The following is a 52,437-nucleotide window of genomic DNA, read 5'->3' as shown; positions in this document are numbered from 1 at the left end:
ACATCGGCAACCTCGGCGGGCAGCGTGAAGACGACATGGAAGTAGCCGACCGGCAGAAGGTCGGCCTCGCGCTCGGCGAGCCACGTGCGTGCCGCGGCGCCTTGGCATCGCGGGCAGTGCCGGTTCCGGCAGGAGTTGTAGGCAACCCGCCAGTGCCCGCAGTCGGTGCAGGCTTCGACGTGACCGCCCATGACCGCGGTGCGGCAGGTCTCTATCGCCGACATGACCTTGAGTTGGTCGAAGCTCAGGTGTCCGGCGCGGGCGGCCCGGTACGCAGAACCAGCGGTGCGAAAGATGTCGGCGACCTCGACGGAGGCACGCATCCTCGCTCAGCCGCTGGGCGCTCTCGCTTCCATAGCGGTCATCGCCAGCCTGTCGAACGGACTGGTCACGTTGCGCAGCACCCGGGTGGCGACCTGCGTGTAATAGGCGGTGGTCTCCAGCTTGGCGTGCCCTAGCAGCGTCTGAATGATGCGAACGTCGATTCCGTCCTCGAGCAGGTGCGTGGCGAAACAGTGTCGCAGCGTGTGCGGTCCGACCCGCTTGTCGATGCCCGCTGCTTGCCCCGCCTCGACCACCACCCGGTAGATCTGCCGCGTGCTGAGCGGCTTGAGATAGTGCTGACCGGGAAACAGCCACCCGTCGACGTGCAATACGCCCTGGAGCCCTGCCCCTCGCAACTCTTACTGGCCGCCCCATGCGGACGGCATGGATCCGGAAGCTGTCATGAAGTTCAAATCTCACGACTTCCATTGATGGCTAAGCTCGTCCGTCATCAACGCGTTGTCATCGCGCTGTCGGTGCATATCTTGCGCGGCGGTGTCGCGCGCTGCTCGGACGCCCGCGTCGACGTCGTCGAGATCCGGTTGGCGCTGCGCTGCCTGTTGCCGCACTGCCCGGAACGCTGGCCACTCGAGCTCTACTGGGATGCCGCAGCCCAAGAGAACGAGATCGGCAGGGCACAGGGCGTGACCGCAGCGTTCAACGGGATTGTCCGGCAACTGAGGCGCGCTGGCTGTTATGAAGAGGTAACCGAACCGTGAGTATGCGACTACCGCGAGCAGCCATTGCTCGCGTTCCTGAAGGCACGCGGATCGTCCGTGTCGAGCGCATGTCGCGGGCTTTTACCAAATATCATCTGGATGACGGACGCGCGCTGCACCGGTTCAAGATGGAAAAGCCGCATGCGACCCCGCATGACCACCCCTGGAGCTTCGATACCAAGATCCTTGATGGCGGCTATGTCGAAGATCCGCCTACGATAGCTGAGTGCGGACTGATCGATCGAAACTGCTCGGCATCGTCGATGGGGGATGCCGGGTCATCCTATTACATCCCAACAGCGTGCCGATCCGAATGGGTCGACAGGGATCGGTATCCCGGCACCACGCCGCCTGCAAGCAACGCACCGATATCGACGGACAAGCGGGCCGACACCTTCTCGTTTCGAGTCAGCGTCGCCGTTCTGCCATGATCGATTCGGCTGATTAGGCCGGCATCGACGAGTATCGCGAGGTGCACGATGAGGTGGTTCCTCTCCATGCCCAGCGCATCCGCGAGCGCACCGGGCGACATTCCTTCCGTCCCGGACGCCGCTATTAGCGCGTACGCCCTTAACCGGTGGGGTTGGGCCAGAGCCGACAGCGCGTCGATGAGGAAGGGCGCTTCCATGATCTGTCGATACATCGGCGTACCAACCGGCGAATATACAATGAAGGTGATTAGTTCACGAACCATTGAACTAACTGAGCGGTCCCACATATGTCTCTAGTCCGCCACCCGTCGCCGCTCCGGACCGATGCATCAGAGGCGGGAGACGACAATGCTGATCCAAAGGTCCGCAACTTCAACGAACGATACGGCTAATGCGACTATAGATGTCCGAGGATCCACTCGCCCCGGATAGTGCGGATGGGTGTCAACCAGCCCGCCACGACGTACGTGTTCGGCGCGTGTGAGCGGATCCGGGCTGAGATTGCGAGACGGTGATGGCACGATCCACCGCGAGTGTCCGGTAGCAGCACGCTCGGGAACCAGATCGTCAGCGGCGGCATCGACCTCTCCGTCGAGCATGAGCAGGGCTTCGCGGTCTTCGACCACGAGGCCCCCCTTGGCGCCGAGGACAGCCGGAAGTCGCGCTCAATCTGCTGCGGACCGCAACTCGCGCACCATGCGGCGGCTCTTGCCGAGGTCCGCCTACGGCGGTCAGCGAACTCCGGCCACATGCCGAACCATGGAAGTCCATTCGAATTGGAGAAAGTCCCATGATGCACTCGAACTCGACGACAGGTCGGCGACCGGATCTCGTAAGCGGGAGAGGGGCGGCTAAGGCCTTCGCCATGCTCCCGTCCCACCGCGCGTACGGTCTTCCTGACGAGCGACCTTCTCATCCGGACGAGCACTTGATCGTCGATCGCCGGGTCATGGACTGGTCTCTGCCCTGCGGTCGGTGCTGCGTGCTCGATCTGGAGACGGGGCCGGACAGATATGCGCAGTCGCTTGCCGGCCGGTCGAAGGTCGGCGCGGATTCCTGCCTACGGGAGATAAGGGTCGCCACCGTGCTCGGCTTCGACGAGGACGGATCGGGAGTTCCGTCGAATTTCACCATGTCCACTTTCGACATCGAGACGCATGGCGAGTTGGGTATAATTCGGAACGTCGAGAACTTGGTGGCGGCCTGCGCCGACGCCGGGACCCTGATCACCTTCAACGGAGCTGCCTTCGACCTTCCAGTCCTGCGCTCACGGCGCCTCAGGTGGTGGCTCGTTGACGACGACGCTGCGATGCGGTCCGCGGCGGCAGGGCGCCATGTCGACGTCATGCTGGAATTCAGCATGGCCGGACAGGGTCGATGGCCCACTCTCGTCGACGCCTGCGCCAGCGTCGGCATGGCTCTGCATGGACCAACGCGGATCGGACCGTCGTCGTTTCCGTACCCTGTAGAGAAGTGCGAAGTGGACGTCGCAGGAACGGCTGCTCTGTTCCTCTACGCTCTTGCCGGCAATCGGCGGTCGGACGTCGCGCTGCGAGCCGGTCTTCCAGCGTTATCGAGGTACCTCCGTAGCGTGGCCACGGGAAGACCACATCTCACGACCGTTGCGATGAACCGGGCCATGGCCCAAGGAGGCCCCTGGGGCACGGTCCACTGATCCGCAGAAGGTACAGGTTGTCGGGCGGGCGCGACGCGGGCATCGTGGAAGTCATGGACATCGATACGAAAGCGCTGCTCGCTGTGTTGAGCCACATGCATCCGGCATGGGAGCCGCGTGTGCTCGACTCTCGGGTGAAGTACTTCATGCGGCAAGGCTGGCCCTCTCCCGCAGTCACGGCCGGGCGTGGTCTGAAGGTGCGTCTCGGCGTCGACGACGTGATGAGGTTCGTCCTTGTTCATGAACTTTTAGACGCGATGGTGCCTCCCGGGCCGGCTGCGGCCATGATCGACGCTTCCTGGACCGATCTCCGCGCTGCTCTGGCCGGAGTCTGGAGCGAGCGTGGGACGCGCACGGCCGCGCTGCCCATACTGGTGCGCATGAGGAGCGTCGATGCCGACGACGGGGACGGGGGCGGCACTGCGGTGGCCGCCACCGGCGATGACGTCCGGCGCTGGTTGGGCGGTCATGGAGGATCCAGGCGGTTGCTGGTCTTGGATGCGATGCGCCTAATCCGCGGTTTCGGCGCGGCGGTCGTGGATACGATGGCGCCGCAGCTGGCGCGTTCTTTCGTAGCGGCCGTCGATGAGTGGGTAGTGGCATCCTGATCGGCGATCCGAGCTGCCGGGCGACACGCTTCCCACCGCCGTCCATGTGGCGGGCAGTCTCGCGAGCATCTTTGGCAGGGCGTGATTGACACTGTTGATAGCCACGGCTCATTGGTCATCGCAGAGGATGCTGTATGGGCGGTGCGGGATCGGTCGTCGCGTAAGGGTGGCGACGTCCTCCGGACGGCAAGCCGCCCGGCGAACTACCTTGGAGCTCTGCTGATCCGCTGGACGGCACCGCCGAGCCCACATGGGACATGCTCGATCTCTTCCTCGATGCCGACGTTCTGACTGCTTCTGGCGATACCGTCGTCTGCGCCTTCATGTCCGACGGACGAGCGTGACAGCGTGATCTAAAAGCGACTAAAATCGGGCGGGCAGGGTCTAACACAGGCGCAGCAGGGCATTGCCGTTGGTCCGGTTTACCGATGCGGAAACGCAGCGGGGAAGGGGATGGGCGGTGCCCAACCAGGTCAAGTTTACATTGGGTTGATCCCGCCGTCATGACTGTTGTTGACGAACTTTCGCGCGCAGATCTGTACTCGCCGCACCGGCCGGACAGCGCGGTCTGATATCGGCTCGATCCGAGCGAGCGTGGTCCCAGAACAGGGTGGCAAGGCGTTGCCGTTGGTCGCATTTACACACGTGAAAAAGCAGGCGGCCAAGGGACGGACGGTGCCCGACCAACTCCGGTTTACATAGGGTTTTCTGGAGTAACGTCGATCCACTGCAGACTTCGCAGCGGCGGGCTTGCGACAGGTGTAAATATCTTGCGGTGCAGGTCGGGTGCTAGCGAAGGGCGATCGACACCGACTAATATGGTTGAAAAGCATCTATATGAATGCTAGATGTCAATCATGGCTTCTAACGTCGTTCCTGATGCATACCGGCTAGTCAATGTGCCGCATGAGATTCCCCTTCGGATCGTTGACGGGCGGGGGTGCCAGGATCGGATGCTTTCCTGGGCCGTGAGCACGCTTGCCGCACGACATGGTCCTCCGGGCCGAACCATGGCTGCAGGCTTCGTGGCGTTTCTAAACAATTCCGCTCGTGAGCGAGCCGAGCCGGCACGAAGGTTCACGCTCGGCGTGCCGGAGTGCCGGGCGGTGATGGACCAGTTCCTCAAGAGCGTCGGCGCGCGGGTGAAGACCCGCAATGGATCGCAGTGGGTATCGCCCCCTCGAGGACGACATTCGGAGATCGCGCGGATGCTCGGGGCGGTCTGCGCTGTAACCGGTATTCTAGCGACGCAGCTCTTCGAAGGGCGCGACCCGAGCAGAGTCGATCTTGAACATACCCGGCAGCGGAACAACAACGCCAGGCGCCGCACCGACACCGATCGCTGGCTGCGGATGCGAAGCGACCCAGGCATCGCCCCGAGGCTGGAGGACCCGCGGGTCTTCGACCGGCTGATGGAAGGGCTACGGCGCACCGGTGCCGACGAAGCGGTCATCCTGGCCCACGACCTCGCACGCAACGCGGGGAACCGTTTTAGTCAGGGCGCGGCAATCACCATGTACGATCTGCTGGTCGACAGTCCCGAGCCTCGCCAAATCCCCGTGATCAACAAGGGGTCAGACGGCGAGAGGGTGCTGACCCTCGTCGTGCCGCGCGAGCTGTGGGACAAGCTGTTCGTCTATGTCGACGGGGACAGGCGGCTGCGCGGCGGGCTAGGCCTCGCCGAGCTCAGACGCACTGCGGCGGACCGCAGGAACCGGTCGGATCTGAAGACGATGCCGCTCTTCACCCTACGCGGGAACGAAGGCCTTTCCTATGATCGGCTCTATCGTCAGGGAAAGGCGGCGGCCGTCCTGATGGACCTGTACCGCAATGATCGAGAATTTCGCGAGACGGGCGTGAAACGCTTCGTCACCTTCCACCTGCTTCGGCACGAGTACGTCCACTCGAGGATGGATGCGATCGAGCGCATGGACAGGAAGCTGTGGCCGGTGGAGCGCAAAAGGCTTGCCGCCTACATGGGGTGGAGCGACGACGAGGAGATGCTGGCGTGGTATTCCGCCCACCATACCCGCAAGAACGCGCTGGCGTCGGCCGTCGAGTACAGCAAGCGGATCGACGCCTTCGAGGAAGTCCACGAACGGCAGAAGGCATTCGACGGGCTCGAAGCGACGTCGTCTGAAGCATACCGGGTTGGACGTCCCAGATCGTTAGCCGAACGGTTCCCGGGCATATGACAACCGACATGTCCTGGAAGTATCGCCGGGGTCTGCCTCGGGATCACGCCGAACGGCGGCTGATGCCCGTGCGCGTTGTGCTCTCCGACGCTGCGATCGAGCGGATACATTCCGCCGTCGCGATGGCGGGCGGCGATGAGGACGGATGTCTGCCCATAAGCGGATCGTGCGTCGAGACGTGGCGCAAGGTCGAAAGACTGCTGGCGACGCTAACGGGCGAGGAGGGTCTGCGACTTCACCGCGAGATCAAGGCGATCCTGTGTTGCGGGGACCTGCCCCCGTCCGACGAGGCGCTGCAGGCGGCGTTCGAACTCGAGGGTCGGGTGCCTGAGTCCAGGCGCCTGATCGCGCTTCTCGGCAACTCGGCCGCGAAGTGCGGTCGACGGCTACGTGTGCTGGTGGGCGTTGGACGCAAGTCACAGGACCGGCCGCAACCGGCTTGCATCTCGGACCTAATGGCGCTTCTGCCACCGGAGCTCGAGAAGCTTTACAAAGCCGAGGCAGGCCGCGATCGGCCAATGCCTCTTCCCGAACTCTCGGGTCAGCTTTGCGGACGCGTGATGAGGCTCGAAGGCATCCCGGCCCGCACGGCGGGCGCGATGGCGGTGCTGTCTGCCTGGACTAAGGGACTCGGCTATCCATCGATCACTGCGTACCTTGCGCTGATCGAGCGGTTCGATGCGATGACGGAAGGATGCGACCAGGCCGACGCGACCGCTGTCGCCCGGGCTTTCGCCGGCTACGCCGCCGGAAAGGTGCTGCCGATCGAACTGGCTCATGCACGCCGGATCACCACCATGCGGCTCGGCCCCCTCCTCCTGAAGCTTGCCCGGGAGGCCGGGAAAGATGCCGCTCATCTGCTACCCGCTTGGAATGAGCAATCTTCCGGCGGGCTCGGTAGGATCGCCAGGAAGAAGAAGCGGAAAGTCGCCGCGTCGCGCGTGAGGAACAGGAAGCGGAACGGAGCAAAACTCGCCTCGCGCTACGCGGACATCCTGCGTGTCGCCGAGGATCGGTCCGCGTTCTGCGTGGCTCTGTACGACGGGTGGTTGGAGGCGATCCGAACGGCGGGATCACCGGACGTCTGCACGGACGTCGCCTTCGAGATCTGGGGGCCGGTCCTGGACTGGGACGGGTCTCATCGTGGATACGAACAGGTCGACCGCTTCCGCTTGGTGTCGGAGGCCGTCCTGATATCCGAGGCGCGTGCGACGCGGCCGGCATGCTCAGCGCTTGCGGAGTATGCCGCCTTGTTCGAGAGATACCCGTACCGGGCGCGACGGCTTCACCTCGTCCATGTGGCGTCGGTGGCGTCGGGACCCGCTGCGGAGGCGCGCACGCCGTGGATCGTCGAGCTGCTGCGCATGGGGTTTCTGGATACGGGAAAGGACCTCCCGGACGGGTTGGCCTCCGAGCGCCGCAAAACGGTGAAGGCTTACGGAATGCCGGCCGCGCCCCCGGGCATTACAGGCGTCATGACGATGCCGCGCGCGCAACTGATGTTCACCAGGTTGCTCAGGCGGACGCTCGGGGTGGACGCGCCGATCGTCATCTGCGTCGAGGAGATCCTTCACGGCATCGAACTCGGCAGACTGCTGCTGCGGTTGTCAGTGCGCTGGGGCGCCAGAATCAACGAGGCGAGACAGCTGCGGCAGGGCTGCATCAAGTTCGAATCCGTTCACGGGACCGAGCAGGCGTTTGCCTTGCTGATGCCCAAGAACGCGACCGGTCCGCAACCCTATAGGGCTGACGAGCGCACGCTGGACCTCATGATGACGGTGCGCCACCTGATGGTCGAACGGTTCGGCTCTGAAGAAAGCGAACCGGACGGCGAGCCGCTGCTGCGCATGTGGCCCTTCGGCGACATCACTCGTCCGACGATCGGCGAGGGCAGGTACTACTTCGCGAACGCGACAGGACCGATAAGGCCCGAGGGTCTCCGTTATCTGATGGCCGTACTGCTCGCCGGGGTCGTTCGGATGAGGGTCCACGACGGCCGCTACGTGATGGCCACGCTCATGCAGCTTCTCGGCGGCGATCTCGATGAGATCGGCGCCGCACTGCATCACGAAGCCGAATCGCAAGTGACGTCGGACTACGCCTGTGCCGGGCTCGTCAACTCCGACGTGGCGGCGGCGGTGTTCGAGGCACTGAATGACGACCATGGAGGGCGGAAACAATCATGAGCACGGAACCGAAGGCGGAGGATGCCGGAGTGCGCGCCCGTGATGCGCGCGGGCGCTTCAAGGGTAGGAAGGGAAGGCGTGGCCGCCCCTCCCGCTCACGATGCGTCGGCAGCGGTCGCGGCAGCTCGTCCAGCAAGACGCACCTGGAACTCGCGCGGGCTCTCGCCGATCTCGATCGCCAGCGCCGACGTCTTCTGGGCGAACTCGGCCTTCCGGTTGATCCGCTCCCGGAGGTCGGACACGCACGGTTGGAGGGGCTGCGACGTCTGCAGACGGAAAGCGTCGCTCGACGCCGCCTCGCCATGGATCACGTGCTTCATGAATTAGCCGAGCGCCGCCTCGTTCCGACCGCGGCTGCGGTAGCGGAGGCGCTGCGTCTGGCTCTGGGTCTAGAGCGCTTCGCCGTGTCGCAGCTCTATCGCCCGCCGCTCGACACGATGTGGCGGGAACTCGTGGCTGCGTCCGCCGGGCCGCCGTCGAACCGTTCGTCGACCGACAAGGTCGTGAGCGCATCGTCGGACTGGCTTGGTAGATGTGCCAACGACGCCGACCCCGCCGTGGCCCGACACCTGAGGCTGCCGATGAAGGAGCTTCATCGACGGTCGAACGGAAGGCGCCGTGAGATATCCAGTCTATCTGCCAGGATTGCGGAGCGTCTGCTGTCCGAAAATGTCGATTGGCCTACCCTTGGCGGAGTCTGATCCTCCGCGGATCGAGGTCTCCGTCATAGGGGGCGATTCGATCGATGGAACGGCTTTGAGGTCCGCGAACCTTCTTGGCCGAAAGGAGTTCGCGAATCGTTCGTCCTCCGGGACGTTCGCCGTGCCGCTGGCCGAGAAGCACAGGCTCGAAGGGCCGAGGATCGGATCGACCCGAGGCAGGGCTCGGTCAGACTCCGCGTCGCATGACCCCAATGCGGCGAAGGCAACCTCCAACCGGTACAAGAAAGGAACAGATCGGGACATCTCAGTGAACGAACGGGGATCCAACCGAAGAAACAGCGTGAGCTTGGTCGGGAACATGGAGGGCGTCGTTGCTGATGCGTCATCGGCGGCGTCGAGCGGCCTATGGGATGCCAACCCGCCGCCATTCGGGGTCACGTTCAAAATAACGTCGTCGGTTGTGATCAGGCTTGCAGCATCCGAGGACACTCGCGACTTAGATCGGCAGCTCGATCAGTACTACACCCGGCAGGATGTAGCCTGCCGATATTACGGTGTCTTGAAACGGTACGCTGATCTCTCCACGTATTTCATGGTCGAGCCAAGCGCTGGAACGGGATCGTTCTACAGACTAATGCCTGTCGGAAGTTTTGGTTTCGATGTCGACCCAAAATGGTGGGGCATTATAAAGGCTGACTTCCTCACGGTCGAAATCACCCGCGATCGGCCAGTCGCGATCCTTGGCAACCCACCGTTCGGCAAGATATCCAGTACTGCGGTGCGCTTCTTCAACCACGCCGCCCGCCAGTCGGCCCTGATCGCGTTCATCCTCCCGAGGACGTTCCGAAAAGCGTCCATCCAGAACCGTCTCGACCGAGACTTCCACCTGGTGCACGACGAGGATGTACCAGCCGACGCCTTCCTGTTCCGGGGCAAGCCATTTGACGTACCGGCCGTGTTCCAGATTTGGAAGCGCAAGCCACAGCTCCGCGCACTACGACTTGTCGAGACGCAACACACCGACTTCGAATTCTGCACCAAAGATGACGCCGATTTCGTGATCCAGCGCGTCGGCGCGCAAGCCGGTCGAATACATTTCGACTTCGAGGCAAGCCCAGCATCCCACTACTTTATCCAAGGTCCTGTGTTACATATTATGCTCCAGCTCCCTTTCGCCAGCGTCGCAGGCAACGTTGCAGGCAACCCGAGCTTAGCGAAGTCCGAGATAGTCGCTCTGTACCGCGAGTTCACTGGGCGGTGAGTAGGCGCACTGATGCGCAATTCTGCATCTTTGCACAGCCTGGCGGTCAAATGTGATTGGCCGAATGCAAAGAGACTTTTGAGTTGAGAAGACTCGTGAATGGGAGAATCGCGTTTGCTGAGGAGGTTTCGAAGCGCGTTTTGGTTTCACGGTTGCGCGTTGAGCTATATTTATTGACGGTGCGGTTGCCAACGGCGTGAAACATCGTCTGGCTTGAACGCATCATCCGGGAGTGTATCTGGTCATCGAATGGCAGAGCACTTGATGCTTTAGAAACTGCTGCGAAGAGGGAACGTTGCGGAAGTCGCCACGCTGCCGACCGCGATCGTTCCAGGGTCCTATTCGTCAGCAGCGCAGTCCTTGGCGACGTCGCCGAGCGCGGCGATGTATTCGCCGACCTGGGATATCCTCTCCCGGTCGACGGAGTAGACCACTGCGCGGCCGGTCTTTCTCGCGACGACGACCTTGGCCCTGCTGAGCACCGCCAGATGCGAACTCATGAGATGGCGCGGAATGCCCACCGCATCCGCTAGATCGCCGGAGGCCATCCCCGAACTGCCTGCACGGGCGAGGATCACGAGGACCTTGAGCCTGGTGATTTGCGCGATCGCGCTGAGGATAGGTAGAGCATCGTTCTCGAGCATGCTTTGAACATATGTTGCGGTCGAGTCGCTGGCAACGAATAATTGTCCGAGAAATGCATCAAAGAATAATGCATCAAAAAATATTGAATAATGGAAGGGTCTCACTATGTAAGTGGCGATCCGGACCAGCTGCCCGCCGGATGAGGATTGCGGATCCCGGGCGGCGGGAGAGCAGAAATGCAGATGAACATCGTCGCCCAGACCCAGCCGTCGCTCGATGAGGATGCCGCCGGCCGTTACGAGGATCCCCTTGATCAGGACACCTTCGACGACGCGGTGATCGTCACGACGCGGCGCGGCCTGGTGCGACTGGCTCTGGTCGCCAGCGAGACGGCATCGCGCTTCGCGCGGGAGCAGGTCGCGATCGATCCCATGGTCTGGATGCTGACCCCCCGTCGGATCTTCGGCGGTCGGGCGGCGATCGACGGATGTCTCGCGCGTGAGGAGTGTCTGCGGGCGGTGGTTCTGCACGGGCTCGCGATGGAAATGGATGCCGATCCTGCGGTCATAGACGCGTTGGCCGACGATGACGAGGATGCGGACGACATCGAAACGGGCGACGACGACGGCCAGTACGGGAACGTCGCGTCCCTCGCCGAATGCGGACTGCGCGGTCCCCGCCTCTGGACTTCGTTCCTCGTCGCGCAGAACGAGACCGGGTCCGTGCAGGCGTTCGATGCGCTGATCGCCGTCGACCGGCGCGAGGCCGAGGAGCGACTCCGGGCACGGCACGGGGCGAGGCTCGCTGACGACATGCGCATCGTCGAGGGCTTCGATCCGAACCTGCCGTTGGCGGAGGCCCTGATCTCTCCCGCGCTCGCCGACATGCTGGCGCAGGTCGCGGCGGATCCGGCATCGCCGCTCGCGGAAGGTCTCTCCGTGTCCGTGATGCAGCGGTTCGCCACGTGAGCAGCCTCTCGGTCATGGGATCGGCCGGTGCGGAGGACATGGCGTCGCTGGTCGATCGGCACGACGACTACCGCGTTCTGCGTCGCATGAAGCCGCTGGCCAGATTCTCGGGATCATCGGGAAGGACCGCCGGGATCCTCGCGGGCTGTGCGTTGGACGTGGAGACCACCGGTCTCGATCCTCGCGAGGACTCCGTCATCGAACTCGCGATGCAACGGTTCCGTGCCGATGGTGCGGGAAGGATCGTCGACGTCGGGCCGTCGTTCCGCTGGCTCGAGGACCCCGCCGTGCCGATCCCCGCGGACGTCACGGCGCTGACGGGTATCTGCGACGCCGCCGTCGCGGGTAAGCGGATCTGCGATGCCGAGGCCATCTGTCTGATCCTCGACGCGGACTTCGTCATCGCGCACAACGCGGGCTTCGATCGCCCCTTCGTGGAGGTACGGCTGCCCGGTGCCGCCGGACGTCCGTGGATCTGCAGCATGCGCGATGTGGACTGGCGGGCACGTGGTTTCGACGGAAGGGCTCTGCCCCATCTCCTGTCGCAGATGGGCTGGTTCTACGAGGCCCACCGCGCGGATGCCGACGTGACGGCGCTCCTCCACCTGATCGACCACCGTCCTCCTGGGAGCAGCAGGACGATGCTTGCGGAGGCAGTCGCCACAGCTGCCCGACCCGGTTGGATGATCGAGGCCGTCGGGGCTCCGTTCAAGGCCAAGGACCGGCTGAAGTCGCGGGGGTACCGCTGGGATGCAGCGAGGCGCCACTGGTGGAAGGAGGTTCCTCACGGTGGCTTCGATGCCGAACTCGAGTGGTGCGTTGTCGAGATCTACGGCGGTCTGGCGAAGCCCCGGATCAGGCAGATCGATTGGACGGAGCGCTACTCGCTCAGATGAGACCGGATCTTCCGCAAGCGATATGGAGAGCAGCATGTCCAAGGCGATCGACGAGGACGGACGGCGTGAGCTTCCGATCTACGGGGTTGAACTGCGTGAACGAAAGCGCGGTGCCGAGGTCGCGATCGTCAGCATCCCTCGCAGCGGCGCGGACGCCGGCCTGCAGACCGACGTCTGGAGCGCTTCCTTCGGCAACGTGGAAGCGGCGCGGATGATCGTCCAGGTCATGATGTCCCGTCCCAAGCGGTGGGGCTCATGGGTCCGCATGGCTAGAATCCTCGGAAGGGAGTTCCTGACGGGTGTTATCGAAGCTGAAGTGATCGGGGCCTCTCGGCTGTTGGCCGAGGACGAGGCGGAGCAGCGTGCCGACGACGATCGCCATCACGACGGAGGTGCCAAGACCGTTCACCTGTCGCTGGTGTTGGAAGGGAATCCGCGCATAGTCGCAGTCCGAGAAGGACGTGCGTTCATGGTGCTGACGCTGGAGACGATGGTCGAGGCGCGTAGGGTCTGGGACTGGGTGAGGTGGCAGGCGAACGCCTTCCATGAATGGTTCATGCTGTCGCAGCTGAGCGGCGCAACCATGCTCGAAGTGATGATCCTCAATTCCATGCGTATCGACGAAGCGGCGGTGAAGGATGCTGGTCTGGCTGCAGAAGGGCCCCGACCGCTCCGCTACTGGCGACCTGCTGGTCGTGGCGGGTCTCGGAAATAGCGGCCCGATACCGAAACGGTGCGGGATCGAAGTGAGGTCGGATACACGCGGTGAGCGGTCTGCCATGGTCGCCGAGAAGGGATTACAGATGGATGTAGTGTTCGGACTTTGGGCTTACGGTGGTGCCAGCCCGGATCACGGGGGTGAGGGCAGGGGCGCGCTCGGGCAGCCCGTGGTGGGCCCCGCAGGCCTGATCGACATCCTGGAGACCTCGTGGGGGCTCGGAGGTCCGCGTAGCGCGCAGGTCGTCCGCATCGCCTCCTTCCAAGCGACGCTCGAGGGGCTTTACGGCGACTTCTTCTGGTCGCGTTCGCTCGCGATGGATCCGTGGGCCACCGCAAGGACGCTGCTCGGCTGGCGGGATGAACTGATTGGCCTCGGTTGGCTTGCCGAAATGCCCTGGACGGCTGGGCGGCTGGCCGATCTTTCGAAGGCGTCCGTGGCGGCGACTGATCTTCCGCCCGGTCTGTCGGACCGCATCGCGGCGGTGCTCGCGGCATCGAGTAGCGTCGTGGCTCCGCCCCTGGCTAGCATTCGTCTGGTCGATGGCGTCGAACTGCTGCCATCCCCCCTGCGTCGGATCGTGGAACGTCTGCGGACCCTGGGATGCGTGGTGGAGAACGTACCCACTTCTCCGGCAGCGCCATCCGGGACGTCGCTCGGGCAGCTGCAGCGCTGGATGTGCGATGGCACCGTACCGGCGTCCGGCGCCGACGGAACAGTGACGATCGCTACCTCCGCCAGCGAGCCGCTCGCAGCGGAGATACTTGGTCAGTGGTTCGCCGGAACGGATGCTGGCGACGTCGCGCTGGTCGCTCAGGACGGGGACACCGATCTCCTCGATCATGGACTGATCCGGGCAGGGCAGCCCCGTGCCGGCCGAAGCCGTCCGTCGATCCATCGGGGATCACTGCAGCTGCTGCTCCTGGCGTTCAAAGGTTCGTGGGCACCGTTCGATCCGCAGGCATTGATGGAGCTTCTGATCTTTCCCGGCTCGCCGGTAGCCCCGCGCGCCGCCGGGCGCCTCGCGTCCGTACTCGAGCAGGCCCCCGGCCGCGGCGGAGCCGACTGGACCGAGGCGTGGGAGATCATCGGTGAAGCAGAGCGTCAACGCAGCGATGGAAACGCCGGCGAGCTCGCCAGGGTGGCGACCCGGCTCGAGCGTTGGCGCGCCTGGTCGGAGCCGGACCTGGCCGACGGGGACGCCGGGATGCCGGTCGCCCAGGCCCTCGGCATCTGCGACCGAGTTACCACTTGGGCGGTTCGCCGCTTCGCCGCGACGAACGATCCCCTGTATGCGTCCACCTCCATCTTGGCCGGCGAAGTGCGCACTGCGCTCGCGTCGCTCGGCCGTGATCGTCTGCCCCGTCTGCTGATCGAGCGCGTGATCGACCAGGCGCTCGACCTTGGTCACCCGAACCCGGCGTCCCAAGCAGAGGCCGCGCGATGGCGCAGCGTTCCTCATCCGGGCGCCGTATGGGCGCCGAGGGATGCGGTCGTTTGGTGGAACTTCGTCACCACACGCGAAGGCTCCGCCCGATCGCCCTGGACGGAAGCGGAGAGGCAGGAACTACTGACGGCCGGCTGTCCAGCCGATGACGTCACCATCGCTGCACGCGCGGCCAGTGCCGCTTGGGAACGCGCGGTACTGAATGCCCGCGAGCGGATCCTGTTCGTGTCCGGGGGCCATGGCTGCGCTTCGGACGACGGCATCCATCCAATGGCGCATCGCCTGAGGCCCGCTCTGGACCGTGTGGCAACCACCGTGAGTATCGAGACCGCGCTGCGCGAACCGGAGTTTGCGCTCGGCGGCACGACGATCGGCAGACGCGCGATCGCGTCTCGGGCGCTGCCCGAAGCGCGTTTCGCGTGGACCGTTCCCGCCGGATTCGCCTCGCGGCTGAGCGAAGTCACCGAGTCCGCCTCGTCCTTGGAAAATCTCTTCTCGTGCCAGCTCATGTGGGCGCTGCAGCACGTGGGCAGGGTCCGGCCAGGGCGCGTGCGTTCGATCCCGGACGCGAATCGACTTCTCGGCAACCTCGCTCATGCCATCGCTCGGGAGGTGTTCGTGCCTGGCCATCCGCCAGTGCCGGCGGAGGCCGAGCGGCGGACCACGGAGCTCCTCGAAAAGAGCATAGACCAGATCGCGGCGCCGCTTCGTCATCCGGAGTTCGCGGAGGAGCTGAACTTCGCACGACGTCGCCTCCCGGCCGCCATGTCGGCGCTCGCTGGCTGCCTTGTGGAGAACGGCCTCACGGTGGAGGCGACGGAGCAGCAGGTGAGCGGCACCTTCGAGACGCTCCTCGCGATGCGAGGCGCAGTCGATCTGGTTGCGCGAGACCCGGCGGGTGACGCGGTGATCATCGATTTGAAGTGGACGAGGAGCGACCGGTCGCGCGTCGAGGAGGTTTCCAGCGGCCGTGCCGTCCAGCTGGCGACCTATGGCGCGATGGTATCGGGCGACCGGCCCTATCGGGCAGGATACTTCCTCCTAAACCAGAGGCAGTTTCTGACGCTCGCGGGAAATGGACTCGTCGGACGTCAGATCGAGGGCGCACGCACGTTCCCCGAAACCTGGGCGGCCATCGTCGAAGGCTGGCGGACATGGAGGACGGGCGCCGCGGGCGGGACCATCCTGGCCACCGGCGTCGAGGGCGTCGAGGATCGGACCCCCGCGGAGCTTGGCATCAAGCGCGACGTGCACTGCGAACGGTGCGACTACGCGACCCTCTGCCGAGTCAGGGGCCTCGCATGAAGGAGGATGTCATGCAGAACACCGTCGATACGATCATCGCCAGCGCAGGCACCGGCAAGACCTACCGGCTCGTGGAGGAGATTGTCGCGGAGGTGGTGAGCGGGATGGCGCCGCACCGCGTCCTTGCGACCACCTTCACCAAGAAGGCGGCGGCCGAACTGGCAGGACGCATCAGGGCGAAACTGATCGAGGATGGTCGCGCGGATCTCGCCGCCGCGATGCTTTCGGCGCGCATCGGCACCGTCAATTCGGTTTGCGGGTCGCTGATCGCCGAGTTCGCCTTCGAGCTCGGGCGCTCACCCGTGGCCGAGGTGGTCGCGGAGGATCGTCAAGGGGCCGTTTTCTCGAGGGCCGTCGGAGCCGTGATCGAGGAGAGCGGCCCGGACATCTCGCGGATCGCCGAGCGGTTCGGGCTGCCGGCCCGCAGCTACGTCGTACACGGCCGCACGGTTAGAGGCTGGCATGACGAAGTCAGGCGCGCAGTCGATCTCGCAAGGTCGAACGGGGTCGCAGCAGACCGGCTCGCATATTGTGCAGCTCGGTCTGCGGAAGGCCTCGTGGCGCTGCTGCCGAATGCGGCCCCAGGCGAAACGGGCGATGGCCTCGACGCCGCGCTGCGTACAGCGCTCGATGCGTGCCTTCTCGAGGTCGACCGCACTCGCGCCGGCCTGAAGGTGACCACTCTCTCGAAGGACGTTCCCGTAGTGGAGAAGGCGCTTCGGACACTCGAATCGGGCGACCGTCTGCCGTGGTCCGACTGGGCGCGTCTCACCAAGCTTGGGGCGACCAAAGCCGACGCCGGGCTGTTCGCGGACGTCGTGGCCGCGGCCACCGCCCATCCTCGCCACCCCGACCTGAAGGCGGACATCCGGCGGCACATCGAACTGATCTTCGACTGCGCAGCCCGATGCATGGACGCCTACGCCGAACACAAGCGTGCCCGCGGTCTGCTCGACTTCGTGGATCAGGAGATGCTTGCGCTCGAGATCATTTCGGAACCGTCCAACGCGGCGCGCCTCCGCGAGTTGATCGGTGCGGGGTTCGTGGACGAGTTCCAGGACTCCAGTCCCATCCAGATCGCCATATTCACGGCGCTCTCGCGCATCGCCGATCGCAATCTCTGGGTCGGCGATCCCAAACAGTCGATCTACGGCTTCCGAGACGCCGATCCTGCACTGACCACCGCCGCCGCCGCCGCGATCACGGAGAGGTCGGGTGGTCGGGTTTCCTATCTGCGTCGATCCTACCGGAGTCGGCCGCAGCTGGCCGACTTCGTCAATGCCGCGATCGCGCCGAACATGCTTCGGGTCGGCATGGTGGAACAGGAGATCTGCTTCGACGGGTGCGCCAGGCTCGAAGACGTTACGGCGCCAGCCGCGCTCTCCTTCTGGCCGATGACGGGAAAGAAGAAGGAAGACCGCACCTCGATGCTCGCTGGCAGGATCGCGGGTTTGCTCGGCGATCGGCAAGCCTGGCCGGTCAGCGATCGCGATGGCGCGACGCGCGAAGCCCGCGGAGGTGACATCGCCGTATTGTGTCGCGGCAACGCGCAGGTCGGTGATCTGGCGGCCGCGCTGTCGGTCCACGGCATCCGGGTCGCAGTCGAACGCGCAGGCTTGCTTGATCAACCGGAGATCGAGTTCACCTTGGCGGCGTTTCGCTGGATCGCGGACGCCAGCGACACCTTGGCTCTCGCTGAGCTGGCGCGCTTGGCGTCCGACGACGACGGATGGTTCGCGGCCGTGTTCGAAACGGACGCTCGCGCCGGTCTGCTTGCTGGCCTTCCGTTCGCCGATGGCTTTGCGGCGATCCGCGAGCGTGCACCCCAACTGACGCCTGCCGAAGTCTTCGACGCGCTTCTTCACGCCGACGCTGTGCTCGACACGATCTTGCGTTGGGGAGAAGCCGAGCAGCGCCTGCAGAACCTCGAGGCGTTGCGAGGGCTGGTCGAAGGCTATCAGGAGGAGCAGCGCGTCGAGCGGCAGGCCGCCACGCTGGCCGGGGCCTGCGCCTGGATCACAGGGCGAGATGACGCCCGTCAGCCGGAGAGCCGCCATCCGGACTCCGTCAACGTCATGACATATCACGGCGCCAAGGGGCTGGAATGGCCGATCGTCGTCCTCACGGAACTCGACGCCTCCGCGCGAGGCTCGCCGTTCGGGCTGATCGCGGAGGACGAGGCCGAACCGGACTGGAGTTCCCCGCTTGCCGGACGCGTGCTTCGTTACTGGCCATGGCCGTATGGCGAGCAGCAGAAGGACGTCGGTCTGGACGTGACCGCGCCAGCAAGTCGAGAAGGCCTCGAGGCGATCGCCGCCGAACGGCTCGAGCGCACCCGGCTGCTCTACGTCGGTATGACCCGCGCGCGTGATCATCTTGCATTCGCCACGACGGGGGGAGCGCTGCCGTGGCTCGACGAGCTTCAGGACGATGCAGGGCTGCCGCTCGTATCGGCTTCGGGGGCGACGGTCAGGGTCGCAGACGTTGGTTTCGACGCGCGGTCCTGCCCCGAGTCGGTCGAGGCCACCGAGGCCGATGGCGATCGGACCATCGAGTACGGCCGCCCCCTGGTGGACCACGTCACTCATCCACCGCTGCGCCTCCGACCGAGCGATGCGGTCCTGCAGGACGCCGACGTGGTGATCGCTACGACCGACGGCCTCGGCGCGCGGATCCCGCTCGTCGGCACTCCCGATCTGCAGTTGGTCGGTGAGGCGATCCATCGTTTCCTGGCGGCGGACTGCGCCGATGCAAGCGTCGGTGCACGCATGACCAGCGCGAAGGCGATGCTGGATCGCTGGAACGTGCCTTACATGACGCCGACGGACCTCGTGACCATCGCCGACCGTCTCCACGCGTTCGTCGGAACGCGCTTCCCGGGAGCGACAGTGCTCCGAGAGTGGCCCGTCCACGCCGAGGACGGGCTTCAGGTACTCTCTGGGCGGCTTGATCTGCTCGTCGATCTCGGCGATGGATACGCGATCATCGACCACAAGAGCTTCCCGGGCTCAATGGAGATCGACGAGGGGCGCCTGCGTGCGTTCGCGGGGCAGGTGTCGGTATATGCCCGTGCTCTGAAGCGCGTCACGGGTAGAGCGCGGTTTGAATACTGGGTGCATCAGCCGATCGCTGCGAAGATGACGCGGATCGATACGAGTTGATGCGAAAGGGCCGTCTTAATGAGACTGCATGGTTTCGGTGACCAATTCCGGCCTCGTGTGCGACAGCACAACTGCTAGATCTGCAAGCGAGGTGGTCCGATTGCCGCCAATCGGTACCGCGTCGACGCTTATCCACGCTATCTCGGGACGATATGTTTGGAACTCATGTCAGGATCGGCTCTTTGAGTCAGGATCGATGGCCGCGACGAGCGTGTGCCACTTTACTTCCTTGCTTGCGGCGGCGAGCCGGTCCCAGTTCAGAAACGACCAGTTCAGGCGATGAAGTTCCCGGTTGAGCACGGTCAAACGAACGCCTTGGCCGTATTTGCCGCCGACGGTCGTCGGCGCATGGCCGCATATCTGATCGACGATCCGCTCGAGAATGCCTGCCTCGAGAGCGAGATCCTTAAATCCATGCCGAAAGCTGTGGAAGACGAGCCTGGCATCTCTTGAGACGCAGCGATCGATGATCCGATTGGCGATTCGCGACGCTTCCTTCGTCCGCTTGCCGAACTGGTTCGATACGAGGTCCGGGAACAAGCGGGTATGACCTGCCACGACCAACGCCTTCAGATAACGATCGAAGCCTAGGCGGAGTAGATTCGAATGGATCGGCACGAGCCTTCTCGAGGTCGCGGTCTTGATCGATTTGTCTTCGTCATGGGTCGCCGCGTAATCATCAATGTCGATGTACGTGATGGCGTCGTCAGTCTTGACGTCCGCGACCATGGCCTGGCCGATCTCCTCAAGACGCGCTCCAGTCGTCAGTCCCAGAAGAAACAGCCAGTAGAGCGTCATGTCGCCCGCGGCACGATCCTGTTTCCACGTCAGTGGTGCCATGAACAGGCGGCTGGTGAACAACAGGCGAAGCTCGTCCTCCTGAAATGTTTGCCGCGATACCGTTCCACTTTTCGAGTAGCCCACGACGGGAACGTCACGGCCCTCGTTGCGGCTGATCCACTTCTGGCCTTTGGCGAAGCTCAGCAGGGCCTGAATGCCACCGATGCGCTTCTTCAGCGTCGGGGCCCCAATGCGCGCCGCTTCCGAATGGCGATGACGATCAAGCCGCTCGGTGAACGAAAGGGCGCGATCAGCCTTGGGCATGGTCGCGGGCAGGTGGCGAGCCTCGTCGCGATAGTCGAGAAGGTCGTTCTGCTCGATGTCCTCCACCGGGATGTCCCCTAGGAAATCCACGAAGTCCCGGGCAGCTCCCTCGTACTCGTGTGCGGTCTGCAACGTCGGCTGCATCACGAGCTTCCAGTTTTCGAAGAGCTCCATCATTCGTAGATCGGGGCGGAGTCGACCGGGTGCGGTCCGGCGTTTTCGCGTGTTCGGGACTTCGACGGGCGTGCTATTGAGATAGGCCACAGCCTCGTCTGCGATGGGCGCGGGCAGGTCCTGGCATTCCATGCCGTTGTGACGCGCCACCTGTTCGAGCAGACGTTCGATCTGCTTGGCCTTTGCCTGGGGGCGAAATGCATCGTCGTTCCAACGCCAGATCGATCCTGGGGCATGCCCCTGTGGCGGCTGTCGCGTACCGCCATGGTCGCGAAACATCGCGGCGTTGTTGGAAAGCGCCCACCACTGATCGGCATCCGACGCCGCGACCGGGGAGCACCCCGTGGGCGTCATGTTCCAGAGTCCGCGATCGATCTCCAGACGAGCCAGCAGAAGGCGTTCTGTCCCGTTCAAACCGCCTGCACCGCGCTCAGGACCTTGGAAGTATGCCGCGATCATGTCGCCGGCTTGATCGCGCTGCGATGGAAGCGGCTCGCCGGTTGACCTGATCCGACCCCGGATCTCCTCGAACTGCTGCTCCAACGCCGCGTTGGCCTGCAGGAACAGGATGTTGGCTTCAGCCGCGCTCTTCGTGCCCAGTGACACCTTCCACAGCGCCTTCCCGTCGAAGGCTGGACGAAGCTTCGCGGGTATCTGTCGACGCAGATAGTAGAAGCCGGTGGCCGGGTGTTTCCAGGGTGTCGCCATGAGTGCCATTTCGGTGCTCGCTGTACCAGGTTGCTGTACCAGCGAAGAGCAAAGAATGGCTTAACCGCACGTTTCCGCCACGAAGGTGGTGGTTGGTGACCCCTACGAGAGGGGTCCAAGGGTAGGAAAAATGGCGGAAAACCGTCATTTTCTGTACCCATCGCGGAGGTCTCTGTACCCATGTTCTGTACACACCGGAGCGATTGGCCGCCCGGTTTCGTCTCGTAGATTCTGATCGTTCGGCCACCGTCAGTCAACGGGTGCGGGACGGCTGCACGGAGGACCGGCAGCCGTCCGGCGGTATCTCCGTGGTATGAAGGCCGCTTCCGCCCATCACGCCGACGTCAGTTCTCCGGGCGCGACCGGTGCCGGCGTCGGCCGGAATGAGCCAGCGCACGATTATGCACGTCCTCGGTCATGAGTGGTCGAACCGCCGTGTCCTGCGGTCGGCGGAACTGAGTCGGGTCACCGAGTAGCGCACGTCGCTGAAGGCCTCGGATGCTCACTTGTTCGCCGTTCCATACTCGCGGCTTTTGCCGATCACGGAGAACCGCTAGCAGCGACCGATGTGGAAGGTGCGCGACACTATGTCTGATGTGGCCGTCTGGTCGGCGTCGTTGGGGGCTGCCGCTTGACCGGTATCGCCGCCAATCCGGCTCGGCAGGCGCATGACGCGGTCCGCGGCTACGTGTTCCAGGTGCTGCGGTGCGTCGATGCATGGCTGCATCTCCTAGACGGTGAGGAGATCTTCATGGAGGGCGGCGAGGATCTGGATTTGATATCCGGCTGCTCCGCGACGCTAGACCAGATCAAGGACACGGTAGGCTCGGGAAATATCTCCCTCCGCACGTCGTCTGTCATCGATACGATCAACAATCACTGGGCCCATGTGGAGGCGAACCCCACACGGACGGTGCGCACTCGGTACGTGACGACCTCTCAGATCGGGTTCGAAAGGGACCATCCGTTCGGCGAATTGCCCGGGCTCGCTCTATGGAATTCCACAGGCCATACCCCGAACGCGACATCGTTGGAGGCGGCCGGTCGGCTCGTGGCGTTCATACTGAAGGAATTGAAACCGTCGGTATCTCTCCACTCGTTTCTGACCAGCGCGAATCCGGAAGTGCATCTGGCGCGCCTTATAGGACCGATGACGTGGATGGCCGGCCAGGAAGACTGCGACAGTCTGGTTCGGCGCATCAAGGATCGCCTGGTCGAGCATGGAGCCGCGTCATCGGTAGCTCCAACGGATGCGGAGCAGGCATTCGATAAACTCTATGTCGCGGCGTTTGACGCCGCAAGAACCAGAGGCGCGCCCGCGCTCACCAGGGGCGGCTTTCTAAGGCTTTTCGCCGAGGCGACCACCATTCAGCTACCGAAGCAGGATCTGGCCGCCCTCATTGCGGCCGCCCGCAGGCCTTCTGATGATTCCCAGCTCGTCGAGGCGGGTATGGTCGTGTTGGAGGCGGCCCCGCCGATACTTCCCCGCTATTTCCAGAGGATCGCTCTCGAACATCGCCTTCGGACCGCCCTGTCGAGTGGGGTGGCGCTCCTTCACGGGGCGACGGGAACGGGCAAGACCATGATGGCGGCCAGCGCGATGCGTGGTGAGGCGACCGCGTGGTTGGCGTTGCGCGATCTGGCACCCGAGGAGGCGAAGCGGCGGCTCATGCAAGCCCGCACTCAGCTGCAGCGGCGGGGCAGGGCGCTGACCATCGTCCTCGACGATATCGACACGCATGGCGACCCACGCCTGATCGAGAGCGCGCTCGCCGCCATTGCCGCCACGCAGAGGGAGCTTGGGGGAGCGATCCTCCTGACCTCGGACCGCGAACTGCCGCCGCGACTGTCGGAGAGCTTGGGTCTAATTCGGGACGCCGAACTGCTGATGCCGCCGTTCGACGAGGCCGAAACGGAAGGCTTTCTCGCCCAGGAAGGTTGCCCTGCGGGTTTGCGCACGGGTTGGACGAACATACTCACGCTCACTTCGCTCGGTCATCCGCAGCTTCTATACGCGAGGGTGGCGGAGATCAGGGCACAGGGCTTCCCGCTGCCTAGGCCCAGCGAGATCGTAGCTCCGAGTAGGGACAGCGATCGCGTCCGCACGGAGGCTCGGCGCATAATCGCTCGAATGCCCGACGAGGCGAAGGAACTGCTTTACCGCGCGAGCCTCGTCAGCACGCGCATGTCCCGCAACCGGCTGATGGCGCTCGCAAGACTCGAGACCGCATTGATCGAGCCGGGCGAGGCCGTTGACCGCATCGCCGGACCCTGGCTTGAGCAGATGGACACGGATGAATTCCGCGTTTCTCCGCTGGTTCGGGATGCTGCCGAGCAGGCGCGTGGGAGGGAATGGACGAAGGCCACGCATGCGAAGGTGGCGTGGATATTCCTCATGGATGCGAAGCTGACGCCGTTCGACGTAGCCGCAGTGATGGGCCACTGCCTGCAGGGCGGCTCCGCCGGACCCCTTGCGTATCTTCTACCCAGTCTTTTCGCGAAGTCGGACGAGGTCTGGCAGAGCATCGGTGAGGTTTGCGGCCTGTATGCCGCGTTCGCGACGAGTTCCGGAGATCGGCTTCCATTTGAGCGCCCGTTGGACGCTTTCCTCTTCAGGATATTCCAGTACCGCATCGCAGCGGCGGTGAACGCGGATCTCGCCATGCACGTGGCAGAGCGCTTTGATGCCGAGAGCACGGCTGCGGCCGGCGATGACAGTACGCTCTACTTCAGGTTCGTCTTTCATATGCAGATCCTCAAGCAGGTCGAGGTGGCCTATCCGATCCCCGCGCTGGTCACCCGCGCGCTGGAGTTCCGAAGGGTGTCGCGGGAATTGCAGCAGTCCAGCTTGGGTGAAAGCTTGCGCGCTGGACTGTCTTCCAATGACGTCGAACTTACATCATCGGCCGCCCTCGGTGACTTCGTCAGCTTCGCCTTGCTGTCGCGCGTACAGGGCACGTCGGATCTCGAGCAGTTGCTTGACGTCGTCGAGCAACTGCCATTCGCGGAGAGGCTAGAGATCACCGGTGCGCTTGTCGGCATACCGGAGCAGGCCGAGCATATCGCCGAGCGTCTGTGGCTTGAGCGTCATTCGTCCAAGGACCCTCGATGGGAGGATTTGCGCGAACTGTTTCATCGTGCGGTCGAGTTCGGCATCGCCGCTTCGATACCCGCTCTATCAGAAGCCTTCTCGGTCGTGCTCGTGCGGATGGTGGACGAGCAGCTTGCTGCGCCCTTGGAAGCGGTGAGATTGGCGGACTCGCTTCTGGCACGGCTTGGTTCGCTGGCGACTTTGAAAGCGGCTAAAGCTCGTGCGCTAAGTCATGCGGGGGACGCGCCCGGCGCTGTATCGATCTGGAGGAAGGTCCTCCCCGATTGGTTGACGAAGCGTGGCAAATTGGAAGCGGCCTTCGCCCACCGGGACGGCGCGATCGCAGCTGCCAAGGCCGGAGAGTGGTCGCTCAGTGCGGAGTGGTTCAAAGCGGCAATGCCGCTCGGCGCGGACTGTTCGAACGAGTCCTTTGTGGTTGGTCTCGCGACGGACGGAGCGTTAGCACGCTTCCTTGGCGGTGACGTCGTCTCGGGAGTGATCGGGTTGGAAAGCACTCTCGACCTGTTGGTTCAAATGGACGGGGGTGGCGAGAAGGAGCCGTGGCTTTCCCTGAGAAGGCGGCTAGCGGGTGCTCTGGGCCTGATGGCCGAGCGTGGCCCCCCGCGAGACGGGACGCTCGGGAACGTGGTGGGGATGTGCAGCAACATCGAGCCGTTCGAGACGGGAACGGGCGTCGCCCCGCCGCTGGATCTAATGACTCTCGATCTCGTGGATGCGGCGTTGGCGGTGGGGGACGTTAGGGCCATCGGCGGTCGCCACATCGAGCGGTTGCGAGCGACCCGCTATGCCTCCCTCCGGTTGATCGTGCCGTCGACACTGATGCGCGTTGCCCGTGAGACCGAAGACTACGGTCTGCTCGTCCGGGATTCGTTGATGCAGGCTGATGCGCTTACCGAACGCGCGGGTGTCGGTTCCCAGCGTGGAGATGCACTGCGCCTCAGCGATGGCCTGGAACGTCCGTGGACTGACGGACTGGTTGACATGGCACTCGCCCAGATGTGCGCCGCCGTCTATGATCTGGCGGCCAAGGACCGACTGGACGAGATGCCGCTGGAGCGCTGGCGGCAGTACGCGTGCGCCCATTCGCAGGCCAGTGGCATCGTGGCGTTCGTAGATTTCCTTGACGATCTATTCGTGCGCGGAAAGGTCGACCCCTGGCGTCTAATGGTTGAGGGACGCGCGAAAACATGGGCCGAGCAATGCGCTGCGGCGCTCGCGTCCGCCCTCTGGCAGCCGCTCTCGTCGTCGCAGCTGATTCAGTGCCACGCGATGTTTGCCCAGTACCTCAATCAGCCCCACGTCATGGCATTGGGAGCGGAGCCGGTCGTGACGCTTGTGACGAGGCAATGGGGTGCGAAAGCAGGTCTTCGACGGCGAGGACCGTCCACCGAGGCGCTGTCCGATGACGTGGTGATGGTGCTCAAGACTGGCGGTCGGGGGTGGGAGCATACGAAACGGCTGCTCGGCGCGGTCGTCGCGATGCTCGGACTCGAACCTGATGATCAGACGAGGATGCAAATCGAGGCCATCGCCGTCGATACGTAGCGGGGCGGCTCCGCGCGGAACGGCCAGGTGTCGGCGAAGGCCTGTTGATCCGATGGCGAACATCGGGCTAGCTGGCTCGTACGCGGCAACTACCCGCTCGCGCGAATGGGGACTCTACGCCAATGCCCGAGTTCGAAACAGCGGAACTGGAGCGGATGGTCGCCGCCGGCGGGATCGGCGGTATCACCATAGATACGAGCGTCTTTGACCGGTTCTCGTGCAATCTTGATTCCCCATCATTGACCGCGATGGAGCAGTTCGTCGGTTCGCCGGTCCGCTTCCTTCTGACTGATGTGGTCCTTGGTGAGATCCGATCGCATATGATCCGCGACGCCGAGAAGGCGAATGCGTCGCTCGAAGCGGCGCTCCGGGAGCTCGTCCGCTTCAGACGTCCGGACGCGAAGGCGGTGTCGTGCGTGCCTAATGCGCTTGCCGTCGACGGAAGTACCGTCGACGAGGTGGAGACGCGGATTGCCGCCTACCTTGATGACATGGAGGTCGAGCGGCTTACTGCCGGTGCGCTCGTCGACATCGATGGTTTACTGGTAAGCTATTTCGCGACGCTTCCGCCGTTCGAGACAGGCAAGGGGAAGAAGGCGGAATTCCCAGATGCGATCGCTCTTCTGGAGCTCGAGCAATGGGGCGAGCGTAACGGAAGGCATGTTCTGGCGGTTGCAGCCGATTCAGGCTGGTCGGATTTCGCTCGGGAAGCGAAATGGGTGATCGTGACGGACGCCCTGCCGACGGCACTTGGACTTTTCCACCAAGCGGAGACGCACAATGTTGAGCGGGCCACGTCGCTTTTCGCAGAGAAGGGCAGAATGGCCCATGTCGAGCTGGCGTCGACGCTTAACCGCTATGTGGATAGCATAAACCCCGAGGTGCAGGCGCAGTCCTATCTGTTCCACGACGTGGATCTCGAAGGCTTCGCTTTGAAGGATTGGGAGCCGCCGGCCGCCGCCGATGTCGCGGTCATCGCCTCCGACGAAACGTCGTTGACGCTGTCCTTCGTGGTCGCGAGCACTGTGGAGGCCGAGGCGAGCTTCTCGTTCTCAATCAGGGATTCCTGGGATGGCGATCAGATTGCCATCGGCGGTGCGACGGTCATTCGCGACATCCCTCTGGACGTGGCGGTTGTCGCACGGGTGTCTCGGCATGGCGGCGCGGACGAGGCTATCGTCGAGATAGCGACCGAGGGGGCCCGCTACGTTACCTTCGATTTTGGTGCGGTCGAGCCGGACCACGAGACCGATTAAGCCTTCGAATCGGGAGCACCGGCTGCGCGGGCTGAGGCCTGACGCACGGCGGCATGTCCGCAGTTTAACTCTATAGTGAAGGACGAAAGCTTCCTGCTCGGCTTTCTAGATGTTAAAAGCAGCAATTGCGTTCATCATTTTCCCCGAGCCTAATGTACTTCGATTCGGACCGGATTCAAAAGACATGATGCGATACATTGCTCCGCTTTTGAGCGGCACGCTACTTGGCGCTCCTGCCAAAGCGGATCAGTTTCCTCCTCCCGGATGGTCTCGGATCAGTGACGTCCATGGATCGTCACTTGAGATACCGACCGCCCTTTTGAAGCGCAAACGCGATCCCCGATCTCTCGTGTTCGTGAGCAACGATGCCGCACGAATCACGTTCGAGACGATAACCGAACCCCGACCTGGCTTTCCAGGGAACGATCCCGAGGGCGACATGTCGCTGAAGCGATCCGACTGTACCGCCTGGCCTCCATCATACCGGGTCTTGAAGGACAGCCTTGCGGCCTATTCGTGTGTCAGGGGGGCTACGGTCGTATACTATGTCGCCCGCTACAGCCGATCGGGCAGCATCGTGCTCCACGCGGAATATCCTAGAGCGCACAACGGCGTTTGGGACAGGGTCGTCGCTCGGATCTCGGCCTCGATGAGGCAGGTAGGCCGTCAGGAACTTGGGCCCGGGTAGGCGTCCCCTGAACCGTATAAACAACCGAATGCGCGTTCGGGCTGGCGGACGGGACGGCGCTGCCGTTTTACTCGGTTTCAATCAGCTGGTATTTAGTCGAGTGGATGCGCTTTCCGGACAGACTGCTCGATCTTCTCATCGACCATGACGCGTTCCGCGTTTGTCGCCTCATGCCCAGGCGGGAATTCGTCAGGTACTGCAAGGCGCGCAACGTCGAAGTCGATGTGGATCGTCTCCGCCATTTCGAACGGATAGGCGTCTTTCGACCGCTTCTCCGAGCGTTCCGCCCCGAAGTTACCTACAGGATCGAGGGCGACGAGAGCGGCTGGCGATACGCTGGCACAGTGAGCGACGGAGAGGACTGGTCCGGCGAGACGCGTACCGAAATCCTCGAATTCGACCCTCGGACGGCACGTGCACGCGAGTGGAGGGCGGGGGGTCTGCTCTGGGTGCCGGGACAGGGTGAGTGGTTGCACGAAGACACCATTGACACCAAGCCGATGCAACATGAGGCGTATTTCTCAAGATTTCAGCTTCTTCCGCTCGACCACGTCGCGACGATGTTAACCATGAAGGTACACCTCGAATGGGCGACCGCGCCGGATGGGACGCCCAACTCCAAGTGGAGCCCGCGCCTCCGGAACAACGCCGCTACCTGGGGCCGGAAGGCGGCAGCGGCACTGCGCGGTCCTCGGGACGAGGACGTGATCGCAGTGTTGTTCCAGCTGATAGCCAACCGGTTCTACTACAAAACGCAGAGTGACGGCCGTCAGATGACCATCGGCCAGTTTCCTGACTGGGAGTGGGGTGATTACGTCCGGGCATGGCGAGCGGAACCGTTCACCGCCGGCATCCAGCTCGAGGAGAACAGGTCGCGCCAGTTCTTCGAGTGGCTCGACATCCGATGGACGCACATCGATCCGGTATCGCGTTGGTACAACCTCGCCAGATTCGTGCGCATCGACAAGCGCGAGCTTTTGAAGGGCGATGCCCTGCGCGGTTTGGCGATGCGCGAGATGACACAGATGCTCCGACTTTTTCACAAGGAGGCGTTCGGAAAGGATCTGCGACCTCTTGGCGAGGTCGGTGTCCATGTCATCAAGCGCATACCCGACGTCGATCCCGAGCTCGATCCGATGCGCGCTCTCGAACTCAGCGCCAACGACTACGGCGTCAACGGAAAGCCACAGCTCGTCCTGTTCGTGGAAGGAGAGACCGAGCAGACCGTACTGCCCGTGATCTTCGAGAGGTTATGGGGAGCACCCGCGTCGCGATACGGGATCGAGATATCCAGTCTCGGCGGCGTGGACAACGCGGCTGGAGGTAAGGAAGCTCCCTTCAGCGCCTTGTGGCGTTTGGTGGATTATCTTCATCACCACCAGACGCTCGCATTCGTTCTCCTCGATGACGAAGGGTTCGCCACACGAAATGTCCGCGATGGTTTGCGCAAGGCGAACTCCGTGCATTCGGCCGAGCGGAAGGCGACCCGTCGTGATCACATCAAGGTATGGAAGACGTCCTTCGAACTGGAGAATTTCAGCGACACCGAAATCGCACTTGCCCTGAACCGGATGGCTGCCCGCAAGGCGTTCGCTCGCGCGGATGTCGCCGCCTGCCGGGCGGCGGCCGTCATTGGTCCCGTGAAAGGACGGAGAATGCTTACGATCGATCGGATGTTCGAGGAACGCATGGGTGTCGCACTCGACAAGCCGGGACTCGGACTCGTCCTTGCCGACGTAATGCTTGATCCGTCGACGCGTCGCCGACCGTCCAGCCGCCCGATCACGAGGTTTCTAGTCCGCGTCGCGCAGAAGGCCTCGGGCAACTTCCAGCCGGTGACGCAGGCTGACTGGGAGACCAACCAGCGTTCCGGCTATCTTGGAGCGTTGCAACCGGCGGCGAAACTTGATCGTCGACGCCGTCAGGATGGGCGCCGACGGCGGCAACGTCGCGCGCCCGACGATTAGATCCCGAGCGCGGTGCGCAGATCGACGATCGAGACCCGTCCTGCGAGGATCGCGTCCTCGTGCCCGGAGATCGGCGAGAACGGCATGAGGTCCGGCATCACGAAGGGGCGGCCTTCAAGATGTAGGATCAGAGATTCGCATAGGCTGACGATGTTGATCCATCGATGCGCGAACGAATACAGGAGCGCTACCCGATCGGCTGGAAGGTCGTAGGGGCCCGAGTTTCGGCCAAGCATTCTGGGTGTGCTTTCCCCGAGGACCGACAGATTCGAGGACGTGCTGAGATCGTTGAAGAGCCGAATTTCCGACCACAATTTGGAAAGCGCCTCGTATGCGGCGCTTTGGACATAGGCGCCCTTGTCGACGTCGTAGGCCATGAAGATCGTCGAAGTCAGCGCGCCGTCGACGACGACGGTTTCGAACCGTGTTCCAAGCGCCGAGTAGAAGACCGAGGCGAACTCGTTCCATGCCGTCAAATCGACTTTGAGCAGCCCGCTGTCCCGTATCGCGACCGTTATGGGATGAGCCGCCAGCCCTTTCTTTAGTGGTATGCGCGGATCCACGATCCCGGACGTTCCGTTTTCGAGGAGGCTGCTCATGATGATGAGCGGTTCGCCCTGCAGAGCTGTCCTGTAAGCAGCATCCTCGGAGGTGAGCCCTGTGAAGGCGAGAGGCTGAAGGACGTCATTGATGTCACGAAAATCCCGGAATTGGTGGATCCAGTTGCCCGTTGGTTTGGTGGCACCGGTCGCGACCGCCCGACCGGTCTCCAGGTTCCGGCCGACCTCGGCGATGAAGCCACTGACGAAGTCTGGGTCGTTTGCGAACTTGCTGGGAGCTGACGCGATCGCCTTCCGCTCATCCTGCAAGACGGCTGAGTCGATCAGAAAGTTCGCTAGTTCCGTACGATCCTCCTTCAGCTGCCATATTTCGCTGCGGACGAACGTCACCAGCTTGGTCCGGCCCTGACGGTGGAGTTCGTAGGCCTTCCGGTATTCCTGACGGGTGATGCTGACACGCCTTTGCTTATCATACCAACCGCCGACCCGTGCTCCGATCAGCAGAACGAAATAGTCGGCCTGCTCGATGTTGGTGAGGCAGGCGTCGTAGCTGTGCTGGTCGAGGTTGCCTCCAAAATCATTGAATTCCGATGCTAGGACGCGGCAACCACGTGCCGCAAGGCTCGACTTTATCGCTCCGCGCAGATCACGAAAATCGTAGATGGTTGAGGAGAGTAAGAACGTCGGGCGATGCGCCATGGAGTAGACGCTCTGATCGACTGATTAAAATAGTATATTTAAAATGTTGCAGATCAATAGATTTGCACTGTCCACCGATGATCTACGCAACGCGACAGGGTATCGGCTCGATAGCGGTCACCGATCAGCTTGACGACTTCGTCTGAGACGGGGGGGCGGGTGTCCAAATGTAGATAGCGGGCATTAAAGTCCGCAATTTCTACCAGAGATTCCCAGTCGGGAATGGTTACGCCTTTTTTGTTATGTTCGATCAGGCCATCTCGAACTAAAGTCTTCAGCATTCTGTTGATATGGACTACCGTCAGACCCAGCGCGTCACCCAATTGTTCCTGCGTCATAGGCAGTTCGAACGGCTGCCCGGAAGTCGCACCCGTCCTGCCGAGCCGCGCGGCCAGTTCGCACAGGAAATGCGCGATCCGTGTACGAGCATCGCGACGGCCAATATTGAGCAGCCATTCGCGGGAAATTGCCAGCTCGAACAGAACGATGGCAACGATGGCTTGGGCAACGGAAGGGCGATCAGCTGCGAACTCGCGTAATTCAACACGCGGGATGCTCACGACTACGCAGTGCGTCAAGGTTTGGACGTTGTGATCTGCTGTTTCGATATACAGCTGCTGAAGGTCGATAAGGTCGCCCGGAACGTGGATCGATACGATCTGCCGAAGGCCTTCCCCACTGATCTTGTGCCGGCAGGCGACGCCTGAAATGAGCATCCTACAATGTTCCGGTGTATCTCCTTCTCGGACGAGGTAGCTACCGGCCTCGAAGCGCCGGGTCGCATATGGCAGTTCGAGCAATCCCGCACGATCCTCGTTGGAGATCGTCGCATGCCTTGCAAGATTGTCGACCAGTGCAACTAGCGGACTGACATTGGTTTCGTTCATGACATGTCCCGTGCGTGTTCGGCAGCATTCCATGCCTCGCTGCCCAGGTCGGGCTCCGAAAGCTGGTACTAACCTATGTCAGGGTCGTTGGTTAGGTGCGACGGCTCCATCGACGATAACTCGACACGGCATCAGCATACGCCTTTAAGGCGGTCACCATGCGCCAGGCGTGCGCCTAGCTTCGCGTTACAGCCGGGCAAGCCCGTAGTGCGATCCGTAGATGGCAGGCGATTATCGAGCAGCCCATCGAGCGAGCTCTCACCGATCGGCACCGATGCTGCATCGCGATAACCGCGATGGTGCGCCGGGGCATTATCTGCCCGTGTACGCGACCGACACAGGGGGGGGGAATGTTTCCGTATCCCATGATCAATGTTAGTAATTGTCGTAGGGAGATTGGTTTGGAGGGTCGCACTTCGCCATTGTCACGGACCGGGGCTTGAACCGTTAAGGGTGAAGTTGGTCGCGGGCAATAAGGCCAGAGCCCGTTCGGTTTGTAACGCCGGGCACCCGAAGGCCCGACGGCGTTATCGCGCATCGCTGGTCTGGATCTGGCCTCGAATTGACGCTTGATTATCCTGACGGTGGGTTGGGATCGTTCCCGTGACTGTCCGATCCTCCGATGGTGCCGTCCCGCTTGTGAACCTGCAACTCCGTCTCTTGGTTTCGGCTGATCTCGCGGCCTATTTTCTCGGCATCCGCCTTTGTAGCGGCGCGGTGACTGGCTCGCTCGTCGCCGTCTCTCTTGACCTGCCAGCCCCCGTCCTTGTGCGGCATCACTCTATGGGTATCACGTGCCATTTCCGTTCTCCGTCACCATTCTGAACGAAGGTAGCTTGCCACTGGCGTTCCGTCCACAAACTAGCTGAGATGTGGAAGGCGCCTGGCGGAGGATGTGGCACGAGCCGCTCGCTATCGGGCGGGCTTTCGGCCCGACGTGATTAGGTCGAACCAACGGTCGTAAGCCGGCACCGTGCCGGACTGGTTACGGCCCTCCTCCCGAGCAAGAATCCGGAGCGCCTTCTCGAACGCTTGGGGTTCCAATCGATCGAGATACTCCGTGAGCGTTGTCACGAGGACATCACGGCGGCTGGTACTGGGACCCTTGATGCCGAGAGCCGTATTCGCGGCCTTCAGGTCGGACATGGCGGGGAAGGAGCGCTTGGAGATCATCGCGTCGCGAAGCTCGTCGATCGTAAGTGCGTTGGGGCCGCTGAACCTGGGTTCCAGTTCCAGCTCGGGCGGAGTGACTGCGACGGCCCTTTTGGGCGCAGCCTTTGATTTGGCCTTCTTCTTGGCAGCGGTGGTGGAAGAGGCCCGTTCGACTTGTAGCCGGATGGCCTCGGCTAGCGCCGGCGAGCCGCCGCGATCCTCGAGCTCTGTGATGACCGGCTTCCAGTCGATCATGCGGTACTTGACGAAGAGTGTTGCCAACTCTCGGATCAGGGATTCGGTCTTGCTGCTCACAGGCCAATGCTCCCCAGGAATTCGTCACCCACGCGCTCAAGCTCCTCCTTGCGGCTGGAACGGGCGTTGTCCGTCAGAAAGATCGGCTTACCTTGTCGCGCACCGGCGGGGTAGCTGTCGGAATGATTGATCTCGTTTTGGAAGACCGGAATGGAATTTCGTCCGGCTGTTTCGCGGACGTACCGCCGGCTACGGCTATGTTCGACACGGTCGCTAACGTCGTTGAACACGATACCGGCGATCTGGGGGGGCGTCTCGTTCCGGTGCGTATTCTCGAATTCCTGAATCGACTTGAGCAGAAGCGGAAGGCCGATTGCGGACAGGAATTCGGGTTTGACGGGAACCAGGATCCAGTCGGCGGCGAAATAGGTCGCAGTGGAAAGGATGGACTCCGTGGGAGCGCAGTCGATTATGATGAGGTCGTAGGTGTCGCGGATTTCATCCAGTGCATCACGCAAGACATGCGCGCGTTCGAGAGCAAGCCGCATGCTCCAGGCGAGGTCGAGGCTCGCGGGAACGAGATGAAGGCACGACTCGTCGTTCCAATCGTGGACCTCTCGGATGAGCCCGCGGATGTCCACCGGACCGTCACCGGGCTCGTGGCGAAAAAGCATCTCGATAGTAGCGTCTTCGTCTGCCACCAGCCGTTCGTACCCTTCGACGCCGAGAATGTACTGGCTGAGGTTGAACTGGGGATCCAGATCGACGAGCAGAACGCGCAGGCCGCGATTATATGCCGCGTGCCAGCCGATGTTGGCGGTGAGGGTGGATTTCCCGACACCGCCCTTCATGTTCATCAGCGCTGCGACGGAAGCTGGTCGGCGAGTTTCAGTCGAGGCGCTGGGCGCTACCGCTTCCTGGCGAACGGTGATGCCTTGGGAGATCGCCCAAGCGGTCACCGCTTCACGGGTCCACACCGGGCCGGCCTTTAGCGTGGCGGTCGGTACTGGAAAACCACCCTTGCGGCCTCTCCAATTCGCCACGACCTGCTTCGAGACGCCGAGCATCTCCGCGATTTCCGCAACCCCCACCAGTTCCAAGCGACCGTCTCCTACCGTTATCAATGTATAAGTTTCTTTATCGGCGTTCACAATAGCCGTTGACAGCGTGCGTGCAATGCTAGATTTGGAACGCCGTTCAGAGCGGCGATGCCGATGGATTTTGCTGCTCTGGAAGGGGTGGCCCCGGGGGAGGCGTACCTGCCCCGGGGTCCGTTGCCGACCCTTTGTGGGATCGGCTGCTATGAGAACTGTAGTGGGCGCGAGATGGCTGAAAGTCAAGAATTCGCGGCACTGACGCCGCAGACGATCAAGGCCGTGGAACTCGCGCTGTCGAAGCCGCGGTTCTCTGCCTATCTCGGGTCGCACGGTGATCACGAATATGCGCTTCGCCTGTATCTTTGGAATGGACGGCTATCGAAGGCGTTCCTCTTCCCGTTGGGGGTCTGCGAGATCGCCACGCGCAACGCCATCAACGGCGCCCTGTCCGGGGTGTATGGGCCTAATTGGGTGCTCGCGCCGCCGTTTGGGCTCAACGTATTTTCCGCCCAGTCCCATACAAGGGCGCTCGATCGTCTGACCCGTGCCGCGCAAAACCGGGGCCTCCCACCACCCGGATCAAACGACCTCGTGGCTGCGCTAACTTTCGATTTCTGGTCAAACTTGTTTCGGGACGACTATGATCACGTGTGGACGCAACCCGTACTGGCCGCCGCCTTCCCACATCTCCCGGCGGGATTCCGCCGCAAAGACGTGCAGAAACAGGCGGCGGAGATCAACGACCTGCGGAACAGGATCGCGCATCACGAACCAATTCACGATCGACAGAATCACGGCGCCAAACTGGCCAGAATCCTCGATCTCATCGGCATGAGTTCGCGAACGGTAAGGGACTTTACGCGTCGTCACTCCACGGTGATGATGGTTTCGCGAACTCCTCCGACCCTGCATTCCCGGTTTCCGGGCCGGCCGCTCGCGCAGATGAACCTGCGGCCTCCCCCGGTAGTGGCAGCCAAAGATACGCTCGACATCGTCCTCCCGGTGATGCGTGCGGCACGCCCCGAACTTGCAATGATCGCCGGGGCGGGCGCGGAAGGGGTGCTGACGACCACGAGCGCGATGGCGCTGACCGCCGACCGGGCGGCGATGACCGCCGGGATGGTGGATCTGACGGACCTCACCGCAAGAGACGTCGTGAACCTTCATCCGCTTTCGTTCGCCGAGATAGATGTCAGGGCGACGAGCGGTGATGTGCTGGCGCTGTTCTTCCCTTCCGACTCATCTGCGCTGAAACCTGCGGTCGTCATCGTCCGCTCGGTGGTCGGCCATGTTGCCGGTGTCCTCATCAGGCCGGAGGTTCGCCTCTGACGGCTCATGCGCGCGGTGCGAATTTTTTGTAGATGCTAGGCGCGTGCTCCACGATACCGCTGCGGCGGGCTGGGCATTGACTCGGGATACTGCGAGATTTGTCCTACGGCTTACCATTCTAACCGCAGATCCAGACTAAGGCTTTTCTTGCGTTGATCAGCACACAGCGCTTGGATTGACGCCTTTTGGGCATGCCAATAGGTGAATGCGGTTAGCGAGTTTGCGTGCATCATGAACGATACCCGATCGAGACTACTCTGATATCGCCGTAACGGGGCGAAGCGAACGTTCCGCCGGTGTGATCCAGGATTGGAGGTTCCGAACTCAATATCGCTGATGCCCGCCGAGCAACAGACTCATCCGGGAGTTGATTGCGAGAGGCGCCATGTTCCACGGCCAGCCCGTTTTGCGTCGTACAGCGCGACGTCGGCCAACTTGTACATTGTCTCGTTCGACACTGAGCCGTCAGTACCAAGAGCGATGCCGACGCTCAGGTCTGCGCGTACTTCATGCTGGCCGATGGAGACCGTCGTCGAGAAGGAGTTGTATAGTCTCTGGCACGCATCGGTGACGGCACGCTCGTCAGAAATCCCGGTCAATAGGATCGCAAACTCGTCGCCGCCTAGGCGGAAGATACTGTCCCGCTGGCGTACCGCATCGGTAAGCCGGTCGGCGACCTCAACCAGTAGCGCATCACCGACGTCGTGGCCCAGCTCATCGTTAATGCGCTTGAAGCGGTCAAGGTCGATGAGCAGCAAGGAAAATGGTTGGCTTTCTGCATTGTTGACGTGTCGTGTTAGAGCTTCGCCAAATAGTCGACGGTTGCCGAGACCCGTCAATGTATCAGTATATGCGAGTTTCTCGAGTTCGGACTGGCTTACGAGTAGTTTTGTGGTGCGATCCTTTACAAGATCTTCGAGCAGTTTTTGCCGTCTCAGCGTAGCACGCATGCGTAGGTGATAGAGTGAGTAGATCACGAGAAAGAGGCCGAGGATCGCCGTAGCGCGGAACAGCAGCGTCTCGTACCAGCGGTGTTCAACATTCAGTTCGAGTGTGAGGGGCGCGCCGATGGGGCGCAGGCGGGAACCCGACGTCGGCGCTATCGCCCTGATCTCCAAAGTGGATTGGCCGGCGGGGAGGTTGGTGTAACGGGCGACCCGGTGAAAGGCGTCGACTCGAGTCCATTCGGTTTCCAGCGGGGACAGTCGATAGGCGTAGGCTTGTTCGCGACTGCTTGCGTAATCGAGTTTGGCGAACTCGGCGGTAAGGTCGCGTTGAGCACGCCCGATCGGCAGAGAATCGTTGCCCGCAAGGCCGGCGAGTGATTGGGCGCCGCTGATGACTGAAGTGAACCGCAACGGTGCAGCGACCGAATTTCGTTCCGGTGCGCTCGGATCGATAAGAGTCAAACCACCGAAGCCGGCAAATAGAATTCGACCATCGGGCAGAACGTCGCCTCCCCCGGTCCAGTTTGCGATGAAAGCGACCCCATCGGAGGGGCGCAACGTCGTGATGGTCAGCCGCAATGGGTCGATCCGCGCGATGCCGCCATCCGTGCTGACCCAGATCGCGCCGTCTCGCCCTTCGAGGATCTTGTCGACGGTGTCGTGGGGTAAGCCCTCTAGCCGTCCGAGATGACGTAGGGGCCGCCAGTGGCGGGCATTTCGCACGTAGATCGTTATGCCCCCCCCGGCCGTACCTGCCCATAATCGCCCTTTTCGGTCCCCTAGCAACGTACTGACGTAATTGGCCTTGAGGCCGGGCGCCAATCCGGCGCTCGGGCGTATCTGCGTCACTGTGCCGGTCGCGAGATCGACCCGGTTTAGTCCATGAGCCGTGCCGACCCAGAACGCGCGGTCGGTGGTGAATGCCATCGAGCGGACGCGCTGATCAGTCAACGACGCGGACCAGCGTGTGGGGATCGGTGCGCGAGGGTTGCGCACGTCCGTAGTGCCGACTCCCTTGCCGCCTGAATATAGGGTCTGGCCATCCATGAGCAGCCGTGACCACGGCTTTGCGGAGAGCTTGCGCGCGCTTGTCCCCGAAAGGGAAATTGAGAAGAGCCCTTCGTCGCTCGCAGCGAAGGCCGATCCACCCCGCTCGGAGAATGCGAAGGCCTGAACATCGCGCCTCGCGCCAGGAAGCTGTTCGAGACGTGCCGCGCTACCAGGCTGTGGAGGTATCAGGCGGAATGCCGGCGTATCGGCGGTACCGTACCAGATCGCACCATCGGGCGCCGCTCCGACCGACCATGCGGCGTGCGGTTGCAGGCCGGGCCCTGTTCGCAGCGCGCTGACGATGCTCAGTACGCGGAGCGGCGAGGGGTCGACATAGGCGAGCGAGGAATCACCAACGGCCCAGATCAAACCCGAGCGGTCTCTGAAGAGCGCGTTAAGCCCGTCCTCGGGCAAGCTCGCTGGTATCAGTGGATCATGTGCGAGGCGCCGGATCCGCCTCGTCGCCGGATCGATCACCCAGATACCTGCACGCGACGAACTCCAGAGCTTTCCTTCTCCCGCGTCGATCATCATGCCAAGCTTCGGCGTTCTTTCGTCGACGGCGATCGGGTGATGATGCGCGGCGCCTTCATGATCGAAGAGGTAAAAGCCAGATTTCCCTGTAGAGATCCAGAGTTCCCCTTTGATGTCTTCATGAAGTGCCGAGATCACGTCGTCGGTCGGCAAGCCGGGTATTTTGATATGCTGAAAGGCCCTGTCGGCTGGGCGTCGTCGAAAGAGGTTTGGTCCTCGCGCAACCCACAGAACGCCCTTGCGTCCGATATGGATGGCCTGAACGTCTCTCGCTAATGGTCCCCCCACCGGGCCAACGGGAACGGCGGTAACGACATGGTCGCCCCTGCGGACATGCGACAACCCAATATCGCTGCCGACTAAAAGTCCGCCGCTACCGTCACTCGACATCGTCAGGACGTGTGCATGATCGAGCGCTGTGCGCTTGGGAGGTCTGACGAACCGATCAGTTTCTACGTCGTGCCGGAGTAGGCCTTCCGAGCTCATGCCGAGCCACAGCACACCGCCTTGATCGGCAAACACTTGGTTTACCATCAGTTCGGGAAGCGCAGCTGCGCCCGGTCGCGCTTGCGTCGTGTAAGTCTTGAACCCCGTACCGTCCCAGCGGGATAGCCCAGCATCGGTCGCGATCCACACGAAACCCGTACCATCCTGAGCGACGGAACGTGGTAGACCCGCGTTGGGAATAGTATCATCTCGCGCCACCGTTTTGAACATCAGATCGGCCGACGCTCTCCAAGAGGCGCGCTGCGGCAACGGATTGGCCGTGGGTGATGAGGTGGAGTTCCGCGGTCGCTCTGCCATGCGAGCGCTCGCCGTAAGTGAGGCCATCCCGCCGAGGATAGCTAGCGAGGGCAGGTGGCGATACCAGGGCATATAACGCGGATCTCATAATCGCCTTTAGACTTGTTTAAGTCGTCGGCGCTTTCACCCAGGCTGCAGACTCGTCGGTCAGGCTCGAAATATGACTGCGGCCAGCCGACTGACGACCAGACATTGCGATTACGTGGGCAATGCGGGGACGCTTAGCATTTGGTCATGGCGGCAATCCACAAGGTCAGACTGTTGATGCCGCGATAGGGGGCGCCGTTCGAGGGGAGCGAGACATTGGGCGCGGTACTGCCGTTCCACGATTTCGACCAAGGCCGGGTGCTTGCCTCGATCATCGCGATCATCTGACCGGTGATCTCCTGATAGACTTCGGTCCGATTGTTGGTGATCCGTCCCATGATATTCTTCCTTTCCTTTGAGGTATCAAGCCGGTTGCAACAGCAACCGGCTCTGCCTTTCCGGCGAGGAACGGGATCGGGAGGTACGGCGAGAATCTGACCCCTGGCGTGGGCGAGCCGCCAAGCGTGGCCGACGTCTTGCGAAGCATCGGCCACGCGTAGCGGATTACGCGGGGGGCCTGATTGCCCTTCGGGAACGAAAGGGCAGCCGCCCTTGGTGCTCCCTCCACGCAGCGGTCTTCCGGGGAGGGCCGCGCGACGCTGCAAATTAGCGTCGCGCCCGTCGGCGCGGCCATAGGTATGCCACGTGGCACACCCCATGCGAGGATTGTTACCCGACTGGGACGAGACAGCGGCAATGTGGCTTGGGCGGCGCGAACGCCGATAGCGCCTTACCCGTCAAGGTCTTACCCCACAAACTTTGCATCTCGGAAAGATAGCGACCTGTATGTCGCCTGTGCCTTTCGCAAAGGACAACATCCATTCTCGATCAATCGAGGAAACGCCTTTGATCAATCCCGGACTTCATGCAGGATGCTTGGGAACGGAGCGGGTGGGGGCCACGCCGTGTTCCGGGAAGGGGAACACGTGCTGCTCGCAGACAATGAAACCAAGTTCGACCTACTGAACAACGAAGCGATCGCTACAACCATTGTCGGGCTCATCGGTGAGAACCCCGAGCGGGCGGTAACGGTAGGAGTCCACGGGGACTGGGGTGCGGGGAAGTCGAGCGTGCTCGAGATGATCGAGAGCGCCTTGGACGGCCATGATGACATCTTGTGCATCAAGTTCAACGCCTGGCGTTTCCAGGGGCTCGAAGATGCCAAGATCGCTTTGATCGAAGGCGTCGTCACCCAATTGATCGAGAAGCGGTCTCTCGCGACCAAAGCCGCAGATGCCGTGATGGATGTCGTCAAACGGCTCGACTGGCTCAAGATCGCGCGTATGGGGGGCGGCCTCGCGTTCACGGCGATGTCCGGGCTGCCAAACCCAGATCAGATCGGCTCCGTCGTGGGGATGGTGAAGGGCTTCTTCGCTGATCCCAAGAAGCACCTCGATAAGGACGAGATCGACAAGGTCGTCAAGGGCGCCGAAGGGCTGCTGAAGGCGAAGGAAAGCCGGCGGGTCCCACAGGAGGTCGAGGAGTTCCGCAAGGCATTCGACGAGCTGTTGCTCCGTGCGGGCCTGAAGCAACTCGTCGTCCTGATCGACGATCTGGATCGCTGCCTACCCGAACCGGCTATCGAGACGCTGGAAGCGATGCGGTTGTTCGTGATGATGGATCGTACGGCCTTCGTCATCGCCGCGGACGAGGCGATGATCGAATACTCGGTCCGCAAGCATTTCCCCGATCTTCCGGATACGACCGGTCCGAGGGATTATGCTCGCAATTATCTCGAGAAGCTGATCCAGATCCCGTTTCGGATACCGTCGTTGGGCGGCGTCGAGACATACATTTATGTCACCTTGCTGTTGGTCGGTGCGCGCCTCGGCGACGACAACGAGCAGTTCGGCGAATTGGTCAAGGTAGCGCGCACGGCGCTGAAGCGGCCCTGGGACCCGACCGGCTTCGACAGCGGCGCAGTGCAAGAGGCACTCGGTGATCGCGCCAAGGACGTGGCGGAGGATCTCGTCCTGACCGAGCAGATCGTGCCGTTGCTTGCCAGCGGGACGTCGGGCAATCCGCGGCAGATCAAGCGGTTCTTGAATAGCCTGCTGTTACGTGCGCGCACCGCCGACGCTCGCGGGTTCGGCGCAGCCATCAAGCTGCCGGTCCTCGCGAAGCTCATGTTGGCCGAACGGTTCATTCCGACGCTATTCGACGAGATCGGTCTCGCGTCGGCGAATGATCCAGATGGTCGATGCAAGGACCTGGGCATACTCGAAGGCGAACTGAAGGCGGCGCCAGTAAGTCCCCCCGAGGAAGCGCCAACCGCCGCGAAAAAAACCGCTGAGGAGCCGCAAACGGGTGCGAAGAACCCAGCCCCACCTGCGAAGGCGGCAGTGGCGTCGCCCGAGAATCCGGTCCTGACACAGTGGATGGCGTCGGACGTCATCAAGGCATGGGCAAAGCTGCAACCGCCGATCAGCGGCGTTGACCTTCGTCCGTACCTGTTCGTCACGAAGGACCGGAAGGATTATCTCGCGGCAGCTTCGGCGCTGGGCCCGCTCGCCGCGGTCGTCGAACGCCTGATGGGACGACGCATGACCGTATCGGGGATGGACGCCGAGTTGCGCGCGCTGGCGAAACCGGAAGCGTCGCTGGTGTTCGATTTCGTTCGACGCCGGATCCTCGCCGCAGGCGATTTCGTGCGCCCGCCCGCGGGCATCGACGGCGCGACGATTCTGGTTCGCACGCAACCGCATCTGCAATCCGCGCTCGTCGATATGCTGGGGATGCTGCCCGAAACCTGCGGGCCGTGGGTCGTTGCGGGCTGGTCCGAGGTGTTGACCGAAGAGAGCGAGAAGCGCCGCTTCCAGAACCTGATCGAGCGGTGGAGTAAGATCAGCGATAACCCGGCGCTCCAGGCGACCGCTACGGCTGCTCTGCGGACCGGGATCAAAAGCTGATGGGCACCTCGTCCTCCTTCGATGGGCCGACGAATGATCGGCCACTCGTTCCGACCTTCATCGATGATTTCGACCGCGGCGACGCCGACAAGAACGACGATGGTGCCGATGGTCAGGATGCCGACGGTAACGCCGGTGATGGGACCGACCAGGGTGATGGCGCCGCACCGCCTCCAGCAGTCCCTCTGCCGCCACCTGGGCCGGCAGGCCGCTTCAGCTCGCCCCGTAGCGCTTTCACGACATTCGCTAAATCGGGCGGGACCGATCGCAAGAGTCTCGGACGCGCGGTATCCGGCTATGTCCGGTCGTCGATGGGAAGCCCGCGACGTGCCGCGCAACGGATGGGCACCGCGCGCGTGTCGGGTGCCAATGTCGTCCGACTGCTGCAATCGGTCCAAGCGAACGGTATTGCCGAGACGCTGCGTGAGTTGAATCTCACGGCGCTCGCGGGTCGCCCGATCGAGGAAGTGTTCGCTGGTCTAGCCGATCACGTCTGCCCGGAAGACGGCTCGATCGACCAGGGGATCGCGCGAAACGCCTTCATCGAGACGATCGCCGATCTCGCCGATGCCGGCATCACCGACATCGATGGACTGACACCCGAGCAGATGACGACGGTCTTCGAACTGTACGTTGCGCACACCATCGAAGCACGAATCTGCAACGACATTGGCACGAAGGCCGTCGCCCTCCCGGCCAATCCCGCGGCCGCGCAGAACGTCGAGGACATGCTGCACGACTTCATCCAGCGCGGCGTCAGCGATGCCGTTTCCCAATCGGGGAGCAACATTCAGGCCTTATCGCCGACGGAGATCAGCGGGTTCGTGACGTCGGTGTACGAAGACGCGTATCGAATCCTGCAGGCGATGGGTGATGCGGAGGCTGCACGATGAAGCGACACCTGCTCGTCGGCACGATGGGTGCCAAAGACAAGCCAGCGATCGACACGGGCACGGACGAGGCCCGCTCGGACGTCCAGCTCTTGAACGTGGGCGGTATCGCCTACGGGATACAAACTGCACTCAACGACTTGCGCAAGCTCGACCTGGTGCCTGATGAGATCGGTATCGATCTCCTAATTCTCGGTGCGCTGGTCTACGCTGCCGACACGCGCATCTCGCGCGCAACCGAAGCGCAGGATGGTTGGACGCGCGAGATCCGCATCGTCCTACCCGTCAGCGATGTCGCAGCTTGGAAGCGCGCACGGCCGATCGTGATCCGTGCGCTCGGCTTCTTGAGCGGCGATCGCTGGTCGATCGAATTCCGCAAACGACCAGCGGGCAAGGAACGTCTTGCGGGAACCGTCCCTACACCTTTGCTGCAAACCGACCTCCTCGGCGTCAACCTGTTCTCGGGCGGGCTCGATAGCCTGATCGGGGCGATCGACAGCCTGACGAAGGATGAAAAGCCCCTGCTGGTTAGTCATGCTGGCGAGGGTGCGGGGAGCAGAGCGCAGTATCTGTGCCATGCCGAGTTGAAGGCTCGGTTCCCTAAGCGACACTTCGAATGGGTCCGCCTGCCGATGGTGTTCGCGCATGATCTCGCTGACGGGGTCGGTTCGGAGACATCGACCCGCGCGCGCTCCTTCCTGTTTTTCGCTTTTGGCGTGGCAGCCGGTACGGCGCTGCGTCGTCGCTTCGAACTGAAGGTGCCGGAGAATGGATTGATCGCGTTGAACGTGCCCTTGGATCCGCTGCGTCTCGGTGCACTCAGTACCCGTACGACGCATCCCTTCTACATGGCGCGCTGGATCGAACTGGTCGCCGCGCTCGGCATCGATGGCTCGCTCGCCAACCCCTATTGGGCGATGACCAAGGGCGAAATGGTCGAAGCGTGTACGGACAAGGCCTTCCTGCTCTCGATCGCCGGCAAGTCTATCTCATGCTCATCACCGGCAAAGCTGCGCTGGGCACGCCAGGCACAGGGGCATTGTGGCTATTGCCTGCCGTGTCTTATTCGGCGGGCATCGATCCCGGACGGTGATCCGACCGAATATTACCTTACCGATATGAAGCGCCGAGCTCTGAACAGCGCCGAGGCCGAAGGGGTGCAGGTGCGCTCCTTCCAGCTCGCGATAGCGAGGCTCCGTGCTAGGCCGGAACTCGCCAAGGTGCTCATCCACAAGCCCGGACCGCTCTACGATCACGGTATCGACGACCAGGCGGAGATGGCTGGCGTCTATGCCCGTGGACTGGAGGAAGTCGGTCGACTCTTGGATGGCGTTCGCACGAAACCAAAGTAGACGCGGCCGATGACGAACCTAGTCGATTTCCATTGCCACCTCGACCTTTATCCGGATTTTGAACGTGCCGTGGATCGCAGCGACCGGGCTGGCGTGTTCACGCTAACGGTGACGACGACGCCGAAGGCATGGCGACGGAACGCGGAGGTCACCGCGTCGACCAAGCACGTGCGCGCTGCCTTAGGCCTTCATCCGCAGCTCGTGAGCGAGCGCGCCGGTGAGATCGGCCTGTGGGAGAAGCTGCTGCCTGAAACGCGATACGTCGGCGAGGTGGGCCTCGATGCGGGCCCCCGCCATTATGCGTCGTTCGATGCGCAGAAGAAGGTTTTTGCCCACGTCCTTCAAGCGTGTGCCGAGGCCGGGGGAAAGATCCTTTCGGTGCATAGCGTGCGATCTGCGAAAGCCGTGCTCGACATGGTCGAGGCTCATCTGCCGTCCGATCGTGGACGCGTAGTGCTCCACTGGTTCACCGGCTCGGCGTCGGACGCACGCCGCGCAGCTGAGCTGGGCTGTTATTTTTCCGTCAACGAACAGATGCTCGAGAAGGTCGGCAAGACGACCCTCATACAGTCTTTGCCGCGAGATCGCCTTCTGACGGAAACGGACGGTCCGTTCACGAAGGCGGGTTCTCGCGCTGCCGAGCCGATCGACGCCGGGCGGGCGATCCGTTCGTTATCACGGCTCCTCGATATGACCGAAGTGGATGCCGCGACGATGGTCCTCGCCAACCTGCGGGCTTTGCTTTCCGAGGGTTAACGCTTGTGTGTCAGGTGGCACACGGGCTGCGGGGCCTAAGATCTGTATCAGGCCGTTCACGTGTTATGCCGACGGGCGATGATCAGCCGGTGCCGGAGCGCGGTGTCCGGGTCGGTAGCCCTGCGGACATCGTCATCCTACTTCGGGGCCGGGATCACTACGGGACCCTCAGATAACTGACGACGTCTTCGACGAGATCGATGCCAAACTATGTGCTCATCGGTCTCTCGAACGGCCAGCCTATCGGAAAAACTGCGGAGAAAACGGGTAGTGCGACCGCCCCGGTAGCTCGAGCGCCGAGTTCGCAGCGGACCATCAAAGGAGCAAACCGCGCCGCGGGCCATCAGGACGTAACCCTGGCCAAATAAACTCGTTGCCGTGAAATGTATCTCATTCACTGCCTGCTTGCCTAATGGGCCGCCTAACCGTCGGGAGGGGAAGATCGGCGCTTTCTACGGGAGCCTGGAGGGAAGCCATCTTCAGGAGTGCTGCCAGTAACGGCTCGCTTTGACAACGAAGAGAGGGCGAGCCGGCCTGTCACTTTCCGGGCACCTGACGGGACGAAAACGCAAAAGAACGCGTGAGGTTCACTGGTAACGGCTCGCCCCTGGCGGAATCCAAGGACGAGCCGACCAGCGCATGTTGGGGTTACACCGGCCAAGTAGATACGCCCCCACGAGCAGGATCGCTTCACATAGGAAGGAAAGCACAATCATACCCGGCCGGAAGGGGACACTGGCGCAGCGCGGTTCGATTAAAAACGGCCCGCCCAAGGTCGAGAAGGGCGAGCCGACCGGATACGTGCATTTGGGAGGATTGCGTTCCGGTACTTCAGATACGGGCACAGAGGCGTTACGGTTTCACGGCAGTAACGGCCTGCCTCAAGCGCCCGTGTAAACGCGAGGCGGGCCGGCTGGCTCGGTTGGAGTATCCGCGCCAGCCATGAGCAAACCGACGAACCGCACAAGCGCCCCATTCTAGGATAAAAGTAACATGACGGGGCACGCCTGCCAGCAGTCGGGGCTAAGCGTCCGGTCATCAAACTAACCGCGCTGAGACCGCAATACAGCTTTAGTTGTTGCAACGATCTGTTCTAGGTTTTCATAACGAAGCCCATAAAAGTTCGGCCGTACCTGGAGCGTATCTTTGGTCGACTCTTGACGGTAGACGAGATGGCCGCGATGAACGCCTCCCTCGCAGCGACCTTGGGCAGAGGCGAGGCGGTGCAGTCTATGCGCGCCGCAGTTCACGCCGTAGTCAGCGATCGGTTACGAGCACTATATCCTTGAACCAAGCAGTGTGCATCGTTGCGCCTTGACCGTTTACGATTTCGATTGATGCGGCCAAGCAGAGCTTACCGGATAGGATATCAGCTGCCATGATCTCTCGGGCACCCGCGATTGCCACCCGAATGGCGTCGTTCAGGTCCATTGCCAAGAACCCTTCATCGTCGGTTATCGGGGAACCCGGCTCGTTCAGGTATAGGAAGTATCGTTCCATCACGTCGGTATGAGGAATCGAGCCGCTAACGTCTCGAACCGTTGATAGGATAAGCAGGAATAACATTGATTAACTCGAGAGTCTGAGCCCCCTCCATCGATTCAAAGGTATACGTTTATCGAGTTCAAGACGCCGCCGTTGACGAGTGGTAGAGAACGCCGCAGTTTCGTCCAGCCCGATCCTCGGGCAGGAGATACCAGATGCGTAAACTGCTGTTCGCTGCCGCTTCGCTGTCGTTGCTCTTTGGATTTCCGTCGATGGCGGCGCCGTGCAAGGACGCCAAGGGGCGCTTCACCAAATGCCCGAAGGCGCCCGTGAAGACGGTTCGATGCAAGAGCGCGAATGGTAAGTTCGCGAAGTGTGGCACTGCCGGCGCCAAGCCTGTCTGACCATGAAGGCCCGGGTCTTGTACTAACGGCAGCGGTTGCGGGCGCGGCCCGGCCGATCGTCATTACTATGTCGCCGTCGCTTGGGCTTGCGGACTGTTATACCCGTAAGAATATCGCCCGCATTCAAGCGGGCGTTGCCGCCCTTCATTAGCGGGCCAAGAAGCCCGAAGCTGAAGACCCTGATCACGACGCCGGCGGCGTTGGCTTCGCCCTCGGTTCCGCGTGTACCCGAGATGGGCAACGAACCGCTCGGCAGATCGAAATGCACCCGCTTGGCCGCAAGCCGACCCCGGTTCCCGGCCATCTCGGTCCGGTTAACGTATGTCATCTCGCCTGGGCCGGTTGCCTCGACAGGGACGGCGACGATGCGACCGGCATAGACAAGAGAGTTGACGGGCAACTTGGATGGCGGGGCGAGGCAAAACGACAACAGCGAGATCACAAGGCTGCCACGTACCGTGCGCTTTTGTAATTCGTAATGCCCCCCGTTTTATGGCTTGCCTATCGGGAATGTCTGTACCGTCGTGGTCGCCGCTCCTTTTCGGGAAGTGGTATCCGCGGTTGCGACGCAGATATTGAAGCGGGTTGGAGACGTTTGTCAGCAATAAATCGCATGGTGGCACGGGCCGACCCACTCTTTAGAGAAGGCCAGCCCCGTGGGTTATTCCGCTGCTGCTTCTTCGGCCTTGCGCTTACGCGAAGCCGGAGCGGGCTTGACGTCAGCCTTGGCTGCATTCGTCTGGCCAGGCTTACGACCCAAACCAATGCTCTTAGCCATCGTGCGGCGTGCTTCCGAATAGGTAGGAGCAACCATCGGGTAATCAGCTTTCAGGCCATAACGCTCGCGATATTCCGCTGGCGTCATGCCGTTAGTGGCGAGATGACGGCGCAACGTTTTGTACGACTTGCCATCGATCATGCTGATGATGTGATCGGGGCTGGCGAGCGACTTGCGAGCCGTCACCGCCGGGGTGTATTCTTGAGCAGGAGCTTCGTCCTCAGCAGCGGTCGCGTTTCCGCCTACCAGCACCGAAACAGTCTCGTACATTTTGTTCAGGAAAGCCGGAACGTCGTCAGCATTCGTACGCGTGTTGGGGTTCGCCAACCAAGCGATTGTCAATTCCGTGGCGAGTTCGACGGGGTTCAGATCGAGGGTGGTATCAGGCATAGGAGCTCCATTTCTCGGGGTGTACTTAGGTATTTGATTGGTACTTGGCAATCTCGCGCTGCTCGAGGCATTCTATTTGAGTCCGGCACATGGAAAGACATGGGCATGGGCTGTGATTTTTGCTATTTGAAACGTCGGTCAAACGTAGCGTGAGCATGGTGAGGACCGAGCGGTATCTCACATCGGCCAACGCTGGCGACGGGTTGACGATCGGCAGGCGTTAGATCGTCATAGCTATCGTCAACCGTTGCTGGCTGCGCTGGTCCGTTTAAGATAAGCAATTTAGGCCAAGTGAAGCCCCTCATCGAATGAAGATACAATACAACAGACGGGTCTCTTACCCAACCGGGTTAAGGCACCGCTGCTATGTTCAAAGCCGAAATAGATGTAATTAATGTAATTTACGTTGCAGCAAATTTGCAGCCTTGAGGCCATAAGCTATTTGGGCGCGCTTCTCATACGTGAAGCGGCAAGACACGCGCTGGCGGCCGCTCCTTTCAGTATACCTTTTCATTTTAACTAAAGGCGTCAAACTTGCTAAATATCGAGGCTTACTTCTAGTAAACCTTCAATTTTTGACATACCGGTTGATGTCAACTGTCCTACGCAAATATCAGAATCAAAAAAGTCGATTAATTCTCTTTCTACGAGGGCTTTCAACCATCTAACGAGTGTCTGTTCCCGGCAGCCGGTATGACGGGAGAGTTGTATAAGACTGATGCAAACTCCTTCCGCCTCAGCCTTGTAGAGCTGTAACAGAATCAGCCAAGGGTAGTCCGCGAAAAGATCATCGCCTAATTCCGTGCGGCGTGCCCGCAGGTCACGCTCTTTTCTGTTCGCCGATCGCCAGAGGAATGCTGGCGATAGCTCAATAGCCTCAAGCTCCACTTTGCTAATCGTACCTACGAGTCTACCTTGGTCGAGGCCATCCCTCAAACGAGACACCTGTACATCGCTCCAAATAGCAGGCGCGCCGGGACGGAGATATCGCTTTCGAATGGCAAGCGGCCCGCCACTCGCTTTCAGCTTGTCTACGAGAGATGCGTTCCAGGTAACGTCATCAGGATGCGTTATCTGCTTGTACGACATGCCAATCAGTTCGGCTTCAGGTCTATGCAGCAGCTCGCATATGCCGTGATCGACGGCAAGGATCCTGCCAAACGCATCAGAAATTGAATGACCAACAAGCATTTCCGGTCTCCCTGGCATATCTATATTTATATGGTCAGTTACGAACGTAACAGTATTTGGATGCGTCGCCTTAATATATCTCCTGTTAATTTTCGTGGTTATAGCTTCTGTGAATGATTAATCACAAAATCCAGATGCGGTCTCGGACTCTGTTTGGGTGCTGATAGGAGAACAAGGGAAGGCCGATGTGCTGTATGGGGAAGAAGATAAAACAAGATTTCATGCACGATTCGCTGTCAGTATCGCAGTCGAGCAGCAGCCCTCCATGCGGAACGGTAGGGCGATCGCCTAGCGCCAAACTATCAGGGGCCGATTGCGAGACACCCCTGGAGATACGATCGAAACACGCTAACTGTTAGAAAGCCATTATAGAGCGAGGCGCGAACGCGCCATCTAGTTTGATGAAATCACGTAGCGAACGTAGGCGATGCGTCATCGCTTCTGACGATTTCTGCAGCGCGGTCGGACGATATCTTTCTGGTGTGGTCGTCACGGATGTCGCGAGAGCCTCTCCAGGCGTCGGCTGCCACGTCAACTTCGCCTCGATCGCCATGACTAACGGAGAGGCTTAGCTGAACGTCGTTCAAACACACGGGTTTTTCAATGCCCCCGAAACCCGGTGTGTTGCACAATGCCATCTAATCACTAATCCGTTCGATCAAGCGTCCGCATCGGTCCTAAGGTTAGATCATTGGTAAATCTGGTAGAGTTGGATGATCGGGAATCAATGCGGCTTGCGGCGTTGGAACGCTATGAGGTGATGGACACGCCGCGTGAGGCTTCGTTCGACGATCTTGCAGGACTGACTGCAAAACTGTTCGAGGCGCCCATCGCGGTCATAAATCTCATTGGTGAAGGCCGGCAGTTTTTCAAAGCCGAGGTTGGATTGGGTGTGCGCAGCACGCCGCTTGAAAGTTCGTTTTGCGCGAAAGCGCTTTTGGAGGACGACTCCCTTCTCATCTCGGACCTTACCCTCGATGGGCGGTTCGAGTGCAATCCGCTGGTGACCGGCGATCCGCATATCCGGTCCTATGCCGGCGCACTTCTGAAGACGGGCGACGGCTTGCCGATCGGGACGCTGTGCGTGCTGGACCATCGTCCCCGGGAATGGACCGCGCTTCATCAGGAAACGTTGCGTGTTCTGGCTCATCAGGTCATGGCGCAACTCGACCTTCGGTTGACGATGAGGGACCGCGATCGTCGATACGACGAGGTCCGGGAGAGCGAGGATCGGTTCCGCAACATGGCGGACCATGCGCCGGTGATGATGTGGGTGACCGACCCCCAAGGCAACTGCACGTACCTCAACCGGCAGTGGTACGTTTTCACGGGTCAAACGCCGGAGGAAGCTGGGGGGCTGGGGTGGCTCGACGCAACCCATCCGGACGACATGACCGAGGCGGGACGCATCTTTCTCGAGGCCAACGCTGCGCAGACATCGTTTCGCCTGGAATACCGGCTCCGCTGCGCCGACGGTTCATATCGCTGGGCAATCGACGCGGCGTCGCCCCGGTTCGGTCAGGACGGCCAGTTCCTCGGCTATATCGGTTCTGTCATCGATATCCACGAGCGTCGCGCCGCAGAGGATGCGGTCAGGCACTCGAGTGCGCTTCTAGCGGCGGTGATGGAGGCCGTGCCGGGGGTTGTCTATGCCAAGGATCGTGCGGGTCGAATGCTGGCCGCCAACCGCGGCACGGCCGAGCTGGTCGGCAAGCCGCTGTCGGCGATCATCGGGCGGACCGATCGCGAGTTCCTCGACGACCCCTCTCAGGGAGCCGCGGTCGAGGTCAACGACCGACGGATCATGGCCGAAAACGACGTGGAGGTCCTGGAGGAAGAGATCAGCCTGCCGGACGGGACGTGCGCAACCTGGCTGTCGACCAAGGCCCCTTTTCGCGATGCCGACGGGATTGTAGTCGGACTGGTGGGATCCTCGATCGACATCAGCGAGCGTAAACGGGCCGAGAACGCACTGCTGCAGCTGAACGAGACGCTCGAGGACGCGGTCGTCGAACGAACGGCGGAACGCGATCGGATGTGGGAAACGTCGCCCGATCTAATGCTGGTCATCGATTTCGAGGGCGTATTTCGTCGCGTCAATCCAGCGTGGACGGCGTTGTTGGGGTATGAGGCCACGGCACTGGTCGGGCATCACGTCAACGAATTCGTTCTCGAAGAAGACCATTCACGAACCCTCGAGGCGTTGCGCCTTACCGCCGACGGCCAGCGGCCGGATGTCGAGGTGCGCTATCGGCACAAGGATGGATCGGTTCGCTGGATATCCTGGGTTGCGGCACCCGCCGGCGACATGACTTACGCAACGGGCCGCGACGTCACGGCAGTAAAGGAGCAGGCCGAAGCCTTGGCGCAGGCGGAGGAACAGCTTCGCCAGGCCCAGAAGATGGAAGCGGTCGGGCAATTGACCGGCGGACTGGCGCACGACTTCAATAATCTGCTGACTGCGGTGACCGGCGGGCTGGAGCTTCTCGGCGCCAAGCTCGCGAAGGGCGAGTACGACAAGGTCGATCGTTACATCAACATGGCACAGACAGGCGCCAATCGCGCAGCCGCGCTGACCCAGCGCCTGCTCGCGTTTTCGCGCCGGCAGACGCTCGCACCCAAACCCACCGACGTCGACCGACTGATCGCGGAGATGGCAGAGATAATCGATCGCACGTCGGGCCCGGCGATCGAGGTTGAAGTCGCCTCGGCCAACGGCCTGTGGCCGATCCTGGTCGATGCGCCACAGCTCGAGAACGCGTTATTGAATCTGTGCATCAATGCGCGAGACGCGATGCCCGAAGGCGGCCGACTGACGATAGAAACGGGCAACAAGGCGCTCGATGCACGTGCCGCAGCGGCACAGGATTTGCCCCCCGGCGACTATGTCTCCCTTTGCGTGACCGACACGGGCACAGGCATGGAGCCTGAGATCATCGAGCGCGTGTTCGACCCGTTCTTCACGACCAAGCCGATAGGCGAGGGCACAGGACTCGGCCTGTCGATGATCTACGGTTTTGTCCGGCAGTCCGGGGGGCAGGTCCGCATCTATTCCGAGGTAGGGCAGGGTACGACGATGTGTCTTTATCTGCCCCGCCTGATTGGCGTGCACGGCGTCCACGAGCCATCGCAGTCAACGGAAACACGGCACCGTGCCCAGCAGGGGCAGACCGTTCTGTTGGTAGA

The 52,437-nt window shown here is 62.0% G+C and carries 38 protein-coding genes and 1 pseudogene (1 of these 39 running past the window's edge); 23 read left to right on the top strand and 16 right to left on the bottom strand.

What is annotated here, in order from left to right:
- Both C8J46_RS18625 and C8J46_RS18620 read right to left on the bottom strand, forming a co-directional pair.
- Window positions 1-323: transposase zinc-binding domain-containing protein (locus C8J46_RS18625; RefSeq protein WP_207894226.1), on the bottom strand; the 323-nt coding region annotated here is incomplete at its 3' end.
- Window positions 324-329: 6 nt separating this feature from the next.
- Window positions 330-662: pseudogene (locus C8J46_RS18620) on the bottom strand (tyrosine-type recombinase/integrase); the annotation flags it as partial.
- 93 nt (window positions 663-755) lie between these two features.
- Here C8J46_RS18620 and C8J46_RS18615 point away from each other — a divergent pair.
- On the top strand, window positions 756-1,043 hold the full coding sequence (locus tag C8J46_RS18615) for a hypothetical protein (RefSeq protein WP_056056312.1): 288 nt from the start codon (window positions 756-758) through the stop codon (window positions 1,041-1,043).
- A gap of 286 nt (window positions 1,044-1,329) precedes the next feature.
- Here the strand turns inward: C8J46_RS18615 and C8J46_RS18610 are convergent, their stop codons facing one another.
- Window positions 1,330-1,686, bottom strand: coding sequence for a helix-turn-helix domain-containing protein (locus C8J46_RS18610; RefSeq protein ID WP_165886654.1), 357 nt, complete (start codon window positions 1,684-1,686; stop codon window positions 1,330-1,332).
- Between the two features lie 321 nt (window positions 1,687-2,007).
- Between C8J46_RS18610 and C8J46_RS21000 the strand changes: the two genes are divergently transcribed.
- From C8J46_RS21000 to C8J46_RS18590, 5 genes are all read left to right on the top strand, one after another.
- Window positions 2,008-2,268, top strand: coding sequence for a hypothetical protein (locus tag C8J46_RS21000; protein ID WP_165886653.1), 261 nt, complete (start codon window positions 2,008-2,010; stop codon window positions 2,266-2,268).
- A complete protein-coding gene (locus C8J46_RS18605) occupies window positions 2,265-3,149 on the top strand; it encodes a hypothetical protein (protein ID WP_132742191.1) in 885 nt (294 codons plus the stop codon). The genes C8J46_RS21000 and C8J46_RS18605 overlap by 4 nt, the downstream gene beginning before the upstream one ends.
- A gap of 53 nt (window positions 3,150-3,202) precedes the next feature.
- Window positions 3,203-3,757 carry a hypothetical protein gene (locus C8J46_RS18600; protein WP_132742190.1) on the top strand — a complete coding sequence of 185 codons (555 nt, stop codon included), beginning with the start codon at window positions 3,203-3,205 and terminating at the stop codon, window positions 3,755-3,757.
- Between the two features lie 1,010 nt (window positions 3,758-4,767).
- Window positions 4,768-5,952 (top strand): hypothetical protein, encoded by a 1,185-nt coding sequence (locus C8J46_RS18595; RefSeq protein WP_132742189.1) that lies wholly within the window; start codon window positions 4,768-4,770, stop codon window positions 5,950-5,952.
- A gap of 8 nt (window positions 5,953-5,960) precedes the next feature.
- Window positions 5,961-8,138 (top strand): hypothetical protein, encoded by a 2,178-nt coding sequence (locus tag C8J46_RS18590; protein ID WP_132742188.1) that lies wholly within the window; start codon window positions 5,961-5,963, stop codon window positions 8,136-8,138.
- Window positions 8,139-8,233: 95 nt separating this feature from the next.
- Here C8J46_RS18590 and C8J46_RS18585 read toward each other — a convergent pair whose 3' ends face one another.
- Window positions 8,234-8,458 (bottom strand): hypothetical protein, encoded by a 225-nt coding sequence (locus C8J46_RS18585; RefSeq protein WP_132742187.1) that lies wholly within the window; start codon window positions 8,456-8,458, stop codon window positions 8,234-8,236.
- On the opposite strand from C8J46_RS18585, the gene C8J46_RS18580 reads away from it, so the two are divergent.
- Complete coding sequence (locus tag C8J46_RS18580) at window positions 8,441-8,839, top strand: hypothetical protein (RefSeq protein ID WP_132742186.1); 399 nt, start codon at window positions 8,441-8,443, stop codon at window positions 8,837-8,839. The two genes, C8J46_RS18585 and C8J46_RS18580, sit on opposite strands and share 18 nt — an antisense overlap.
- On the top strand, window positions 8,826-10,061 hold the full coding sequence (locus tag C8J46_RS21325; RefSeq protein ID WP_243643505.1) for a hypothetical protein: 1,236 nt from the start codon (window positions 8,826-8,828) through the stop codon (window positions 10,059-10,061). The genes C8J46_RS18580 and C8J46_RS21325 overlap by 14 nt, the downstream gene beginning before the upstream one ends.
- A gap of 338 nt (window positions 10,062-10,399) precedes the next feature.
- Here C8J46_RS21325 and C8J46_RS18570 read toward each other — a convergent pair whose 3' ends face one another.
- Entirely contained in the window at window positions 10,400-10,705 is a 306-nt protein-coding gene (locus C8J46_RS18570; protein ID WP_132742185.1) for a metalloregulator ArsR/SmtB family transcription factor, read from the bottom strand.
- Between the two features lie 183 nt (window positions 10,706-10,888).
- Here C8J46_RS18570 and C8J46_RS18565 point away from each other — a divergent pair, with 183 nt between their 5' ends.
- The 5 genes from C8J46_RS18565 to C8J46_RS18545 all read left to right on the top strand — a co-directional run bounded on the left by C8J46_RS18565 (window position 10,889) and on the right by C8J46_RS18545 (window position 19,141).
- A complete protein-coding gene (locus C8J46_RS18565) occupies window positions 10,889-11,614 on the top strand; it encodes a hypothetical protein (protein WP_165886652.1) in 726 nt (241 codons plus the stop codon).
- Between the two features lie 14 nt (window positions 11,615-11,628).
- On the top strand, window positions 11,629-12,510 hold the full coding sequence (locus C8J46_RS18560) for a 3'-5' exonuclease (RefSeq protein WP_132742202.1): 882 nt from the start codon (window positions 11,629-11,631) through the stop codon (window positions 12,508-12,510).
- A gap of 34 nt (window positions 12,511-12,544) precedes the next feature.
- Window positions 12,545-13,225, top strand: coding sequence for a hypothetical protein (locus C8J46_RS18555; protein WP_132742183.1), 681 nt, complete (start codon window positions 12,545-12,547; stop codon window positions 13,223-13,225).
- A gap of 64 nt (window positions 13,226-13,289) precedes the next feature.
- The gene (locus C8J46_RS18550) at window positions 13,290-15,980 is read left to right on the top strand and encodes a PD-(D/E)XK nuclease family protein (RefSeq protein WP_132742182.1); all 2,691 of its coding nucleotides are present in this window, start codon (window positions 13,290-13,292) and stop codon (window positions 15,978-15,980) included.
- Between the two features lie 11 nt (window positions 15,981-15,991).
- Window positions 15,992-19,141: a UvrD-helicase domain-containing protein gene (locus tag C8J46_RS18545; protein WP_165886651.1), complete on the top strand. Its 3,150-nt coding sequence runs from the start codon at window positions 15,992-15,994 to the stop codon at window positions 19,139-19,141.
- 168 nt (window positions 19,142-19,309) lie between these two features.
- On the opposite strand, the gene C8J46_RS18540 is transcribed toward C8J46_RS18545, so the two are convergent.
- Complete coding sequence (locus tag C8J46_RS18540; protein ID WP_243643503.1) at window positions 19,310-21,136, bottom strand: site-specific integrase; 1,827 nt, start codon at window positions 21,134-21,136, stop codon at window positions 19,310-19,312.
- 622 nt (window positions 21,137-21,758) lie between these two features.
- Here C8J46_RS18540 and C8J46_RS18535 point away from each other — a divergent pair.
- The 3 genes from C8J46_RS18535 to C8J46_RS18525 all read left to right on the top strand — a co-directional run bounded on the left by C8J46_RS18535 (window position 21,759) and on the right by C8J46_RS18525 (window position 29,695).
- Complete coding sequence (locus C8J46_RS18535; RefSeq protein ID WP_132742180.1) at window positions 21,759-25,784, top strand: hypothetical protein; 4,026 nt, start codon at window positions 21,759-21,761, stop codon at window positions 25,782-25,784.
- A gap of 122 nt (window positions 25,785-25,906) precedes the next feature.
- Window positions 25,907-27,040 carry a PIN domain-containing protein gene (locus C8J46_RS18530; protein ID WP_132742179.1) on the top strand — a complete coding sequence of 378 codons (1,134 nt, stop codon included), beginning with the start codon at window positions 25,907-25,909 and terminating at the stop codon, window positions 27,038-27,040.
- A gap of 792 nt (window positions 27,041-27,832) precedes the next feature.
- Window positions 27,833-29,695, top strand: coding sequence for a TOPRIM nucleotidyl transferase/hydrolase domain-containing protein (locus C8J46_RS18525; RefSeq protein ID WP_132742178.1), 1,863 nt, complete (start codon window positions 27,833-27,835; stop codon window positions 29,693-29,695).
- Here the strand turns inward: C8J46_RS18525 and C8J46_RS18520 are convergent.
- The 5 genes from C8J46_RS18520 to C8J46_RS18500 form a co-directional block, all read right to left on the bottom strand.
- Entirely contained in the window at window positions 29,692-30,954 is a 1,263-nt protein-coding gene (locus tag C8J46_RS18520) for a DUF4062 domain-containing protein (RefSeq protein WP_132742177.1), read from the bottom strand. The two genes, C8J46_RS18525 and C8J46_RS18520, sit on opposite strands and share 4 nt — an antisense overlap.
- A 53-nt stretch (window positions 30,955-31,007) precedes the next feature.
- The gene (locus C8J46_RS18515; RefSeq protein ID WP_132742176.1) at window positions 31,008-31,841 is read right to left on the bottom strand and encodes a Crp/Fnr family transcriptional regulator; all 834 of its coding nucleotides are present in this window, start codon (window positions 31,839-31,841) and stop codon (window positions 31,008-31,010) included.
- A gap of 573 nt (window positions 31,842-32,414) precedes the next feature.
- Entirely contained in the window at window positions 32,415-32,618 is a 204-nt protein-coding gene (locus C8J46_RS18510; protein ID WP_243643508.1) for a DUF2188 domain-containing protein, read from the bottom strand.
- Window positions 32,619-32,753: 135 nt separating this feature from the next.
- The gene (locus C8J46_RS18505) at window positions 32,754-33,308 is read right to left on the bottom strand and encodes a hypothetical protein (RefSeq protein ID WP_132742174.1); all 555 of its coding nucleotides are present in this window, start codon (window positions 33,306-33,308) and stop codon (window positions 32,754-32,756) included.
- Window positions 33,305-34,339: a ParA family protein gene (locus tag C8J46_RS18500; RefSeq protein WP_243643507.1), complete on the bottom strand. Its 1,035-nt coding sequence runs from the start codon at window positions 34,337-34,339 to the stop codon at window positions 33,305-33,307. Before C8J46_RS18500 ends, C8J46_RS18505 begins: the two co-directional genes overlap by 4 nt.
- A 117-nt stretch (window positions 34,340-34,456) precedes the next feature.
- Here C8J46_RS18500 and C8J46_RS18495 point away from each other — a divergent pair, with 117 nt between their 5' ends.
- Window positions 34,457-35,674, top strand: a complete 1,218-nt coding sequence (locus C8J46_RS18495; RefSeq protein ID WP_132742172.1) for an Abi family protein — start codon at window positions 34,457-34,459, stop codon at window positions 35,672-35,674.
- A gap of 356 nt (window positions 35,675-36,030) precedes the next feature.
- Here C8J46_RS18495 and C8J46_RS18490 read toward each other — a convergent pair whose 3' ends face one another.
- Both C8J46_RS18490 and C8J46_RS18485 read right to left on the bottom strand, forming a co-directional pair.
- Window positions 36,031-38,922 (bottom strand): ligand-binding sensor domain-containing diguanylate cyclase, encoded by a 2,892-nt coding sequence (locus tag C8J46_RS18490; protein WP_165886650.1) that lies wholly within the window; start codon window positions 38,920-38,922, stop codon window positions 36,031-36,033.
- 308 nt (window positions 38,923-39,230) lie between these two features.
- Window positions 39,231-39,434: an ArdC family protein gene (locus C8J46_RS18485; protein WP_132742170.1), complete on the bottom strand. Its 204-nt coding sequence runs from the start codon at window positions 39,432-39,434 to the stop codon at window positions 39,231-39,233.
- 183 nt (window positions 39,435-39,617) lie between these two features.
- Between C8J46_RS18485 and qatA the strand changes: the two genes are divergently transcribed.
- From qatA to C8J46_RS18460, 5 genes are all read left to right on the top strand, one after another.
- Window positions 39,618-42,005 (top strand): Qat anti-phage system ATPase QatA, encoded by a 2,388-nt coding sequence (gene qatA / locus C8J46_RS18480; RefSeq protein ID WP_243643502.1) that lies wholly within the window; start codon window positions 39,618-39,620, stop codon window positions 42,003-42,005.
- Window positions 42,005-42,898, top strand: a complete 894-nt coding sequence (gene qatB, locus C8J46_RS18475; protein ID WP_132742168.1) for a Qat anti-phage system associated protein QatB — start codon at window positions 42,005-42,007, stop codon at window positions 42,896-42,898. The genes qatA and qatB overlap by 1 nt, the downstream gene beginning before the upstream one ends.
- Entirely contained in the window at window positions 42,895-44,247 is a 1,353-nt protein-coding gene (gene qatC, locus C8J46_RS18470; RefSeq protein ID WP_132742167.1) for a Qat anti-phage system QueC-like protein QatC, read from the top strand. Before qatB ends, qatC begins: the two co-directional genes overlap by 4 nt.
- A gap of 9 nt (window positions 44,248-44,256) precedes the next feature.
- Complete coding sequence (gene qatD, locus C8J46_RS18465) at window positions 44,257-45,003, top strand: Qat anti-phage system TatD family nuclease QatD (RefSeq protein ID WP_132742166.1); 747 nt, start codon at window positions 44,257-44,259, stop codon at window positions 45,001-45,003.
- Window positions 45,004-46,703: 1,700 nt separating this feature from the next.
- Window positions 46,704-46,892: a hypothetical protein gene (locus tag C8J46_RS18460; protein ID WP_132742165.1), complete on the top strand. Its 189-nt coding sequence runs from the start codon at window positions 46,704-46,706 to the stop codon at window positions 46,890-46,892.
- A gap of 22 nt (window positions 46,893-46,914) precedes the next feature.
- On the opposite strand, the gene C8J46_RS18455 is transcribed toward C8J46_RS18460, so the two are convergent.
- The 3 genes from C8J46_RS18455 to C8J46_RS18445 all read right to left on the bottom strand — a co-directional run bounded on the left by C8J46_RS18455 (window position 46,915) and on the right by C8J46_RS18445 (window position 49,251).
- Window positions 46,915-47,334 carry a hypothetical protein gene (locus C8J46_RS18455; protein WP_132742164.1) on the bottom strand — a complete coding sequence of 140 codons (420 nt, stop codon included), beginning with the start codon at window positions 47,332-47,334 and terminating at the stop codon, window positions 46,915-46,917.
- A gap of 219 nt (window positions 47,335-47,553) precedes the next feature.
- A complete protein-coding gene (locus C8J46_RS18450; RefSeq protein ID WP_132742163.1) occupies window positions 47,554-48,060 on the bottom strand; it encodes a MucR family transcriptional regulator in 507 nt (168 codons plus the stop codon).
- A gap of 537 nt (window positions 48,061-48,597) precedes the next feature.
- Window positions 48,598-49,251, bottom strand: a complete 654-nt coding sequence (locus C8J46_RS18445) for a PAS domain-containing protein (RefSeq protein WP_132742162.1) — start codon at window positions 49,249-49,251, stop codon at window positions 48,598-48,600.
- A gap of 727 nt (window positions 49,252-49,978) precedes the next feature.
- Here C8J46_RS18445 and C8J46_RS18440 point away from each other — a divergent pair.
- Window positions 49,979-52,437, top strand: the 5' portion of a protein-coding gene (locus tag C8J46_RS18440; protein ID WP_165886649.1) for a PAS domain S-box protein. Its footprint extends 343 nt past the window's final position; 2,459 of the gene's 2,802 nt are visible here — the first part of the coding sequence; it begins with the start codon at window positions 49,979-49,981; the stop codon falls past the right edge of the window.

Source organism: Sphingomonas sp. PP-F2F-A104-K0414, assembly GCF_004340945.1.
Lineage (GTDB): Bacteria > Pseudomonadota > Alphaproteobacteria > Sphingomonadales > Sphingomonadaceae > Sphingomonas.
Note: the sequence above shows the minus strand (reverse complement) of the source record. Positions and strands in the feature narration are given on the sequence as shown.

Excerpts from the sequence above, each read along its gene's own strand:
- C8J46_RS18515 (WP_132742176.1), bottom strand. The coding sequence starts at position 31,841 with ATGAACGAAACCAATGTCAGTCCGCTAGTTGCACTGGTCGACAATCTT.
- C8J46_RS18605 (WP_132742191.1), top strand. The coding sequence starts at position 2,265 with ATGATGCACTCGAACTCGACGACAGGTCGGCGACCGGATCTCGTAAGC.
- C8J46_RS18450 (WP_132742163.1), bottom strand. The coding sequence starts at position 48,060 with ATGCCTGATACCACCCTCGATCTGAACCCCGTCGAACTCGCCACGGAA.
- C8J46_RS18510 (WP_243643508.1), bottom strand. The coding sequence starts at position 32,618 with ATGCCGCACAAGGACGGGGGCTGGCAGGTCAAGAGAGACGGCGACGAG.
- C8J46_RS18600 (WP_132742190.1), top strand. The coding sequence starts at position 3,203 with ATGGACATCGATACGAAAGCGCTGCTCGCTGTGTTGAGCCACATGCAT.
- C8J46_RS18530 (WP_132742179.1), top strand. The coding sequence starts at position 25,907 with ATGCCCGAGTTCGAAACAGCGGAACTGGAGCGGATGGTCGCCGCCGGC.
- C8J46_RS18460 (WP_132742165.1), top strand. The coding sequence starts at position 46,704 with ATGCGTAAACTGCTGTTCGCTGCCGCTTCGCTGTCGTTGCTCTTTGGA.
- qatC (WP_132742167.1), top strand. The coding sequence starts at position 42,895 with ATGAAGCGACACCTGCTCGTCGGCACGATGGGTGCCAAAGACAAGCCA.
- C8J46_RS18585 (WP_132742187.1), bottom strand. The coding sequence starts at position 8,458 with ATGAAGCACGTGATCCATGGCGAGGCGGCGTCGAGCGACGCTTTCCGT.
- C8J46_RS18570 (WP_132742185.1), bottom strand. The coding sequence starts at position 10,705 with ATGCTCGAGAACGATGCTCTACCTATCCTCAGCGCGATCGCGCAAATC.
- qatB (WP_132742168.1), top strand. The coding sequence starts at position 42,005 with ATGGGCACCTCGTCCTCCTTCGATGGGCCGACGAATGATCGGCCACTC.
- C8J46_RS18555 (WP_132742183.1), top strand. The coding sequence starts at position 12,545 with ATGTCCAAGGCGATCGACGAGGACGGACGGCGTGAGCTTCCGATCTAC.
- C8J46_RS18520 (WP_132742177.1), bottom strand. The coding sequence starts at position 30,954 with ATGGCGCATCGCCCGACGTTCTTACTCTCCTCAACCATCTACGATTTT.
- C8J46_RS18525 (WP_132742178.1), top strand. The coding sequence starts at position 27,833 with ATGCGCTTTCCGGACAGACTGCTCGATCTTCTCATCGACCATGACGCG.
- C8J46_RS18445 (WP_132742162.1), bottom strand. The coding sequence starts at position 49,251 with ATGCTTGTTGGTCATTCAATTTCTGATGCGTTTGGCAGGATCCTTGCC.
- qatD (WP_132742166.1), top strand. The coding sequence starts at position 44,257 with ATGACGAACCTAGTCGATTTCCATTGCCACCTCGACCTTTATCCGGAT.
- C8J46_RS18590 (WP_132742188.1), top strand. The coding sequence starts at position 5,961 with ATGTCCTGGAAGTATCGCCGGGGTCTGCCTCGGGATCACGCCGAACGG.
- C8J46_RS18545 (WP_165886651.1), top strand. The coding sequence starts at position 15,992 with ATGCAGAACACCGTCGATACGATCATCGCCAGCGCAGGCACCGGCAAG.
- C8J46_RS18560 (WP_132742202.1), top strand. The coding sequence starts at position 11,629 with ATGGGATCGGCCGGTGCGGAGGACATGGCGTCGCTGGTCGATCGGCAC.
- C8J46_RS18485 (WP_132742170.1), bottom strand. The coding sequence starts at position 39,434 with ATGGGACGGATCACCAACAATCGGACCGAAGTCTATCAGGAGATCACC.
- C8J46_RS18610 (WP_165886654.1), bottom strand. The coding sequence starts at position 1,686 with ATGTATCGACAGATCATGGAAGCGCCCTTCCTCATCGACGCGCTGTCG.
- C8J46_RS18615 (WP_056056312.1), top strand. The coding sequence starts at position 756 with ATGGCTAAGCTCGTCCGTCATCAACGCGTTGTCATCGCGCTGTCGGTG.
- C8J46_RS18565 (WP_165886652.1), top strand. The coding sequence starts at position 10,889 with ATGAACATCGTCGCCCAGACCCAGCCGTCGCTCGATGAGGATGCCGCC.
- C8J46_RS18490 (WP_165886650.1), bottom strand. The coding sequence starts at position 38,922 with ATGTTCAAAACGGTGGCGCGAGATGATACTATTCCCAACGCGGGTCTA.
- C8J46_RS18495 (WP_132742172.1), top strand. The coding sequence starts at position 34,457 with ATGCCGATGGATTTTGCTGCTCTGGAAGGGGTGGCCCCGGGGGAGGCG.
- C8J46_RS18550 (WP_132742182.1), top strand. The coding sequence starts at position 13,290 with ATGGTCGCCGAGAAGGGATTACAGATGGATGTAGTGTTCGGACTTTGG.
- C8J46_RS18580 (WP_132742186.1), top strand. The coding sequence starts at position 8,441 with ATGGATCACGTGCTTCATGAATTAGCCGAGCGCCGCCTCGTTCCGACC.
- C8J46_RS18595 (WP_132742189.1), top strand. The coding sequence starts at position 4,768 with ATGGCTGCAGGCTTCGTGGCGTTTCTAAACAATTCCGCTCGTGAGCGA.
- C8J46_RS18540 (WP_243643503.1), bottom strand. The coding sequence starts at position 21,136 with ATGGCACTCATGGCGACACCCTGGAAACACCCGGCCACCGGCTTCTAC.